We start from the raw sequence: 55440 nt of genomic DNA, 5'->3' as shown, positions 1-55440 counted from the left end.
TTATCGGTATTCTCTTGGTAGTGCCAGTTCCCCTAAGGATTATGTGGAAATACAAAAAGATAGACCTTTGAGATTATGACAATCTTAAATTTGGTAAAAAGCTTTGTTTCTACCCCTACAAATTGAACTTTTCTTTTTGTAATGTTGATTTTAGAAGTTTTAGTCTAATCTCTCAAGACCTCTTCGGAAAGCCTCTAAATGATTTAATGATGCGTTGAGTAATGAAGTAAAAACTGTTCTTGCATCTGATGGAAGATCAAAAGTTAGAAACTTGTTATACATGGAGATGTTATCAATTTCTCCTTGGACTCCAGCAGCATATGCATCCTTAAGGGTTACTGGTGTAGTGACATATAATTGTGAGGTGTCTTTAGGTATCTGTACTTGGTATCGTTCAAAAAGAGAAAGTAATGCATTGATATGACGTAATTCTGCTTCTTTAATTTGTACAAAGGTTCGGATATCCCCGAAGTTTCTTAGAATTGCATTGTACCTTGCTTGAGCTAAGTACTCATCCTGAATGGCAAAGGTAAGCATTTGTGGTAAGGTGAGTCTACCGGCATTTAAAGCCCCCTTTGCCCCATAATTAACTTGACGGGTTTGTTGTGTAGACCGAGGGTTTAAAAAAAATAGAAACCATACTGCATGATTTTGTTCATCAGCGGCAGCACGCTGAAAAATCTTTTTAATTGACTTATCTTGTATTCGATCTGCTAAATCTAAATAAAAATCCACTGTCTCCTGCTCATCTTTAAAAGCAGACTCTAGGCTTGTTCTAAAACTTTTAGGGCATTCTTCCGTAATTTTTGGAATTGATTTTCTGCCTGTAAGATTAGTGTAAATCGTGCTGAATTCTTCAAAATGCCGTTGTTCATCTTGTCTAATTTCAAGTATTTGTTTTCTTATTTCTTCTTTGGGGGCTTGTGTGGCTATTTGCTTATAACAGAGAATGGCGCTATACTCTCCGTTAATTGCCTTGTGGATGTCATTAATTAGTATCCTGTCAGTAGACATACGAAATGTATCGCTTATATAAGGGTTATAAATAAAATAAGGGTACACAATTTCACCGTCCTATTTGCGGAATTTACTAATGTAGCATATGTCTGATACAACAATGAGTGCATGTATATATTGATTAAGAATCGTTCTAGTATATATAAGATCTCTTTTGTCTATGATGTTTTTAGAAAATACAATAAGTTGGTGAGATCTATGAGTGAACATGTTGAAGTAATCCTTCGATCGATTCTTGCCTTTAGCATTTTATTGGTAGGGTCAAGATTATTGGGAAAACAAACAATTTCACAAATGAATATCTTTGATTTTATTGCTTCAATTACATTAGGAGCAATTACTGCAAACCTGGCTTTTAATACTTCACTTAAAATTCATCACATGGTACTTGCTTTCTCTATATTTGTATTTGTTATCTTAGCAACTGCCTACCTATCCCTTTGGAATCAAAAAGCTCGGAAATTCTTTGCTGGAGATCCAACTGTTGTGATTGAAAATGGGAAAATTCTTGAACACAACATGCGCAAGATGCGATATACAATTGACTATTTAAATCAACAATTAAGAGAAAAAGATGTATTCAAAATTGAAGAAGTGCTATATGCGATCATTGAAACAAACGGGACATTAACAGTATTAAAAAAACCTCAATTTCAAAATGTGACAAAAAAGGATTTATGGGTTGCCACTGCACAAGAAGGGAAGCTCCCAATTGAGTTAATCATGGATGGGAAAATGAAAGAGGAAAACTTAAAAGAAAATCAACTCACTCGGGCATGGTTGCAATCCGAGTTGAAAAAGCGAGGTCTATCGGCGGATGAAATTTTTTATGCAGTATTTTCACCTGGCGGAAATATTTATATAGATACATATGAAGACCTTATAAATTATTCTATTGATAAAGAATAAATGTAAAACTTGCTGGCAACTAAAAAATTTATATTAATTGGATTCCCAGTAGGTAGTTGGGTGATTCGATTAATGCAAGTAACTTTCTGCTTATAGATACTCTTTAATTTTTGTTGTGGTTAATTACAAGAAAAACTTCACCATCACAAATTAAAGAGCAGATACAGAGGCTACGGATGATGAGTTTTGATACTCTACATAAGTTTGAGCAATCTAAAATTCCGCATGGTATGAAATACGGAGAACCAGAATTGGTTCTTAAATGAAAATCAATTTGATATGTTCAAAGTAGACATTAGGGAATATAACACTTTTGGGAAATGTTGTTTGGTACTGTAAGTCATGAAGTAGCTAAACATGTGAACCGTCCTGTGATTACTTTAAAAGAATTGAGTCGATTTAAAATATTATGTTAGTAGACATGGCACAAGTGGTATGTTATGCTTGGTTATAAAAAACTCTTTATTGGAGACTTAGGAAAGTCAGATAAAAACCGATAGTTTGAAACCATCGGTTTTTTTATAATGTTTTCATACTCATTGAAAATCTCCTCATTAGGACAAACCGCCTTTACATAGCATTACCCAAGGGGTGATGCATTTTATGAAGGTAATAATCATCGAGGGACCTCAAGCTGACAAATGCATTAACGATGGCTATCATTATTTAATAAAACTTTATAGGAAGGAGATCCAGGGTGATAGCAATATATGTAAGGGTATCGACCGAGGAACAAGCGATCAAGGGATCGAGCGTCGACAGCCAAATCGAGGCCTGTATAAAGAAAGCAGGTGCTAGGGTGTGCTGAAGTATGCCGATGAAGGGTTTTCTGGAGAGCTTTTAGAACGTCCAGCTTTGAATCGCTTGAGGGAGGATGCAAGTAAAGGGCTTATTATAAGACAAGTCATGTGCCTTTCTTGGAGAGTTTATTAGCGATTAAAAAATGATGTTCATAACTCTTTTATATTTTTTCTCTATTTCTTTTAAAAAGTAATAGAGAAAGCCGGAATGTGAGATCCGGCCTGTTCTACATCATTTCCCCTTAGCTTTCTTCCGCTTCTCCTTCTCCGCCCGGTAAAACTCATGAAACATCTTCATCAGCGCCCGCTTTTCAATCCGTGATACATAGCTGCGCGAGATACCGAGTTCTTTGGCAATCTCACGCTGTGTTTTTTCCTTCTTCAAATCAAGCCCAAACCGCCCGACAATCACTTCCTTTTCACGGTCATCTAAAATGTCAATGTATTGCTTCACTTTTTCAAGCTCCATATTGAGCTGAATCGTATCAATCACGTCTTCATTTTCTGATTTTAGTACATCGATCAGGCTTATTTCATTCCCTTCCTTATCCTGCCCGATTGGATCATGAAGGGAGACGTCTTTTTTTGTTTTTTTCAATGCGCGCAAATGCATGAGGATTTCATTATTAATTACAAAAGGGGGGTGCATAAATTTTCCGTAACAGTTTGACTAAATAACTGTTGGGTCAGTTTCCTGTAATAAATGCTCAAACGTTTCTTAGCGAATGAAGGGGATACCTTAAATAACCAAGCTACATTTTCAATTGCATGTGAGTGTATGTACGAAAGATTAATATTACGCAACATGAAAGTTGGAATGCAAAAGTGATATGTAAAATAATTGGACTGCCACTCTAAATAATCGGTCCAAGTGGTCGGCATTGTTTTTTTATCGCCTTCATGTCTATATATATGGCAAAATTCATGAGCGAAATCATACCATTGTTCAATTCGACTTTTTCGGCTGTCCAAGCATATGTTATAAATTCCGCTGTGTTTAAGTGCGAAGCTTGTAACAGGTTTAAATGAAAGCCTGATATCTAATGACTCGGCAATACGTTCAAAATTAATTTGTTCAGGTTCTGTAATATCAATCTTCCTGTATAAGTTTTCAATCCAATCCTCTAAATGACTGTTTGTATACCTCAAGATGAAAAACCTCCTTAAAGACGACAATCTAAAAATTGGATTCGTTAAATATTATAGGGAAAACTAAGACTTTTTTCATAGGAAAATGCATCTAAGATAGGGGTGGTGTTTATTGAGGAGCTGCTAAGTATTTAATGACAATAATTGATAATGAAAAGTGTTTGTTTCATAATTAGAGCAATATTCAGTTTTAGAGTTAGAGGTATATAGGCTCCAAAAAGAAAAGGTGCGAAACGGAGGAATACATGCAATGCGAAGTGAACAGGTAATGATGGACATTTTTTTAGACTTTGCTTTGAATGATGAAAGAATCCGATTGGTTACTTTGGAAGGATCACGTACAAACAGAAATATTCTCCCTGACAACTTCCAAGACTATGACATTTCTTATTTTGTAACTGATATGGAATCTTTTAAAGAAAATGATCGGTGGCTTGAATTATTTGGTACTCGGATTATGATGCAAAAACCCGAAGATATGGAGCTTTTTCCTCCCGAATTAGGTAACTGGTTTTCATACATCATTCTTTTTGAGGATGGTAACAAATTAGATCTAACCCTTATTCCAATCAGTGAAGTAGAAGATTATTTTGCTAAGAACGATGGTTTGGTTGAGGTCCTGCTTGATAAGGATAATTTAATTAAAAATAATGTAATCCCAAATGACCGTCAATATTGGATTAAAAAGCCTTCTGCAAGGGAATTTGATGATTGCTGTAATGAGTTCTGGATGGTTTCGACTTACGTAGTAAAAGGATTAGCAAGAAAAGAAATACTTTTTGCAATTGACCATTTAAATGAGATTGTACGTCCTAATTTATTGAGAATGATGGCTTGGCATATTGCATCCCAGCAAGGGTATACATTTAGTATTGGGAAGAACTATAAATTTATTAAACGTTACCTTTCAAATAAAGAATGGGAAGAGCTAATGTCTACATATTCTATGAATGAGTATCAAGAAATGTGGAAGTCGTTATTTACTTGCTATGAATTATTTAGGAAATATTCAAAAGTTGTATCAGAAAGTCTTAGATATAAGTATCCAGATTATGATAAAGGCATCACAAAATATACGGAAAGTATTTATAACTCATTAAAATGAATGCATAAACCCGCCTCCTTAGCGGGAGGTTTCTTGTGTACAAAGAAGAAATTAAACTAATGAAAAAAGAAGAGTCTATCATAATACTCTTCTCTAAATTCTTTCAGTCTTCATTTTTCCTTTCCTTACAAATACCATGATTGCGGGGATGATCATAAGTATAGCTGGTATTAAGTAGAACCAATCAATACATATAAGTCCTCCCCCTGAGACAAATAGTAGAACACTGCTCAACTTTGGCTTAAATAAGACAACAATTGAAGCTGTAAACCCAATACATGAAAGGATCAAAGATACCCATGCCTCAACAAGAAGGTCGCTTGTCATTTCAAAGTATCTAATTAAATGAAAAAATAAATCAAGATAGGCGATAACTAAAGCTAAAATTGATGCTACAACACCCAATAGGCTCCCTGTCAAACTTAAAAAAAACTCAATGGTTCTCTTCACAATAAACGCTCCTTATGTAATCAGGCCACTTCATTTTTATATATGAAAATGTAAAAGAAACATAAATGAAAATATAAATGAGAAAAACAACAAAAACCCTTGCCACGTAAGGGTTTGTAAGGGATTCAAAAATCACTTTATAAATGAGGATATGATTGAGATATAAATGAGAATCTAAATCTTATTAGTAAACAGAATTAAACATAATAAACAGAAATAAATAATAATAAACTAACTGCGTTTATTTATCTGATTTCCGTCTTTCCTTTAATTGCTCCGTTATAATCTCCAAAGCAGCCTGTAAGATCTCATCTGTTACCTCACCGTCTTTTGCTGCAAGGAACGTTTCAGGATCGTTTAACACTTTTTTTGCATCGTCAGTGATTATATTGGATGATTTATCTTTTCCTCTTAAAAGGTAGTCTGTAGATACATCAAAAAAGTCGGCTATTTTGATTAATGTTTCGTAATCAGGTTCGCGAGTGCCTTGTTCATAATTAGCAAGTTTTCCTCTTGAAAAGCCTAATCTGTCTGCGAGTTCATATTGGCTTAGACCTTTTTCTTTTCTTAAAGCTGCTATCCTTTTACCTAACATATACACTCACTCCTTGTTATTAATTATAACTTGGAAACTAAGCGTTTCTACATTTAGAAACAAAAAGTTTCTAAAAACACTTGACGGACACGTTTTGTGTCCTGTATATTATAAATCGTAAAAGGAAACAAAACGTTTCTAAGGGGGTGTTATAAGTGGAAAGGGAAGTTTTGTTTTCCTTACGTGGAAACACGTCAAGAACAGTTGTTGCTAATGACTTAAACATAACTCCACAGATGCTAGGGGCAATTGAAAGAGGGGATAGAACTCCCTCCTTAAGTCTGGCCAAAAAGATTGCAGACTATTATGGAACAACTGTAGATGAAATTTTTTTTACTCAAAGTGGACACGAAACGTGTCTTAAATATAAGACAAGTACAGATAAGGGGGCTTAATTATGAAAGTCATCTTGAAAAAAGGACCGCTGTTTGAACAGGCAGAGGCCAAAGCTTACAAATACCTCAGTGGCATACTTGTTCAGCGAATGAATGAACATCAAGAGAAGCTTGCGCAACAAAATAAAAAGGAATCAGCCTAAGGCATTTATAAACAGCATGGTCTTTTAACTTTAATTTTAAAACTAAAAACTCAATATATCAGGAGGCAAACATATGGAGAACAACCCATACAACATGCGGAATTTACCGCAGATTATGCGTAGTGCCCGTAAGGCTGCAGGTCTTTCCCAATACCAAATCGGCAAATTAATCGGAGGTAAGGATCAAAGGTATGTTTCTGATGTTGAAAATGGACTTGCCAAGCTCACTCCAGAGTTATGTATCAAGTGGTTTGAGAAGTGCGATGCCTATGAACATATTGATCTTGTCCATTACTTATTTAAACTTCATCCCACAGCCGCTGCTCCTATTGATCCGGCACTTAATGAATGTGCAAGTAATGCGGTGATTAATATGGTTCACCAATTGGAAGAAGCACTGCAATCCACCAAACATTTAGCCCGTTGGCTTACGGATAATAGACCAGGTAAAACTGAAGAACTGCCTATGGCTGATATTAAACAGATTTTTGATTTGATTGCGGCTAACAAAACATTAATTTACTCGCTTGTTCGTACTCACGGATTGAAAATGCAGGAGCTAGCCGACAGGTGGACGCGGAAAGCACTAGTTGATCAAGTGGCTATGGCGAAACAAGAAGGAAGGCAGGCGGTTTCAATATGAATACTAATCATTTCTTGAAGTCAGATGTTCCTATCGCAAAAAGAAAAATTGAATCAGCAGAAAAGCTATCAATCATGCTGTCAGAGGCATTACGTGATGGTGATTATGAAGAAGCTATTAGTCTTGCTGGAAGTATCAAGGTTCTTACTGAGGATATTAGCCGACTTGCAAACAAAGGACGTCTTTATGAAACGGCATTAAAAATGCAACAGCAAGGTATCAACTTAACTGTAGTGAGCAGGTGTATAGGATAATGGTTCATTTTGTTCATAAACCGGCAACTGCTCTGGAAGTTCGTAAATGGTGTGCGATGATTCGTAACAATAGTGAATTCCATCTGTTATGGGATAGACGTGCAGACAAATTCAGAGAGGAGAATATGAATGGTCGAAAACCCAATGGTCATAAACAACTGGCACGATAAGCTAACTGAAACGGATGTGCAAATAGATTTTTACGGTGATGAAGTAACACCAGTTGATGATTATGTAATTGATGGCGGCGAAATCATTCTCAGAGAGAACTTGGAAAGATATCTAAGGGAGCAACTTGGTTTTGAATTTAAAAATGCGCAATAAAAAAGCCCACTCGGCAAAGTGGACTTCTTTAAAGGCTATCAATAAAAACTCATGTGCAAATATTTTATCAGATAGCCTCAATAAAAACAATGGGGGTTAGGGTTATGACAAGAAGAGCTGAGGTTCTTGCTAAGACTTCTGAAATGAGCCGTGATGAATGGCTTATTGAAAGAAGAAAAGGAATTGGCGGCTCAGATGCATCCATTATCTTGGGGTTAAACAAGTGGAAGACACCTTTTGAGTTATGGTTAGACAAAACAGGACAGGTCCCTATAAGTGAATCGCAAAGTGAAGCTGCTTACTTTGGATCATTGCTAGAAGACATTGTTGCAAAAGAATTTGAGATTCGTAGTGGCAAGAAGGTTAGACGTAAAAAAGCAATACTTAGACATCCAGAACATGATTTCATTTTGGCTAATGTAGACCGAATGATCGTTGGTGAAAAAGCGATCCTTGAATGTAAAACAACCTCTGCCTACAACTTAAAAGAATGGGAAGACGAAGAAATCCCCGAGAGCTATATCGTGCAGGTCCAGCATTATCTGGGTGTGCTTGGACCTGAATATCAGAAAGCCTACTTTGCTGTGCTGATCGGCGGAAACAAATTTGTCTGGAAAGAGATTGAGAGAGACGACGAGTTAATTGACATGATCTTTGAAGCAGAGATTGAGTTCTGGAATGACAAGGTCTTAGGCGGACAAGCTCCTACTTTAGATGGTTCAAGTGCGGCGGAGGAATATCTCAAAAAACGATATGCCGAATCGGAAAATAACAAAGCTATTGATTTAACAGGGGCTAATCGAGAACGTATTCAACAATATTTGTGCCTAAAAGAACAGATCACAGAGCTTCAAAGCCAGGCAAAAGAATTAGAAAATCAGATCAAACATGAAATGAAGGATGCAGAGTATGGGTTTATTGGAAACTATCAAGCTTGTTGGAAGCCAGTTGTCTCAAATCGAGTTGACACGAAAAAGCTCAAAGAGCAGTTTCCGGATATTTACGAAAAGGTCAAAAAGGAAACTCATTTCAGACGTTTTGGAATCAAGGAGGTTAGCTGATTATGGCTACTAATCAATCAATTAAAAACAACATCCAAAAGAAACAAAAAAACGCACCTGTGCAACAACAAGGAGCAACCATGAAAGGGCTACTTTCCTCACCATCTGTTATTAAACGATTTGAGGAAGTGTTAGGGAAGAGGGCTACACAGTTTACTGCTTCTATCTTAAGCCTTTATAACAGCGAGCAGATGCTACAGAAAACAGATCCTATGAGCGTTATTTCATCTGCAATGGTGGCAGCTACACTCGACCTGCCTATAGATAAAAACTTAGGGTATGCCTGGATTGTACCTTACGGAGGAAAGGCTCAATTCCAGCTAGGATACAAAGGATATATACAGCTAGCCTTACGAACAGGCCAATATAAATCCATCAATTGCATACCGATTCACGAAGGCGAATTGCAGAAGTGGAATCCGTTGACTGAGGAGATCGAGATTGATTTTGAAAAACGAGAATCAGACGCGGTAATTGGTTATGCAGCTTATTTTGAGTTGATAAATGGCTTCCGAAAAACAGTGTACTGGACAAAGGCACAAGTGGAGAAACACAAAACGAAATTCAGTAAGTCTGATTTTGGATGGAAAAATGACTGGGATGCGATGGCACTTAAGACTGTATTAAAAGCAGTTTTGAGCAAGTGGGGGATTCTCTCTGTTGAAATGCAAAAAGCAGTTATTGAGGAAGATGAAACAAGGGAACGGATTGACATTACCAATGAGGCAGACAGTTCAGAAATTATCAATTCCGAGCCTTCAAACAAAGAAGAAACAGAAAAATTAAGCGCGCAAGAATCCGATCCTTTTGACGGTAAGCCTGTAGATATAAAAGACGATGAACTTCCGTTTGATTGAGGTCGAATCTGTGACATAACTGAACTCTGTGAAAGGAAGTAGGTGAGTGACTTGGACATAAAAGCAATGGGGTATGTGGTCATACCCCGACTACCATTCAAAGAGTTTAGGGATGAAAAAATTTATGACCACTTGTTCAAAAGAGCTGAATACAGGCCAAATCAAGAGCTAGAACTTGGGCAGACCATTATCAAAGTTGTGGAACTTGCAAAAGATTTTAACTGGTCAGCTGCACAGATCAAATACTCACTAGACCGAATGGAGAAACAGGGATATATCAAATTGCACCGTCTTCCGCAAAAAAGAGGATTCATCGTCACTATACTTCATTATGCAGACTACATACAGCTAGGAAATTACATGAAGAAAAAAGCTTTGGAACCAGCTGAGATTGAACATCAGGAGGTCGATGACAAAATGAAAAATGCCTTTGAGCTATATGAAAACAAAGTTGCTCGGTCAGTCGGCCCGATTGAGGCACAGCGAATTGGATACATGGTCGACGATTATGGTGAAGAAAAAGTGATGGAGGCTATCAAGACAGCGTTTCAATTAAAGGGGAAAGCTGCAAGTTTGTCATACGTTCAAGCCATCTTATCAAATCCATTCACTCAAAAGAGAAAGGAGAAACAATATGGCTATAAACAAAGCAGTCAGTATAGACACCGCATTTCAAACGATCATGCAGGAGCTTCGGGAAAAGTCAGCCCACTTTTTGGTAACAAAACAGGCCGCATCCGAAGAAAAGGCTGAATTTGATTGTCCTTATTGTAAGGATCGTGGAATTGTCGTTTATCGGGTCCATAAAGATACTCCTTGGCATTTGGATGAACAGTTAGATCTTATGGTTCCAGATGATATGGTATCGGAGGATGATTTTCTTTTGGGAAAGGTTTGCACGCCGGACAAAGCTAGTGAATGGAAAGATACTTATTCAAAGCAGTGCGAGTGTGTGAGACGAAAGAAAATAGCCAGACTCATGGCAGCTAGTGGCATTACAGAAGAGTTTGAAAAGCTTCTCTTTGGTAACTTCATCACGGATGGTAAACCTGACATGATCAAGGACGCTTATGAGTGTGCAGTGGAATACTATAAAGATTTTCAAAAGATCAAAGGAGAAAGGCAAAACAGTATCGCATTACTTGGACAGCCAGGCAGTGGCAAAACTCATTTGCTCACGGCGATTATGAATAATCTGATCAAGAAAAAATCAGTACACTGTATGTATTTCCCTTACGTAGAGGGCATGGGTGATTTGAAAGCTAACTTTGATAACTTAGAAGCGAAACTCGATGCCATGAGAAAGATCGAAGTTCTATTCATTGATGACTTATTTAAACCAATAAACGGTCAACCAAGGGCAACTGACTGGCAGGTTGAACAAATTCAGTCAGTCTTAAACTACCGATATTTAAATCACAAGCCTTTGCTGATTTCTTCGGAGTTAACAATCGATGAAATTTTGAACATTGACGAGGCTCTTGGTTCACGAATTCACCAGATGTGCCGTGATTACATAGTGATTATTAAAGGCGATCGAATGCAATTAAATCATAGGTTAGGTGATTGGGAATGAAAAAGAAAACGAATATAAAAGCAGCTGATGGACTTTATATATTTGGACCTCTAAGTCCTACAGAAGGTAAAGATCTTACGCCAACTATCCGTTTACTTGAGGAAAAAATAAAGCAAATGGAGCGAATGCTGAGTGCTTAAAGCAGTTGTGTCTCTGCTGACAATTTTACTCTCCGCACCGAGAATAGAAAAAGAAATTCAGCTATGGGAACAGCTTGACGGGAGGTAAGAACAGTTGGATTGCATTAAGTTCACTGTTTATGGTGAGCCAGTCACACAAGGACGGCCGCGTGGATCAATACGAAATGGGAAGGTTCATATGCGTGATCCAGCGAAATCAAAGTATTTCAAACAGTATGTAGCTTTGGTTGCGTCTCAGCATCGACCAGAAACAATTATTACTGGTCCTGTCTCAATGGATGTCAAAGTGTACAGACCAATGCCAAAATCAGTTTCAAACTCATCAAAGAAGAAAGAAAAAGCTGAAAAGGGTCTTCTGCGGCCTACTACAAAGCCTGATGTTGATAACTATGTAAAGGGTGTAAAAGATGCCCTGAATCATCTTATTTACAAAGATGATAGCCAAGTAGTGGACCTGAAAGTTAGCAAGTTTTATAGCGAAGAGCCAAGGGTGGAGATCAAGATAAAAGAGGTTTCTGCCTAAAAATAAAAAACACCGAAGCGCTTAGCCTCAGTGTTCTTGATATGAACTGGTACTTCTATCATAACATAGGGGGCGCTTTGAGTGTACAATCCAAGAGAAATAAACATCAAAAAAGACTTAACTATTCAGCAGAAGATTGACCCGGGGAAAGTTCAAATCATTGTCTTAGATGGGAATCAAGGTACGGCCCATGTCTTAGATGCTCCGGAGCACGGTAAAACTGTGATCCAAACTGTGAAGGGGAGCTTTGCGCGGGTTGATCATGAGATAGGGTTTAAGGTGAGATAATAAATTAAGGAAACATAACTATTAACATAAATAAGCATAAAACTGATTGGGAGCTAACAATTAACCGGTTAGAAGTTGGGATTATTAGAACTCTATATGTTTTTTTAATAAGTGAATGTAAATAAAAGCCTCTATAAAGAGGCTTTTAGATCCTATTTTCTAACTGTAACATAAAGGGCGCCTAATAAAGCACCGTTTGATTTATACATCCAAACTTCTGCTTTATTACTACCTGAGTCTTTCAAACCTACAATTTCACGACCAGATACTTCGACATACTGAGATCCCTTAACAACGACAGCCCAAGAAGCATTATCATCGATTGGATAAGAATTGCCTACGTTAATAGTTACGCTTCTAGCCATCGTTTTAAAAGGGGCATCTTCTGATAATGAATTCAAATGCATGGGTTGGTTAGATTGAACTGGTTCTTGAGCAGATGCTATACCACCAATAGAGAAGGATAAAGCAGAGACCGCAAGCAGGGATGCTACAGATTTTCTTAATTTCATTCTAAACACTCCTTTAATTTTCTTGTGTGCATTAGAATAGTTCACCATTAGTTAAGTTTTCCCTTGTAAATAAGTGTTAATTATTTGTGAACGGTTACTCTGTGATATGGATTGTGATTGTATACCACATTTCGGTATTAAGCTTAGGATTTAAATAATCAGTAAAGTGAGTAAAATAAGTTGAAGGAATGGAATGATAGTGTGAAAATTGAAATAAAATGGAACTCCGATTATAATCATGAATAAAAGGGAGTTTTTAGAATGAGGCCGATTACTGTACCCCAAAAAGCATATAAATTTATGAAACCATGTTTTTTAAGAAAATTGGAAACAACAAAGAAGATTTTTGTTAATCATTTAAATAACTATCCTGAAAGTCGACATGGAAGTGTGATTGGAGATGATTTAGAGGGACATGCTTCAAAGAACGTCACTCTTAATTCACATATATTTACCGAAAATGATTTGAATACACCTCTTGGTGCTCATTTGAGTCAATTTTTTAATTTTGAAGGAGTAAGTAATATCCAACTCACAGGAGGTAATTTTATTACTAAAGAGGTAGATGATAACTGTTACGTCTATTGTCTTTGTGAGGAGTATGATGATTATGTTAAAAAAGAGTTTGGAGGATCATGCCTTATTATAGAAAACTTCCCTCAATTTTTAACCGAACTAAACAAATGCATGTTAAGGAAAAAGAAATTTTTATTGACTGCTGCTAAATGTACATATTTAACTGATCGAGAACAAAAATTCGATGCTAAAGATCCTAATTTTAATATTATCCCAGGTCTGATTAAAGATATAAGATATAGAAATCAAAAAGAATATAGAGTGTTATGGAAAAATATCGATAATTCTCTTATAGATAAACCATTAGAAATTTATTGTCCTTCAGCATTAAAATATTGCAGGTTTGAGTATTAGTTTTGCAATAGATTTGAATGGTTGTTTATATGAATTTTTATATCAATTAAATGGGAGTGACTTTTTTAATGAATTCAGCTTTAGAAGCAGGGTTAATAAATGCATTAATAAATGCTTCTGCTACAATATTAGTGGGCTTTGGTGTTTATTACTTTGGAGCAAAAAAATTAGAAGCTATTAAATCAGAATTAAGCATAGTATCACAACAACGTTTAGAGATGCTTAAACGTAAAAGGGAGATATACGAAGATTTGTGCAAGGGACTTCAATTCTTTATTACAGATAGAGTGGAAGATGCAGATAAATCAAAGGTGAAAGCGCTAGCTTTAGAGACTTATGATAAATTGTCACTTTGGGGATCAGATAAGGTATGTGATGCAGCAGATAATTTTTTTAAAGCAGTTAAAAGTCCAGGGAAGGATTCTGAGGAAGAATATAAATTGTTGTTGTCTGCTATGCGAGAAGACTTAAACCAAAATGATTCTACCGAGTATAAAAGAGATTACCAAATTGTTTCCTAGTCCAAGATGGAAAGCCTGCGGACACTGAACTTACAGCATTTACGCTGTTTGTTTGGTGTCCGTTTTTTATTTACTTAAAAAGGGAGGACACTATCATGAATCGAAAAGACATTGAAAATCTAATCAATAGCTATCACTGGATGGTGAAAGAGGTTCATCGATTGCAGAAGGTACTCTATGGTTCGGTAATTCCAATGAAAAATTGGGGTGTTGCTCAATATGGACTAGAAGCAGCTATGCCTAAAGGAAGTCCCGGGAAGAGTCAGGCTGAATTGCGGCAAATGGATATGAGAGAGGAACGTCTTTTCAAACGTCTTAAGTATTATGAAGAACGAGTATATGCGGTGGAGTTAGGGGCAGAAAAGCTCAAAGGAGAGCAACATAAAGTCATTTATGATTGCATGATGGAGGGGATGAGTTACCGTGCTATTGGTCTTCACCTTGGCATTTCAAGGGAAACTGTACGGAAAATGAAAGACGAGTTGATCAGCCAATTATGCCAAGATTGCCACTTTGAGCGTTTGTTGAATATGAAAAAATCTGTGGTGTAAAATGGGAGGTAGGTCGGCGCGGCAGTAATTTTATTGAGCCACCTAAACCATATAGTACACAGGATAATAAATCATTCGACAAATTCTGCAAAGTGTTCCTTTGTTCTCTTTGTTCACCGATAATAAGGTGGGGGAGGAGACAAATGAAAAAGATTTGTTTGTTATTTATGTTAGTTGGCATTGTGGCGGTAATTGGTGCATGTTCTTCAGAAGATCCGACTGACGATACATCGGTAAACTCTGTCGATTCATCAACAGATGATTTAACGGATGATACATCTGATGAATTAGATACAGATAATGGTGAATCTGATAGCTCAATTTATACTGAAGAAGAATTAGAGAGTGATCCAAAAGCACCTTTTTCAGATCCAAATGATTACAATGATGATGGAGAGTATGTACCAGAGAATGGGGTTTCAGATAATCCAGCTGATTATAATGCCAACGGAGAATATAAACCAGTTGAAGGCATGACTCAAGAAGAGATTGAAAAAGAATTGGAAAGTATGATTGGAGATAGCATAAATCAATAATTTTTTCATTAGGCACCTTATTAGGTGTCTTTTTTATGTTCAATCGTTCGACAAATTTTGCGAAGGGTTTTTTGCCGAGATCTCTTGCCGATATAAAAAAGGTAGGGGGGTGAAAAACATGACAAGATCAATAAATGTTAATCAGCAACATTTGCTTGAACAACTAGCAGGCGGATCGGTAAACCGTCAATGTACAATAGAAGCTCTAATTGATATTCTCATCGATAAAAAGGTGTTTACTGAAGAAGAATTCGTTAAATACCAAATGCATCATTTAGAACATTCAGCAGATGAGTATTCTGCGGAGCTTTTAGGAATTAGCAAGGAGGATTATATTAATAACAAAAAATAAATAGGAATACATATTAACTTAAATGTCACATTGTGACTTGTTTATACTGTATTAAAAGCTGGGTAGACATATTCAAACAAACTGAAAATTCCTTGTGAAAACTAAATGCCTAATAATATTTAAAACGTATGTTCATTTTATTTGCGTTAATGATTATAATAAACAAGGAATGTTTAATTACACTAAAGGTGTGTTGTGAATATGATTACATATGTAAAACAAGATATTTTTGAAAGTCCTGCTCAAGTCTTAGTTAACACAGTTAATACTGTGGGAGTAATGGGGAAGGGTATAGCAAAAAGATTCAAACAAATATACCCAGAAATGTTTGAGCAATACCAATATTTTTGCGAAACAAAAAACTTAGACATAGGTAAATTATGGATATATAAATCGAATCATAAATGGATATTGAATTTTCCAACAAAAAAACATTGGAGATCCCCATCAAAAATTGAATATATTGAGGAGGGATTAAAAAAGTTTGTGGAAACATATGAAGAGAAAGGGATAAATTCTATTTCCTTTCCTTTGTTAGGATGCGGTAATGGAGGACTAGATTGGGAAAAGGAAGTTAAACCTTTGATGGAAAAGTATCTTAGACCTTTACCAATAGAGGTTTTTATACATCTAAATGGAAATAATACCAAACCAGAGCATAAGGAGATAAATTCAACAAAAAAGTGGTTAAGATCCATGCCTAATTTTCTAAGTTTTAGTGAGGTATGGGAAGATCTACAGCTTAAAATCCCATTTGAAAACACAATTAATTCAAAAGGTGAAGAATGGGAAGTATTAATTGATGAAATTGAGATTTTAACTGAAGATAATATAGAAGAAAAAGTTCTAGTTATACAATTTAGACAAGAAGGATTCGTAATAAATCTAACAATTAACCAGCTTAATGAAGTATGGCGGTACCTTAGAAAAGTTGGTTTTTGTACAAAGAAAGATCTTCCTGAAGACCTTCAAAGGTTTAGCGGTTTAGTTTTTAATCTCTTGAATAAATTAGATTATATAGAACCGGTACAGTTAGCTGTTAAATATAATAATGATAGTGATTTTGAAAATGGTATTAGAGTCTTACCATATAAAATGAATGCTTCTTTTCAGGAAAAAGAGGGGGAAATAGTAATTGAGCCAGAAAAATAAGGAGAAATTCAGGGAAATTATTGATGATTTGATAAGTGGCAAAATTGAGACCGGACTTCCTCCTCAAAAAAGATGGATACCTAAATACGTCTATCATTTTACAGACATACTTAACGCAAAAAATATACTTTCTACCGGATATATATATAGTCGGAAATCAGCCAATGAATTAGAATATATGCAGGTAGATAATGCCAGTCAAGAAGTAATAAATCACACAGAAGAAAAATGTAAGGCTTATGCGAGGTTTTATTTCAGGCCGAAAACACCTACACAATTTTGGAATGAGGGAATACGGAGTGCCCAGCAGATTAACAGTGAATTAAACGCCCACTGTCCAGTCCCTGTGTTTTTTTTATTTGACAGTTATTCCATGTTAACCTTAGAAAATTCACAATTTACATACGGGAATTTAGCTACTAAGAATACAGCTCTATATAATGATGATGTATCATTTAAAGAGATGCCTTTTTCATATGTTTATCATGAGGGTTCCTTTGATTCAAGTCTTAAATCTCAAATTATCTATAACAGACATGCTGAGTTAATTGTTCCTGAAAAAACTTCCTTAAAATACTTAAAAATGATAGTTTGTAGGAGTAATGCTGAGAAAGAGACTTTTATAAACTTATTAGATGCTCAAGAAAAAGAGTATTATAAGAGTATAATTGTTGTGGACACACGAAATGCTTTTTTTAATGGATGTTTTACTTATGTGGAGGATGCCAACTTAACTAGCGAAAAAATCGTTCTTACTTTTAATCAGAGCAGGGGACATTCTGTATTTAAAGCATACCTTCAGATTTTAGAAGAGTCCACAAAAAAGAGATACACTTGGGAAAAAAGCAATTATCCAGCAACGCCATTACAGGAATTTAACCTTTCAAACTTAGAAGATCCTAATTCATACATTGTAGAGTTCTATTTGGACAAGCATTTAGCATATAAAGGTGTATACAGGAAAAAAGATTCTTTGCCTTTTTAGTAATAAATTTACTCCTCCTCATTTTGAGGAGTTTTTTTTTCGAAACAACACGAATCAGAAGGAGGTGGCAGTAAATGTAGATGGTTGAAAAGCACATAAAGGCGTATAGGGATTACGTCAAAGGCATGAAATACAAGGACCTTGCCGAGAAATACGGGGTGTCAGTGAACACCATTAAATCATGGAAACAACGGCATGGTTGGAAAAGAAAGAAGTGTGCACCCATTTCAAAAAGTGTGCACACAAAAAAAGGTGGGCAGCCAGGTAACAAAAATGCTTTAGGGAATAAGGGCGGCGCACCAAAGGGAAATCAAAACGCTGTGACTCATGGATTCTTCTCAAAGTTCCTGCCAGAAGAGACACTATCAATCATGGAAGAGATCCAGGAGCGATCCCCTGTCGATATGATATGGGATCAGATACAGATCCAATATGCTGCAATTATAAGAGCACAAAAAATCATGTTCGTTTCTGATAAGCAGGAAATGATTAAGGAACTGAAAAAGAAAAAATCGGTTTTATCTGAGACAAACGAAGTCGAAGAGGAAGAATACGAATTCCAATTTTCTTGGGATCGTCATGCAACGTTCTTGAATGCTCAATCTAGGGCAATGGCAGAGCTCAGGAACCTTATAAAGCAGTTTGATGAATTAGCCCATTCGGAAGACGAACGACGCCTTAAATTGGAGCATATGCGCTTAAATATCAACAAGAAAAAATTAGAGATTGAAGAACTTATAGAAGAAGATAAACCTTTTGAGATCACCATTGTGAACAAAGGTGATGACAGTGATTAAACAAGTAAATCCCCATTTTAAAGAATTTCTCTTTGACTGGAATCAAAAGTTTCAGTTTCTCGTTGGTGGTTATGGATCATCCAAAAGCTATCATGTTGCTTTGAAGATTGTTCTGAAATTGCTCAAAGAAAAGCGTACTGCACTCGTTATCAGAGAGGTATACGACACACATAGGGACTCCACATTTTCTCTTTTTGATGAACTTGTAAGTGATCTGAAATTAGATCATATTATTAGGTGTGTATCTTCTCCGATGCAGATTCGTTTTTCAAATGGCAGCCGAATTATCTTTAAAGGGATGGATAAGCCAGCCAAATTAAAATCAATCAATAATATTTCACTCATTTGGATTGAGGAATGTTCTGAAGTGAAGTATGAGGGATTCAAGGAGCTGTTAGGACGTCTTCGTCACCCGACATTGCCGCTTCACATGATACTTTCGACAAATCCAGTCGGAGAGGACAATTGGACCTTTAAACATTTCTTTAAAGATGATAGAGAAAAGCGCTTTGTACTGGATGATAAGGAACTTTATGAAAAGCGGATAATCGTTAGCAACGACACCTATTATCATCACTCAACGGCAGATGATAATCTTTTTCTGCCAGAAAGCTATGTCCAGCAACTTGAAGAATTGAAGACATACGATCCAGACCTTTACCGAATTGCGCGGAAAGGTCATTTTGGCGTGAATGGAATTCGGGTACTACCGCAGTTTGAAGAACGGCCACATGAAGAGGTTATGACTGCAATCTCTAATATTAACCGCCCGCTTAAACGAGTTGGCATGGACTTTGGTTTTGTTGAGTCGTATAACGCCGTTGTTAGAGTTGCTGTGGATCATGAAAAGAAATATCTCTATATCTACTGGGAGTATTACAAGAATGGGCTGACGGATGATAAAACAGCCGAAGAACTCAAGGAATTTGCAGAGACTAAAGAATTAATCAAAGCGGATTCTGCAGAGCCTAAGACAATCCGATATTTTCAACAGCATGGTTTTAAAATGGTGGGTGCCCGTAAGCATCAGGGTTCACGCCTCCAATACACAAAGAAGATCAAACGGTTCAAGAAGATCATTTGCTCTGAGCGTTGCGAGAACACGATTTATGAGCTTAAGCCGCTCACTTATGCTACTGATAAGCTGGGGAACATCATAGAAGACGAGTTTACTATAGACCCGCATACACTATCAGCTATCTGGTACGCTCTCGATGACTATGAGGTAACCGATTTGAAAGAAGAATCAAAAGGAAGACCGCAAAGAATAAGACCAGGAAGGAGGTAAAGCATGTCAAAACAATCTGTTAAAGCACGAGTGATCAAAGCTTCTCCGCCTACTGAATCAACAAAACAGATTTATGAAGATGAATTTGCGGACAGTTATGACAGCAATATTTTGCCGCCTCCGTATAACCTAAAAGAATTAAAGATGATTGCTGAGTATTCAACGATCTTACAGCAATGCGTTGATGCCTACAGGACAAATATTGTGGGCTTTGGGTTTGATTTTGAGTACTCGTTTGATGTGAATTCGCCAAATGTGACAAACAAAGAAAAAAATGAAGCTGAAAGTGAATGGACAAAGCTTGAAGAGTTCGTTAAATATCTTCACTTTGATGAGTCAGCTGAGACTTTACTCGGCTTTGTTATTGAAGACCGAGAAAAGACCGGTAATGGATTTATTGAGGTTATCCGAAACGGTGAAAATAAGCCAGCTGGCATTGAATACATGGACGTTCAAAATGTTCGAGTTTGCAAACTGTCTGAACCAATCGAAGTTGATTTTACATACTTCGAACAAGGACAAATGAAATCAATCAAAAGAGAGAAACGATTTCGAAAGTATGTTCAGATGATTGACGGGCGAATGGTTTACTTTAAGGAATACGGTGATCCGCGAGTCTTAAATTTAGAGACAGGTCAATACGATGAACAAACACCTTTCGAAAAACGAGCCAATGAGGTAGTTCACCTCAAAATCGGAAGCGGTACTTATGGAAAGCCCCGCTGGATTGGCCACATTGTTAATTTGTATGGTGCTCGTAAAGCTGAAGAGCTGAACTTCATGTACTTCAAGCAAGGTAGACATATTCCCGCTGCCATTACTATTGAAAACGGAATGTTGTCAGAGGACTCATATACACAATTGCAGGATTACATGAATGGGCTTGAAGGGGTGGAGAACGCACATAAGTTTCTATTACTTGAAGCGGAAGGCATAGCGAAGGGCAAAAACATTCATGGCGATGAAGAGATTGCACCAGTGAAAGTTGATATTAAGTCACTTGCTGAAATCCTTCAAGAAGATGCTTTGTTTCTTGAATATGACCAAAAGAGCCGAGATAAAATTAGATCGGCTTTTCGTTTGCCTCCACTTTATACAGGTGAAGCTCAAGATTACAACAGAGCGACAGCTGACACAGCAAGAAAGATTACTGAGGAACAAGTCTTTCAGCCTGAACGAAAGTTAATCACTGGTAAACTGAACGCTTTATTTCTAAATGATCTTGAGATTCATAAGGTTCGTCTTCAGCTAAAGGGACCTGACTTTAGAGATCCACTTGAGATTGCTAAGGTTCTAACACCGTTTATAACAGCTGGTGCAGTTTCTCCGAATGATCTACGTGATCTGGCTGGACGGGTGCTCGGTAAGACGCTTGAAGAATGGCCAGAAGAAGAATACAACCGGCCGCTTGGTAAGAATAGCACTGAGTCCGTTTCTGATCCTTTGGCTACGCTGTTTAAATCTAAGAACGGTACTCCTGATATGATCGGGTTATTAAAAGATATGCGGGATGTTCTGGAGGATTTGAAGAGATGAACAAAACGGATAAGCTATTGGACAGTCTGAACGCATTTATTCAAAAAGCCGAGGAAAATCAGTATAAGCAATTGGGGGAGATGGTACCTGACTTTCCTGGCAAATCTAATATACCCAAGTATGTGGAGGAATATGAAAAAGGCATCGCTAGATTACTCAGGCGCCAGCGTAAGAAGTTTTTAGATGGTCTTAAAGGTTTTGTAAGCAAAGAATCAAAAGAGACGTTAGAAGCCCTTTTAGTGTTTTTTACTCAGAACCTATTTGCGGAGGATGATTTCGAGGAAAAATTTCAGGAACTTACCGAGGGATTTCTACAGCAGACCATTGAAGAGCTGGCCGAAGTCATCATGGACTCTATAGATCCAGAAGTGCCTTTTAAAGTCTTATCTAACCGTACGATTAATTGGATTAAAGGTTGGTCTGAGAAACTGACTAAGATCATGAAGCTGAATACTCATGAAGCGGTCGAGAACGTACTAACTAATGCAATCGAGAACGGTTCTACAATCCAAGACATTGAGTTGACTCTCAAAGAAATACCGCAGTTTGATAGGGAACGTGCACGGACAACGGCCATCACTGAAGTGCTTGCCGCTTCCTCAGCCGCACAGCATGAATCATATTCACAATCGCCGGCAGTAAAGAAAAAGAAGTGGCGGCACAGCGGCGGGAAGAAGAACAACCCACGTGAGAATCATATCGATCTTGATGGCACAGTCATTGGAGTGGATGAAGAATTTCAGATGCCAGGTAGTGGAGAGACCTGTATGTTCCCGAGAGATCCTAAACTTTCTGCTGGGGAGCGGATAAATTGCCATTGTGTTCTATCGCCTGTAGTAGATAGCAAGATTTTGGGTTTGTCTGCTGAGGAAAAAGAAAAGATTAGAAGAGAAGCCTTAGCAAACATGGAATAAAATAGTATAATTTCCTCATTACTTTAAGAAATGAGGGAAAGAGATGAATTTGTTCGAATTTTTATCTTCATTAGCATGGCCTGTAGTTGTTTTTATAGCAATTTTAAAGCTACAGAATCCTTTATCTAACTTAATTAGTACACTGGCTAAAATTAAGTATAAAGATTGGGAATTTGAATTCCTATTGGATAGGAAAATAGATGAAATTGAGAAAGTTGTAGATTCTAATATCGCAGTAACAGAAAAAAAGGTATCTATTCCTGTGGTTAATAACAAAGTAAAGCAAAGAGAGAAAAAATGGTTTAATTTTATGACACGAAAAGATCGATATATTTCTATATACAAATGTGAAGAAGAACTGTTTTCTGCTGTGTACAAATTATTCAAAATGGCGAATATAGATGAATCGAATGATAATCTTAATGAGGATCTTAATATACAACATATGATTAATAACCTGATTAGTAAGGAATTTATTTCAAAAGATTTAGGGCAAGCTATATTAAATGCCCAGAGCATGCTCCCTACTTTATCTATTGCAAATGAAGTTCCTGGCTTTTTACTGAACAAATATCTTGAGAATTTTAAGGGGATTATATCTATATTAGAAAATAAAATTGCAGGATTAGAAGCAAAAGAGTCTTCTTAATAATAGATGCTTTTTGAAAGGAGGTGAATAATGCAATGCCTCGAGAATTACTAAACGCAAAAATCACGCATGTTTCTTATGTAGATAAGGCTGCTAATCAAAAGCAGTTCTTTTTTATGAAGTCAGAAGAAAAGCCGGTATTTCAAAAAGAAGTCAAGGTTCTTACCAAAGAAGCGGACGAGCAAAAACTCGTTTATGGAATCGTATATGAACCGGACACAGTGGACGCACATGGGGATTTCATGACAGCTGCAGAAATTGAAAAGGCCGCTCATGGATTCTTGAAAGATGCCCGTGAAATTGATAAGCAGCATGACTTTCAGGGCGGTGTCGGGGCAGTGGTAGAATCCTATGTTGCACCTGCTGACTTTGAAATGAATGGGGAAACCATCAAAAAGGGCTCATGGGTCCTTGTCACAAAGGCTTCAGAAGAAATATGGGAGCAAATCAAAAAAGGTGAAATTACAGGTTATTCAATGGCAGGGACTGCTGAGACAATTGAAAAACAAGAAGAAAAGCCAGTTTCTCAAGAGAAAACAGACGAGAAAGGGCTTTTTAATTTGCTTAAAAGCTTTTTTATGGGAAAGCATCAGCAGTCATATGATGAGCCAGTTGAAAAGGCGGGCAGAAAGTTTTCCGCTTCAAACCTACAAGAAATTAAAAATGCTCATACTGCTCTCGGTAACTTGCTGAGTCAGGTTGAGACAGAAGAGGAGGAAAAAGAAATGACTTCGGAGGAAGTAAAGAAATCAATTCAAGCCGTTTTAGAGCCAATTGAGAAGCGGCTGGCAGATCTAGAAAAAGAAGAAGATCCTAAAAAGAAAGATAAAGAAAAAACAGAAGAAGAGGCTGAAAAAGAAGCTGAGAAGTTGAAAAAAGCTATTACTGATGCTGTTCAACCGCTCGCTGATCGTATTGAAGCTATCGAAAAAAGCCGGGGAACATCTAAGCAAACTGAAGCATCGGGTTCTGAACAAGTTCAAAAATCAATCTGGTCAGGGTTGTTTTAATGTATAAGGAGGATACGAATGAGAAATCAAGAGGTTATAAATAAAGCAGAAATGACGCTTTCTACTTTAGAAAGCGGCGGGATTATGAATCCTACTCAAGCTTCAACTTTTATTCGAATGGTTCAAGATACGCCAACTATTTTAAGAGATGCGCGTGTTATTCAAATGGACCATGACACACAGAAAATCGAGAAGATCGGTTTTGGTCAGCGTATTTTAAGGGCAGCCCAAGAGGGAGTTGCGTTAACTAAAGATCAAAAATCAGTTCCATCAACTAGCACAGTTAACTTAAGCACAAAAGAAGTTATTGCTGAAGTTAACATTACCTATGACACACTTGAAAACAACATCGAAAAAGATGGTCTTCAAAATACAATTATGCAAATGATAGCTGAGCGTGCTGCGGTTGATATTGAAGAGTTGCTTGTAAATGGAGATACATCTTCATCCGACTCATATCTTGCACAATTAGATGGCATCAGAAAACAAGCTACATCTCACATTGTTGATGCTGCAGGTGAGGAACTGACACGCCAAACGTTCAAGCGAGGATACAAAGCTGTACCTCCAAAATATTTGCGAATTCCACAGGAGTTCCGTTTCTATACATCGCCTGGTATTGAGGTTGAATGGAAAGATCGCGTAGCTGATCGTCAAACAAATTTAGGGGATGCAGCTGTTCAAGGTGGCCTTTCTTCTGCTTTTGGTGTTCCGATCAAAGGTATTGCAAATTTACAACCTTATACGATTGGAGAAGGAGATACAGCCACTGATGTTTCTGATATCATCCTTACTCATCCGAAGAATATTATTCTTGGGTTCTCCCGTAACATTCGGATTGAAGTAGATAAAGACATCCGTCGCCGTATGTTTATCATTGTTTTGACAGCAAAATTGGATAGTGTTTTTGAAGAAGAAGACGCAGTAGCCAAGATCGTGAAAGTGAAGGAGTAGGTGGTCTGGCGTGTATACTGCAAAGCTTATTAAAGGCAAAACATACAATGTTATGGGAATAACCTTTCGAGCAGGTGTCAGTCAAACAGTATCGAAAAAGCTCTATGAGTATTTAAATGAAAATCCATATTTTGTAATAACCCAAGAGCTTAATAATCAAAAGGGTGATCCGATAAATTATACTGAATCGGAATTGAAAGGTATGAATAAAGCAGAGCATGAATCCATTATTTCTAATCTTGGTGGCAATCCGTCTGACTTCAAAAACGCAGATGAAAGAATTGCCTACATCCTTAACCAAATAGATAACAAAGGGGAGTGACCTTATGCTGTTAATCACTCCTGATGAATTAAAGAGTTATTCAGTTTTTGAGTCTGTAAAGACCAGGCCTGACGAGTTGTTAAAACAGGATATCCTTGAGGCAACTGCCGATATCATTCTTAAAGTTGGACATGATTTTTCTGATGCAGAGTATATTCCTTTGCCAGAAACGGTTCGACTGGCCCTATTAAAGTTGTCTCAGTTTTATGCTCTTATAAATGGCGACGAGTCAATTATTAAAGGATATACAACTGAAAAAATTGGTGATTATTCTTATACTCTAGGGGATGGCAGTTCTCTTCAAAAACCTGATGTGTATGCATTAATAAAAGATTATGTGAAACCGGCTAACCCTGATTTAGAAGGGATTGAAGCGAAAGTGCGGATGAGATCAATATGAGTTATCAATCCTTATTGACTGACAGATGTGACATTTACCATCTGCAGGAGAAAAAAGAAAATAGAAAGCAAAAATTCGGGGTGCCGGTTGAAGATGTTCAACCGGTTTTTTCGTACCCTGATGAGCCGGACATAGAAAATCAGCCGTGTTATTTTACAGAAAAGAGTCAGTCCATTATCCAACAAGAACCGAATGTAGCTATTTATCAATCATTCCTTGTGCATTTTCCTGCTAGTGCTGATATTCGAGTAAATGACAGGGCGGTTTGGGATGGTACTGCTTATAAATTACAGAAGCCCCGCAAAGTCAGGAATCATCATTGGGAAGTTACGGCAGTACAGGAGGTTGAATATTTGTGAAGATCAAAGGTCTTGATCAGTTCATTCAGTCATTAAACCGTGCTTCTCGTGGAGAATTGAAAGGGAGATACGAGGAATGGCTTGAAGCTATGGGTTTTGAGTTCCTAGACATTATTCAAGATGAAATTATCAGGACGAAGACGGTAGACACACGCCGCTTGCTTAATTCCTTTCAGAAAGGTGACCAGGATAATATCTTTTCAATGACAAAAGGCAGCTTAAAGTTGGATATTGGAACAAATCTAGAATACGCCTCATATGTGAATGACGGGCACTTTACGATCTTTCCGTCTAAAAATCAGGATAGACGGTGGGTCCCAGGGCGGTGGAAAGGCGACCGTTTCGAGTATGACCCTGCTGAAAGAAAAACCGGAATGCTGCTGAAGTTCCAATGGGTCGACGGTTCTGGCTTTTGGGATAACGCCATGGCTATATTTCAGTTGATGTTTGAGAGAAGCCTTGAGCGGAAGCTGCAACAATGGATCGATGAAGAATTTTAAGGCGGTGCTGCCATGAATCAAGAAGTAGGTTCAATTATGGGCTATCTATACAAACTGTATCCTGTTCAAGTGTATGAAGAAGAAATACCGCAGGACTTTGCTGTTCCGTCTCTTTATTTTCCACCGGCTTCCACGGTCGATGGGGTGGACACAGTATCCACGTTTCAGAAAGCCTATATTTTAAACGTAAAACTCTTTCACGAAAACGCACAGAAGGCTCATAACGAAGCGGAACGAATTGCGGATACACTTAGAAGCAGAAGGGGCATAATTCCGCTCATACAGGAATCTGGCGAGGATACGGGGGATTTTATTCGCCTATCTCGAATAGAAACGCGGGTATCAGATGATTACGCGACCATTGTCTTAAACTGGACGAGCCGCTATTGGTATGAGCGGGAAGAACAGCGTTCAATGGATGGTTTTAAATTTAAAAGTGGGGTGAAATGATGGCCACTAAAAAAGAGAAAGCAGAAAATGCTTTTTATATTAAGAATTTGCGAGAGCACAGTCGAGAGCTCTTTGGGGTAAAACCCGAGGTGTTTGATGGTGCTCTTTTTCATGTTCATAAAACGAGTATTACAAAATCGGAAGCGAAGAAGTTGATTACTCAGTTTCTTCAAAAGGAGGTCAAATAGATGAATGGCGGAACATTCACACCCGGCAAGGAAAAAGAGCGTGCCGGTATTTACTTTAACTTTAAAACGACCGCGGAAAACCGAGTTTCTGCCGGAGAACGCGGGACAGTTGCGCTGCCGATAGCATCCAGCTGGGGTGAAGTTAAGAAATTCATTTCTATCTCTTCAATCGAGGACTTGAATAAAAAAGTAGGATTAAATATCGATGATCCGTCTCTTTTGCTTTTACGTGAGGCAATGAAAAAGGCAAGTACAGTCTTGCTTTATCGTCTGACGGAAGGTCTTCGTGCTTCAGCAGACATTAGTGAAGGTGTAAAAGCTACTGCTCTTTATGGCGGCACTAAAGGAAATGACATCATTATCAGCATCACGGAGAACGTTATTGACTCTTCGAAAGTTGATGTCACTACCTACCTTGATCAGTCAGAAGTTGATAAACAAACAGTTTCTAAAGCTGAAGAGCTTAAACCAAATAACTATGTCACGTTTACAGGGAAAGGGGATTTAACAGTCACTATTCCGTTAACCGGTACGGCCCCTGAAGACGTCAGCGGTGCTCTTCCGGCAACTTCCGGAACCCGCTTGTCAGGTGGAACAGACAAAACACCGACAAATGCCGATTATACAGCTTTCTTGGAAGCGGCTGAAACGGAATACTTTGACACGATCGCACTGCCTGTAGAGGATAACGAGCAATTAAAAGCGACTTTTGTTGCGTTTATTAAGCGACTGAGAGACAACCAAGGACAAAAGGTTCAAGGTGTTCTTTCAAATTATAAGGGAGACCATGAGGGTATTATCAATGTAACTGGTGGTGTCCTACTTGAAGATGGAACGGAGATCACTCCTGAAAAAGCTACGGCTTGGGTTGCCGGTGCAAGTGCGGGGGCTACATTTAATCAATCACTTACATTTGTAGAATACGAGGGTGCTGTAGATGTCCTTAACCGAATTGACAACGACGAAATCGTTGAACGATTGTCAAATGGGGAATTCTTGTTTACTTATGATTCTCGTGATAAATCAGTATCGGTTGAAAAGGACATTAATTCACTCACAAGCCTAACAGCAGAGAAAAATAAGATGTTCCAGAAAAACAAAATTGTCCGTGTACTTGATGCAATTAATAATGACCTGACATCTCAATTAAAAGCATTGATCAAGTCTCGCAAAGCAAGCGGCAGTGACGTTCCCGCTACAAATGACGGACTGCAGTTTGTAAAAACGCTGATTACTCAATACTTGAGTGTTCTTCAAGATAACGGGGGCATTACTGATTTTGATTCAGAGAATGACATTACAATTGCTCTGAATAATGATCGAGACGGCTTTCTAATTGATCTCGCCGTTCAACCAGTCGATGCAGCTGAAAAATTCTACTTTAACGTTGAGGTGAAATAAGAATGGCATTAAAAGCGCAAAACACCATTTCAGGTAAAGAGGGCAGGCTGTTTCTTGATGGAGAAGAAATGGCCCATATCAAAACCTTTGAAGCCAACGTGGAGAAAAACAAATCCGAGGTCAATATCATGGGCCGCCGAATGACGGGGCATAAAACAACCGGTGCAAATGGAACAGGGACAGCCACTTTTTATAAAGTGACATCTCAATTTGTTCTTATTATGATGGACTATGTGAAAAAGGGAAGCGATCCTTACTTCACTTTACAAGCTGTTCTGGATGACGCCTCTTCAGGTCGTGGTACTGAACGAGTCACCCTGTATGATGTGAACTTTGATTCTGCGAAAATCGCTGGGCTTGATGTGGACTCAGAAGCATTAGAGGAAGAGGTACCGTTTACTTTCGAAGACTTTGATGTTCCTGAAAAGTTGAAGGATACGTTTTAAGAATCAACTATAGCATTGATGTAATGCATTTCAATTCTCTATGCAAAATTTTAGACGGAACTCTTAGAATCTAGGGAAAGCTAGTGGAATCTAAGAAAATCTAGTACATTACCACTTGATAACGCTGTGGTAAAGTGGTTAAAATAGTAGTATAAATACTATTGATACTATTAATAGTACTGATACTATTGGCAAAGGTATTCACGAATACCAATGTAATGCATTTCTTTTTCTTGGATTTCTGTGTATTTCTTTCATGAGAAATGCATAAAATAAAAAAGACCCGGTTGCCGCCGGGTCGGTATAAATGTTGGCCCATCAAGAGGGCTGGCTTAACAACTTCATGAAAGTATTTAGGATAGACTTTACCCTTTAACTTTGCCGAGCTCAAGGGGTGGGTCTATTTCTTCTTTATATAAGTCAACAGGGCAATTATAAATGACCCGAAAGCAAGCATAAGCATTAATGCTTGAAATGTTGACAAGTGCATCACCCCCTTTCATGAGGGAGTGAGCCAGACCGCCCTTGAGATGTTGAAAGCCAATATTCATTTATACTAAACCATATTGTACCATAACACTTTCAAAATCCTGGGAGTTTTTCATAAAAGAAATAGGGTGAAGGCTTTTAATAATGAGGACATTTTGAGATCAGAGATAAAAAAAGTAACGAATAAAAGATACAAATAATTATATAATCAATATATATTCATGTTATAATGGTGCCAAGCAAAAGTATTGCAACTACTGGCGTAAGCTGATAGTTGGTACCACATTACCACAATACAACTTGTTAATGTGTGTTACTTTCATGAGAAATGCATAAAATATAAAAGCCAGAGTGTTGCAGCACTCTAGCTTTTAAAGAAGAAACTACCCTTTAATAGGAGGGTCCTCGTGTAGACACTTTTCCTTTACAGTAATGTAAATAGGATGAGTGTCTTTTTTTCTAAGCATGAATAATAATGTTAAAAGAGATAGTACCCATGTCATAATCCCGCCTATTAAATTGGCAAAGCCAATCATGACCATTAAAGATTCATAGGTCGACATAATTTCACCTCCTTTCATATTCGGAGGATAAGCTAAGGTAGCTTCAAGAATCTATTATACATGAATTATATGGAAAGCACATTCAAAAAGAATGAATGTGCTTTTTTTATTGTCCAAAACTAAAAAGTAAAAGGAGCTAATAAACATGCGTGAAAAACAAAATGAAAAAGTATACGATCTTTCATTCTTTATGCCAGGACAAACAATTGAAGCGGAAGAAGTAAAAGTACCGATTTCTAAACGATTTGTAGACAAAGATGGCAATGTTGTTCCATTCATTTTCAAAGCAATTACGACTGAACGAATTGACGAGCTGGAGAAAGAGAATACGACTTACAGAAATGTAAAAGGCCGCGGTCGCGTAAAGGAGTTGGACAGCCAACGCTTTTATGCTCGTATTGCGGTTGAAACGACTGTTTATCCAAACTTTAAAGCTAAGGAACTACGTGAAGCTTATAAAACAGAAGATCCGGTGGAAGTTGCAAAACGTGTTCTTTCAGTCGGCGGTGAGTATGCGAACTGGCTAAACAAAGCAATTGAAATCAACGGTTTTGATGATGATCTCGAAGACCTTGAAGAAGCAGCAAAAAACTAGTAAAAGACGGGGACAAAGAGGCTGTATATCTTTACTATGCTATGCATGAGCTCAAATACGCCCCGTCAGAATTAAGAGAACTATATGAGGCTCCGAAAGAATTCAAGGCGCTCTTATATGGGTTAATCGGTTATAAGCTTGAGCTGTTAGAAAAAGAAGCGAAGAAGGGAGGTAATTAACTATGGCTAAACTAACAGCCACGTTTGAATTACATGATAAGATTTCCCGCAAGCTTAGAATGATACAAGGCAATGCAGAAAGACTTAAGAGGGCTGCTAATGGCCCTCTTATTTTTGATGCTGAAGACCGGACTGAAAGAGTTATGCGGCGAATTGACCGATCAGCCAACCGTTTGACCGGTCGGGCTCGATCGATTGAAGTGGATTTAGATGATCGAGCTTCAAATGGCTTACATTCTTTACGCCAGCAAGCTGAGGATCTTACCGAGAGCCGCCATGAGGTGACGGTTTCCGTAAATGATCAAGCTACACCGCGTTTTCGCTTAATCCGTGGAGGTCTTTCTGATTTGAACGACTCAAGCGCTGAACCATCTGTATCTGTTCGTGATCATGCTTCAAACCAATTAGATGAGATCCGTCGTCATGTGTCCGATGTAGACAGCGAACATGCTGAGCCAACTGTCTCTATTAAGGATAGAGCTTCAGCGGCTCTGGATGCTATTGAAGCGAAAATAGACAGCTTGAAGGATGCTACCATTACTCTGGCAGTTGCAGGTGGTTTTTCTACAGGTTCAATTATGGGTTCTGGTAAAAGCACAATGTCTCAGGATGCTTATGTGTCAGCAACTTCAAACGTTAATAAAAAAGATGTTGCAAGAATGACGGATCAGATCTATTTCAATAATAAAGCGGGCAGTTCTCGGGAAGAAGTCAGTGTATCTTTGAGAAACTTATCGCAACAGACAGGGGCATCTAAAAAAGCTCTGGCTGATTTGACTGAGTCGTCAAGTAAGATTGCCCAGCTGATGAATGCTGATCAGGCAGAGGTAGATCGTGCTTTTAGTTCGATGTATAACAACTTGAAATTGTCTGGGAAACAAAGCGGAGACTTAATTGCTTATGTATATCGGAATGCCGGTGACCAAGCTGACGATTTATTGGACACGATGAATGAATACAGTTCCACCTTTAAAGACTTGAAGCTCACAGGCGGCCAAATTGCAAACGCCATGATAAAAGGAACAAAGGGTGGCGCCAGAAACTTCGATAACCTTGCCGATAGTATGCGTGAGTTTAACATCCGCCGAACCGAAATGTCTGATAGCCAAGTGGACGCATTTAAAAAGCTGTTCGGAGCCAAGGAAACTAAGAAAATGTTCAAGGGCTTCAAAGATGGTTCAGTAAGCGGAGAGGAAAGTTTATTTAGGGTGGCAAAAGCCCTTTCTAAAGTGAAAGATAAAACAAAGCGGGCTGCTATTGCAACTGAGCTTATTGGAACACAATACGAAGACCTTAAACAGCCGATTTTAGATATGGCTGAGGGTATTGGTACAAGTGCCAAAACAAGCGGTGAATTAGAACGAAGCTTTACGAAACTTCGGGATAATAATCCGATGACACCGGTTAATGATGCCATAAGAGATTTTGAAAGCATATCTAAGGATATGGGAACTTCTCTGCTAACTGGATTAGGGCCGGCCTTTGATAAAATCAGCTCGTACATTAACAGTAAAGAAGGTCAGGAAAAACTTAAAGAGATCAAAAAAGATATTGCCGATCTTGGAGAGGAGATAGGTGATAAGTTAAACGTAGCCATTGAGTGGAGCGTCAACCATTGGGATGATTTGAAAACAGCGATTAAAGTTGTGATCCCTTCTTTAATTGGGTTGATTGGTTATTTGAAAATACTACGTCCGTTGTTAAAAGGCATAGGTACTGTCGGAAGTGATGCAGCAGGCGTAATTCGAAAATTAATTCCAAAACGTACTCCTAAAGCTGGCACTAATACACAAAGTGAAAGGAGGAACAGAAACAGTAATCGTAATGCCAGCACAAGGGGCAGAGAATCCAAAACTGCCACAGGTCCAACGAGTTTACCTCGAAGCGGCAGCTTAACATGTTGCTGTTGTAGCGATGGAGGTAAAAATGATCGCATTCGTAGAAGACGAGGGAAAAGAGTTTTAGGACCACGCGGTAATCTAAACCGAATGAACCCTTCTGACAGTTCAATTGTTGTGTCATCTGAACGGTTGGAGAGAAGGCGTTCCGGTAGAACTGTAGGTACTAATCCAACCAGAGGATTAAGACCAGCAATAACCACTACGAGATCGGAGCTATACTCAGCTGGTAGAGCTGCAGGCGGTACATCGAAGTTCGGAAAAGTCTTAAGTCCTCTGAAAAGTGTTGGCAAGTTTGCAAAGGGAATCCCTCTATTAGGAACAGCGTTAGCAGCAACCGATTTAATTGGGATGAATAAAGATAATGCTGGTGAAAAAATTGGATCAGCTGGCGGTGGCCTTGCTGGAGCGGCTACAGGAGCAGCTATTGGCAGTGTTATTCCAGGAGTGGGAACAGCCATTGGTGGAGCAGTTGGTGGTATAGCAGGCACCATGGGCGGTTCAAGTTTAGGTAAAGCGTTTGATGGTTCAGAAGTAAAAAAGAAACTAGACAGTACATTATTCGATCAAAAATGGTGGTCTGAAAAATGGTCAGGCATTAAGAGTAATGCGAAGACTTCTCTCAATGGGTTAAGTGATACATGGTCTCATGTAAAAGAAAAGGTAAAGTCCACTTTATTTAATAGTGAATGGTGGTCTGAAAAGTGGTCTGGTGTTAAAAGCTGGGCACAGGACAAATGGAATAGTGCATCATCTGTTTGGGAGTCCGTAAAGGGAAAAATAAAATCCACTTTATTTAGTGAGAAGTGGTGGTCAGGAAAGTGGGAAGGCGTAAAAGGTTGGGCTCAAAGTAAATGGGACAGCGCGTCTTCTGTTTGGCAATCTGTTAAAGGAAAGCTGAAATCCACTTTATTTAGCGAGAAATGGTGGTCAGGAAAATGGGAAAGTGTAAAGAGCTGGTCAAAAAATAAATGGGACAATGCTAAATCAATATGGAAAAGTGTTAAGAGTTCCATCTCAGAAACCCTTTTTAGTAAGAAGTGGTGGTCTGAAAAGTGGCAAAGTGTAAAGGAATTGGGAAGCAGTATTTTAAGTGGAGTAAAAGAAGTCGGTGGGAAAGTAGCTTCAAGTGCGAAAAAAACTGCTGGTAAAGCGTGGGGCTATGTGAAGAGTGGCGTAAATTATTTATTTGGTACGGGAAAAGAAAAGCCTAAGAAACATGCTACTGGTGGTTACATTACGAAGCCAACGATATCTTGGATTGGTGAAGCTGGTAAAGAGTTTGTTATTCCTGTTGAGAATAATAAAGGTCGCGGCAAAATGCTCCTTTCTCAAGCTGCTTCGAAATTAGGGATGAGTGTTGTTGATGATATAACATCTGCTTCATCTGCAGGAGGTGAACCGGCAACTTCCCCGCTAGTCCGTAGTGCGGTGATGGCTGCTTCTGTATCTCCTATTATTGACACATCCAGTCTTGATGAACAAGCAACATCATTTGGTCAACAGTTCACGAAGAGCTTTGATCAAGGAATTAGAGATAATGTTGTTTCTATGGAAGTATGGAAACAGAAAAACGTTGGACAGCCAATGAACAATTTAATCTCTTATTCTCCGAATTACGGAAAGCAAGTGGTCAATGGTTATGCTAAAGGTCAAAACAGCACTTCTACCGGTACAGATGGCTTCTTGCAGACGAAGGTTAAAACACCATTTCAGAACACCGTAAATAAATCCTCTTCATGGGGAAGTGGAACGGTCAAAGGTTTTGCTTCCGGACAAAATAGTTCACAAACTGGTACTGATCAATACGTCAGCACTCATATTAACAAGCCGTTTATCCGCTCTAAAGAATCATCAAACGGATGGGGCAGCGGTATGATCGGTAATTTTGTTTCAGGCATGACTTCTAAGGCAAGTGAAGTCCATGAGGCTGCCAAGGAGCTGGCGAAAAAAGTTGAGAAGGCATTTCGTGAAGAGCTTGATATTCATTCACCTTCACGTGTCATGATGAGTCTCGGTCGTTTTGCCTCTATTGGTATTGTAAAAGGTCTGGATTCTGTCGATGTAAAAAAGTTTGCTGAAAAACAAGCAGGTTCACTAGCTGCTGCTTATTCCGGAATGGGAGCAGTTAGCGGAAATGTGAAGCAATGGCTTATGGCAGCTATCATGGCCACAAAGACACCAATGAGCTGGCTTCCAGGGCTGATGACAATTGCTCAGCATGAGTCAGGGGGTAATCCGAAGGCAATTAACTTATGGGATAGTAATGCGAAAGCAGGACATCCATCTCAGGGGCTCATGCAGACAATCCCAAGTACCTTCAACGCACACAAATTGCCGGGAATGAATAACATTCTTAACCCGATTCACAACGCTGCTGCTGCGATTGGCTATATCAAAAGCAGATATGGATCAATTAATAATGTACCAGGCATTAGAAGCATGAGACACGGAGGTCCATATGTTGGCTACGCTAACGGCGGACTTATTACCAAAGAGCAGATTGCACGTGTCGGTGAAGGAAACAAAAGGGAATGGATCATTCCGGAGGAGCGAGGCATCCGTGGACGTTATTTATTAGCCCAAGCAGCTAAGGCACTCGGAATGGAAGTCACAGACCCATCTCGAAAAGGTCAAACTGAATTATCTTCCGGTCAGGTAACAGCAGCTACAACAGGTAGTCAGCAAACAACTGTTACAGCATCAGGAGGTAAAGAGGTTATTATTCAGTTTAATGGCGATCAGCATTTTCACAATGATCAAGACATGAACAGTCTTGTAGCTAAGATTAAGCACGCCCTTGTCGATGAGCTTGAACAGGATATCAACATTGGAACGAAGGGAGTCGTTGCTTTTGACTAAATCCATATATGAATTCTGGATTTCACAAGGGAAGGATAAGCTACGGCTTCCTGTCCTTCCTGAACAAATTGATATTTCAAACACAATTCAAAATGAATCAGTAAAAGTGGCTAGTTTTGGAGAGATCACTTTTATTGATAAACCGGGAGCGAAAGAAATTTCGTTCTCTTCTTTTTTTTCAAAGAAACATAGCCCGCTTGCTGAGTATAAGGGATTTCCTTCTCCTGAAAATGCTATTGCAAAGATCGAGAAATGGGTGAAATCTAAAAAGCCGGTTCAATTCTTAATTACTGGAACGAAAATTAATTTAACTTGCAGTATCGAGGTTTTTTCTTATAGCGAGGGCCAAAAAGATATAGGTGATCGTGATTATGAAATAAAGCTGAAGGAATACAAAACCGCATCGCCGCGGAAGATCAAGCAGAAGAAAAAGACAAAGAAGAAACGGCCATCTAAATCAGCTCCTAAAACATACACCGTTAAGAAAGGTGATACACTGTGGGACCTTGCAGGCAAATTTTATGGAGACAGCACAAAATGGCGCAAGATCTGGAACGTCAATAAAAAGGCTATGATTAAGCGAAGCAAACGGAATATCAGGCAGCCAGGGCACTGGATCTTTCCTGGTCAAAAATTAAAGATACCGCAATAAGCAGGTGATGACATGATAGAACTTTTCGTCATTAAAGAAACGGAATGGCTTGAGCTGGTAACTGAAAGTGTTTCACTCGAGGGACAACGGTATCAGGCGCCGCGATCGATCACAGCAAAGATCGTAACGAAACAAGGAACCCATTCATATTACAGCGTATCAGAAGGAGATACGGTTCTGTTTAAGTGGAAAGGGAAAGAGCTGTTTCGAGGTATTGTGTTTTCTCGCAATCCGGAAGAACATGGGCTGACCTTTACGGCTTATGACATGCTGCAATATCTGGTTAAGAACAAAGATGTTTATGTGTTCTCCAATAAACGTGCAGACGAGATTATTAAGCGCCTGGCAAGAGATTTTCAAATTCCAACGACATCCATTGCAAATACAGGTTACACCATTAAATCATTAGTGTTTAAAGATGATACGAGCCTTTATGACATGATTCTAAAAGCCTTGAAACAAACGAAAAGCCAAACCGGAAGGAATTATCAATTATATTCTGCGAAGGGGAAGCTTGGCCTTCGCGCTTGGCCAGATCCGTCAGAAGTATGGGTGTTGGAGACGGGTGTGAACATCACCGGCTATCAATACAGCACTTCAATTAATGACACGGCCACAAAAGTAAAGCTCCGCCGGCAGAAAGACAATAAAACATACACAGCCACCGCAAGTGACAGCTCAGGGATCAGTAAATATGGTGTGCTTCAGTATGTCGAAACGGTTTCTGATAACATTAACCAGGCACAGCTTCAGGAGCGTGCGAAAGTCAAACAGGCACAGAAAAAAGGTGTTAAAAAAGAACTCAAGAGTATTCAAGCGATTGGCATTCCGGATCTTCAGAGCGGCTTGCCCGTCTATATCTCAATTCCGGAAGTCGGGGTTAAGAAAACATACTGGATCGATACAGACAAACACGAATTTAAAGGATCGACACACACGATGACCATTGATGTGGTTGAGAAAAATTCTATCCCTGATGGTGTTTCCTCATGAGATTAAGTGAAGCAATCAAACATTTGGCTGTCCGTGCAGTTGATTCTGAGTCGCCAGTGGATATTCTACCGGCTGAAGTGGTTTCCGTTTCCCCTGTTGAAATAAGGCTTAATGAAAATGACAAATTAATAATACCTGCTGATTTGATTATTGTTCCAAAGCGGCTGCGGGCCGGTGAAGAAGAAGCATTAAATACAGGTGAGCGTGTGATGATTGTCTCCTTAAAAGGCGGGCAATCATTTTTTATTCTCGATAAAATATAGGAGGTGTTTGGAATGGCTTTGTCTCCGGAAATCGAGTTTGAGGATATAGAAGATGACAGCGAAATCATAGAGACCTCGCAAACCTACAAAATAGATTTTGAAAATGGCCGTATCACAAATGAAATCATCACAGGCCTTGAAGCGATCAAGCAGTTTGTATATTTGTCTCTCCATACTGAGCGATACGCATATTCTGTTTACAGTCATGACATTGGAAATGAGCTTCAAGACGTGCTAGCAGATAACGAAACAACAGACGGATATAAGAAAATGGAGATCCCTCGGCTGATAGAGGAAGCACTGATCTATGACGATCGGATTTCTGCTGTTACAGATTTTGAAATAAATAAACAAGGCGAATCATTCCATGTCTCCTTTACTGTCGAAACTGATGAGGGGATGTTGGAGATCGAGGAGGTGCTTGGCGAAGATGTTTGAAGATCAAACCTTTGAAGTGATTATGGATCGAATGTTAAACAGCATTTCAGCGGACATTGATACGAGGGAAGGCAGCGTGATTTTTAATGCCTTAGCTCCTGCAGCCGCAGAATTGGCTAAGTCTTATATTTGGATCGATACGGTGCTGGAACTTGTCTTCTCAGACACAGCACAAGGGGAATTTTTAGATCGTCGGGCTACTGAAGCAGGCATTGAGCGAACGGCTGCCACAAAAGCAGTCAGGGCAGGGGAGTTTACTGAAGGCGTGACCATTCCTGTAGGGTCTCGCTTTTATGTTGATAATCTTTATTTTCAATACACAGCTGACGGGACGTTGGAATGTGAAACAGCGGGGGAAGCAGGGAACGCAAACATATCCGGTCAAAATCTATTGTCATTAGACACAATACCAGGACTCCAAAAAGCGATCGTGAAAGAGATTCTAATCCCTGGCCGAGAAGAGGAGGATGATGACAGTTTAAGGGCTAGATATTTTACCCGCGTGCGTCGGGAAGCTGTCAGTGCCAATAAAGCACACTATAAACAATGGGCTGAGGAAGTAGACGGAGTGGGGAAGGCAAAGATCTTTCCGCTTTGGAACGGGGACGGCACAGTCAAAATTGTCGTGACCAATGCTAACTTGGAACCTGCTTCCGATATTTTAATATCAAAGGTGAAAAACTATATTGATCCTGAACCCGGACAAGGTGAAGGGCAAGCGCCAATAGGTGCCTTTGTCACGGTGGAGAGTGCGGTATGGAAAGAGGTTGAGATTTCAGCCGAGGTACTTCCCGAGGTCAATAGCTCTATCGATCAGGTAAAGCAAGAAATCGAATCAGGTGTATTAAATCTTTTTAAAAAGATTGCCTTTGAAGATAACGTCATCCGTTTATCGCAGATTAATAATATCGTCTACAATTCACCTTCAGTAAGTGATTACGCAGATATTAAAATCAACGGCGTGGCCGAAAATTTGGTTCTGAGTGCCGTCGAAATCCCTAAATTGGGGCAGGTGAACATCATTGAGCAAACTCGATGAAATGACTGCTTACCTGCCGCCGTTCCTTACCAAGTTAAAGGAAATGGCTGAACTTCTTAAAGCGGAAGCTCCGGAATTTGAGAAGCAAAATAACAGCATCTTTGATCTGACAGATCAGCTGTTTGTTACTACGGCAACCTGGGGGCTTGAACGATGGGAAAAGATTTTGAACGTACCGCGGGAATCAGGTGACACCGATGAGATCCGCCGATTGCGCCTAATCTCTAAAATGTCCAATATACCGCCGGCAACATATAAGGCTATTGAACAGGCATTAAATCGGTTCCTGAAAAATCCGTCTGCTCAGGTCAGGCTGCTTCAAGGACAGTACCGTTTTAATGTTGATATTGATATAGATGATATGCAGCATATGAGCGAGCTCATAGAAACATTGGAGAATATGAAGCCAGCTCATTTGGCATATACCTTGCGAGCTGCTTTAAATGAGCCACTCAAGATAAAAGATACTGTCATTTTGAATAACAGAAGGTATCGAAAAGCAAGTGAGCTAAAGGTAGGTTATTCCGTCACGCTCAATAATAACGAGGTGGTCCTTGTATGATTACACAGCTTTATAGAGAGCGAACAGCTGCAGATTTGAAAAATAGAATATCGAAGGTGCTGCTGAATGGAAATGAAACAAAAATTGTGGAACTCACCATTCAGGGTGCTGTTGTCAAGGTGCTTACTCAACGAGAGGAAGATATAAAGCATATTAAGAGTGTGCAGATCCTTGATGAACAAAACAACGTAATTACTGAAAGAACAACAGATTTAGACGTCAGTAATAACAGAACGCTAGATTTTAGGATTACTTTTGAGGTGGTGTAACAATGGCTTATGATGCAAAAACAGATTGGCTCCCGGACGATCCGATTAATGAAGATGATGTGAACCGTTGGGAGAAAGGTATTCAAGACGCGCATAAAGATTTAGCTGTACATAAAAATGACATGAACAACCCTCACAATACAACAAAGGCGCAAATCGGGCTAGGGAACGTTGATAATGTACAGCAAGCTTCGAAAAAAGAATTTGAAGAGCATCTTAATGATTCACAACGGCACATAACACCAGTAGAGCGGGAGAATTGGAATGCAAAAGAAACAACTGCCGGAGCTCAGGAAAAAGCTGATAAGGCTTTATTGGATGCAAAATATTACGTAGATACCAACTACAAAAATAACAATCTGACATTAATTACTGGTGACAATGCTATTCAAGATGCTAGAAAGGGAGGGGAAGAATATCCTTTAGGACTGACCTTAATGGACATTGGTCAGGGCAATACTACAGGGTACCCTTTGAGTTATGGCATTGTCAAAAATGAAAAATATAATAATTACCGATTTACGCAATACTTTTATGGGACAGGAAATGAGTCTGGGACTTACTACTACAGTACAGGAGTTTGGATTAGGCACTGGTGGAGTGGTTCAGGCTGGACAAAATGGGAGAAAATATCGGGTTTTGCTCATGCAAATGTGGGAACTACAGGCATTCAATACTTAAAAAAAGTTGACCATACTAAAATAGCTTTCAATAGAATAATCAAGGACAGTCACAATGCTTTTGACATTAAAAATAACAGGTTTATTGCACCGAATGATGGAATGTATTTGGTTGGTTCAGGAATTTATGTGATAAACTCTCCTTCTTATATTAACCTTCATTTAAAAGTTTATTTAAATGGAAAAAAATACAAAACGCTACATCATATTCGAGGGTATTATGAAAATAGAGATAATGAAATGTACCTTGGTTTAAATGGTAATGCAACTGTCCCAATGAACAAAGGTGATTACTTAGAAATCTGGTGTTATTGTAATTACGTAGGAAATGGTCAAAGGGGCGTGGACGATAAGGATGGATCGTTTAACTTTATTGACATACAGGAATTAGGCGGGAGAAATTATCCAAGATTTTAGGAGGTAACGATGAATATAGGTGAAGCTATTCTTTTTAAATACCCAACAGCTGATCCCACAAAGGATTTTATTGTCCAGAATAATGGTGACGGAACTCCCTCATATATAGCAGAGTGGAATATTAGGGCACCTATACCAACGGAAGCAGAGTTAAAAACTTGGTGGGAAGAGCTTCAGAGTACATCTGCATATGAACCACCAGTTCAAGTGGATCTACTTGCAAGAGAGTTATCTCAGGAGAAGCTAGCCCGTAAACAGTTTGAAGAATTAAACCAAACTTTGGGAAGCGAGCTCTCAAAAATAAAGTTGCAACTGCTTACTCTACAAGGAGGGAAAGATTCATGAATTATTGGATTTGGGCTTTACATTATGACTGGGCTACTCCTGAAATGGTGAAACAGGCAATTCATTATAAAGATTGCTCGCCTGAGGATTTACAAAAAGGAGTGGAGAAAAAACTCATTACAGCTGAACAGTATAAAGAGATCACAGGAGAAGCCATTTAGGGCTTTTTTATTTTTCCTTAAAGGAGGTGGTTCCGTTGTAAACCCATGCTCACCACTAATGATCTACAATAGCAAGGAGGATTTATAATGGCATCATATAGTTTTCAATTTCCAACAGATGCAACGGGTAAGCCAGGAGCGGCTAAACCGTACAGAGAAGGGAACCAGGATTTTATAGTGCCCGTGGCTACTATTTCAGGTAATGCGGAGCTGCTGACAAACGCAGTCTTAAAAGCGACCGAAGTGTACACGCAATATGGCCAAGATCGATTAGGTCAGATTTTAATTTCAAAGGTAAAAGGTCATGCTTATTCTGATCGTGAAGGTACCTTATTCATTGAAGAAAGTAACGATATGAATTCATGGACCACAGTCTCTTCGTTGGTTGTTAAAGCAAATACACTTGGCGAGACTGAATGGATTCATTTAACTAAACGCTATTTCCGTTTCAGATATGTAAATGGTAACCTACAGCAATCAGAATTCTTACTTTACCAGTCATTGGGCGCAGGTGAAGAGGATATAAACATTAAGCACACTGTTCCTATTACAGCAGTTGCTCCGTTCTCAGTCCAGTTAGATAAAAGCGGGTTAACTAATGATGGTCGTTTAAAAGTTCAAACTGAAGGCCTGAACCTTAGCTCATTAGACACTCAAGCAAAAACAATGGATGTTGTTTTTCATGATAAAACAGAAACAATCGGGGAAGGTACTTCGTTAACTGTTGGATCATTTAAAACGTTGCTCATTGAGGTTTATGGAACGGCTGAGACAAGTGAGTTGAAGTTCTGGGGTAAATCCTTATCGGGAACAAAAAGAGCCCTTAGAGGTCAGAAAGTGGATGACGGAATATTTGCCACTAGCACAAAAGGGAAATCAGAAGCCTGGTCTTTTGACATTACCGGTTTTAAAGAAATTGTTATGGAGCTTACAGCTTTAACAAATGGAAACTTTTCAGTTAGAGGGACAGCCGTCTCATAAGATCCGGCTGTCCTTTTTATTTGCCTCGGAGGAGGTGATTGAAATGGAGGAGACAAGTTTGTTTATCAATTTTGAAACATTAGATTTAGCAAGAGTATATTTATTTGGAGGGGTGAAGTATCTTGATTTACTTCTAGTTCTTAGCATAATAGACGTTTTAACAGGAGTAATTAAGGCATGGAAATTCAAGAAACTGCGGAGCCGAAGCGCATGGTTTGGCTATGTCCGCAAGCTGCTCAATTTCTTTGCGGTCATTTTAGCAAACGTTATTGATACAGTCCTCAATTTAAACGGTGTCCTAACATTTGGTACCGTTCTTTTTTATATCGCTAATGAAGGCTTGTCAATAACTGAAAACTTAGCACAGATCGGTGTTAAAATTCCTTCAACAATAACAGATCGATTACAAACAATTGAGAACGAAACAGAACAGAGTAAGGATAACGCAGACAAAGCTGCTGGCTAAGCCAGTGGCTTTTTTATTATGTAGACAGAAGGAGAGAGGATATATGCCAATCAAAGTTGTTAAAAATCTAGTCTCTAAATCAAAATATGGATTGAAATGTCCTAATCCAATGAAAGCTGAATACATCACTATTCACAACACTGCGAATGATGCTTCAGCAGCCAATGAGATTTCTTACATGAAGAATAACTCTAGCTCAACGAGTTTTCACTTTGCAGTAGACGATAAACAAGTTATTCAAGGAATTCCAACTAATCGAAATGCATGGCACACAGGAGATGGAACAAACGGTACAGGGAATCGTAAGTCGATTGGTGTCGAAATTTGTTATAGCAAGTCAGGAGGGGCACGATATAAGGCAGCGGAAAAGCTTGCTATTAAGTTTGTGGCGCAGTTACTGAAAGAACACGGATGGGGTGTTGATCGTGTCCGTAAGCACCAAGACTGGAACGGCAAGTATTGCCCGCATCGTATTTTGTTAGAAGGAAGATGGGACGAGGTTAAGGCTGCCATTGAAAAAGAGTTGAAGGAGCTGGGCGGGAAAACAAGCTCAAGCAAAACAAGCACAGCCAAAAAGAAAACAACAAGCTCAAGTAGCAAGAAAACGTCATATACGCTGCCTTCTGGCATCTATAAAGTGACAAGCCCGATGCGAAAAGGAGACGACGTAAGGCAAATTCAAAAAGCACTGTCTGCACTATACTTCTACCCGGATAAAGGAGCTAAGAATAATGGAATTGACGGTGTGTATGGCCCAAAAACAGCAGATGCCGTAAGACGGTTCCAGCTGATGAATGGACTAAATCCTGATGGCATTTATGGACCGAAAACGAAAGCAAAAATTAAAGGGCTTTTGAAGTAATAAAAGGTCCCTTGAATTTTCAAGGGACCTTTTATGGATTATAAAGTTTCAATATTCTTTTCTATTTTTTGAATAACTTGTTCGAGCCATACTAATGGAGATACTCCGTAACTACGAATGTCCACTCCGTCAGCAGCTTCATCGATAAAATCATTCTTTTCTTCATCCGAATAATCACTGTTAATAAAATCTTTTAATGCTACTATATCAGTTTCTTGCTCTTCTTTTGGAATCTCTTCTAAGTATTCGGCCAGTGCTGATTCTGGAGTTTCTATATCTTGATGAAAAATACCTCCTAGAAATTGAAAAACAGGTTCGGAAATGTTTGTATCTATCATGGTATCACCTCGTTGGGTAGCCAGTTAATATAAAGCTACCATCTTTGTTCTTTTTCAATATAATTTTAGCATTAGTTAAATCAGTAATTGTATCTTCTCCCTTTGGTATTCCTCTTCCTAAAACTTCATTCCCTTTATAAGAGAGTACTAAAGGCTTTTTCACATCACTATTTAACCATTTTTCTATTTTCGCTTTATTATTAGTGAGAGCACTATTAGCAACTCTTTCTGCAGTTGCTCTATCTTTAAATGATGATGAACCGGATATCTTCTTGTTACTCATTTTGCTCTTATCAAGTCTTTGAATTAGTTCTTCGTCGGTCTTCCCAACATGTCTTTCTATAAGATGCCCGCCTTTTGCCTCATGAGCAGCTAATCCTCCACCAGGTGCGAGAGGGGTACTATCACCTTGTTTGACATTACCTATACCCATGTTGTTAGAAGTCTCAGATTTTCTAAGTACACTCTCTTTTTTATCTTCAATAATACTTTTTAATAAAGGCGTATTCTTTATATTATATGTATTGTCGATGTCTTGGGCAATCCCGACAAGTGCAAGATCATTCTTATTTCTAATAATAGAATTGATGTAAGCTTTGCCTTTGTTTATCCCTTTATTGACATGAGCAGCAGCTGTTCCACTTTCAACCACTTTACCTACTTTAGAAAGCTTGGTTGTAGTTTGTACTGCGGCACCCGCACCTTTTGGCCCAACGATATTTCCTATCGCATAACTGATATAATGCCCTTTTTCGTATGCATCGCCATTTACCATTTTATCATTCCATGAGTCGACCAGGTTTGTCCAGATGATTTTTGAATAAGAGGGGACGTTTAATACTGTTGTTATTGTTTTTGTAAGTTTTAATTCGATAGGAAGCTGTGAATATTCCCAGGCGCCCACAACCAAGTCTTTGACGCCATATATCGTATCGTCAATCGCATCGTTAAGCCCATCATTAACTCCATCGATGAAATCAATTGCTGCCTTACCGGCATTGATCACACTTTCACCAACTTCTTCGAGCTGTTTTGCTTGTTCAAGCTGCACCACATATTGTAACTGTGCAGGCTCAAGGTTCTCATACCCGATCTTCTTGGCAATTTCTAAGTATTCATCCGGATCCGTCACTCCGTCAGCTAGCTTCTTCTTCAGCTCTTTGATTTCTCGCTCTTTAGCTTCCTCTTTCTTAATCGTCAAATAAGCTTCTGTACGTTTCTCAATATCGCCCTTTTTCTTATGTATACCACTCTCACGGTACGCCTTGGCGTTGTAGTGAAGAGGCGTAGCGTTTTTGCCTTTGCCAGTTGCTTCTTGGAGCTTTTGGAAATCTGACTTGATGAATTGTTCATTTGGTTCTGACATAGCATATTCTGTCAGTAAATCTTCGTCAAGATCACCTAGTTTTTCAATTGTTTTTTTGCGTTTATCATTGGCATCCGCAAGCTCATCCTTGAAGGTTTCTGTTGAAAACAGGTCGAGCGGGAGGATGTCGTCAATGTCATTTAGGATATCTTTCATGGCTTTTTTCTGTTCAGACATGATGGATTTTGATTTTTTATGGGCGTTAGCCAGTTCATGTTCTAAAAAAGATTCTTCAATATAAGCATCAGAGAGACCTTTGTCCTCGACAGCTCCGGCAATACTGTTAAAAAATGCGATTTTCATATCAATGTAGTCGATCCATTGATCGGTGACACCAACATGATCGTGATAGAATGCTTTAATGTTATTAGCGCCTTTACCTGAGAATTCGCTGTCGTCAAGTTCAGCGACGCTTTGTAAAGCTTTTCTCAAGTTGACCATTTGCGTCCTTAGTTCTTTATATTCTTTGGCGCGGTCTGTAGCTTCAGACATAAGTGTTTTAGCTTCAAAGACTTTCATATTCATACCCTCTCATTTAATTATATAACAAAATATTACCATGGAGGAATGATGAAACTAAGTGTTATGTGGATCAAAGGGTGGAAATGAATCATTCGATCTGTGTCTTTTGATCTAGTTTTTGGGGTTTGACCAGCTTTTGTGAAATGCTTTTCATGGCTAAAATAAGAAAAAGCCGTTATTCAACGGCTAAAGGGAATTAGAACTAATGTTGTTTATCGAATCAAACAAGGAATTCATGAGTAGGTGCTAGAGTTACATTCCGGGATGCTTCCTTCATTTCGCCATTAGACATAGATCCGAAAAAAACAAGTCCAATTAAAACGGCGGATAAACTGATAAACAATTTAGATTTCATACATGCATTCCCCTTTCGATATTTGCTTTTGAGCATATACCATCTTCTTGAAACAGATGATACTATCCTCTATTTTTCCATTATAATCGAAAAGGTTGCCTCCTAACAATGCCAGCTCTTCCAGATAAGGGTATCCTTTGCCATTCTCTAAACGAGAAAAAATGTTGAGAAGTTTAGGTGTATCGCCATTTCTTATATAAAGAACGTCTAATGCTTCAAATAAGTTCATAAAAAGTTCGTCTTTAAAATCTACAGCACTTCTGATTCCTTTGCGGAAGCAATCCATTGCTTGTTCTTTTTTGCCTTGTTTAAAATAAATCAACGATAGGTCATGATAAGCTTGCGGAAGTACGTCAGAGTTTATTTTTCTGTATTGAACCAAAGCTTGTTCGATGTAACGTGCAGCCTTATTTAGGTTGTCCATTTTGTGATAGCAGTTACCGAGATTGAAAAATGCGGTGGCATATATGTGAGTATTTTTACTTTTAAGCAGCTCAGCACCTTTTAAAGCTTCTTGAAGGTGGGGGAGAGCTTTTTCATGATTTTCAAGGTCATCGTAGTTGCCAGCAATAACAAAATGGCACTGAATACGCCTAACGGAATAAAGCTCATGTTTTTTATAGATGTTGTATGAAAGTTCAGCGTAGTGCATTGAGATGTGAGTCATTTTCATATGATAATAGACTTCGGATAACTTAAAATAAAACTCAGCTTTTTCAATCTTGTCGGAGATCGTTGGAATTTTGCGTTCAGCTTTTTTGTAATATGTAATGGCCTTTGTGTATTCACCGTTTCTAAACTCATACATCCCGCGGAAGAAGTTATAATAATACGCTCGCATATTGTCTAGTTTTTTCTTATGCCCTTCGATTTTCTTCAAATATTCTGAAAGTTCCATTCGGTTTTCATCAGATGGCAGTGTGTATTCCAACATGATCTTATGGCGAAAGGCCATTAGTTGATAATAAATAAGCAAATCTTGATCTTCTTCCATAACCTCTATATCACGTTCTATTTCAGCCTTTAACATTTCAGCATCAGTTACGTTGAATTTTTGAATATGCCTATGCCATTCATTAATTTTCATTCCCACTTCAGCTGATGTGATTGATATCAAGATATTCACCCTCCCCTTAACTCTACTAGTACTGTAAATATTAACAAGTTTTTGTTCGCAGAAAAAGGCAATAGGGCACCGCAATTTAAATTTTCGGTGAGACCGCAATAACTTTTTGGTTCTCATGGAAAATCTCTCAAGGGGGAGTGGTATTGGAGATTAGCTCGTGAAAAATCACTATGTAGATGAAGAAAGTTCGTCAAAAGATGATTTTTAAATTGTCCTAGATCTAGTTGGTACATAAAGAGGAAGGGATTAGACCTTCTTTTTTTGGTACTAATAATTGAATAAAACGGTGTTAATTGATGTAGAATGACTTCAAATACTTGAAATGACAGGGTTTTGTAACTGATAGTAAGCTTTCACTATTTTTAGGGCCTAGTGGGTGAATAACCTGTGAAGGTTCAAGTTCTCTCTGCCGCATCACAATATATCCTGGGTTTAATTACCTTTGGTATTATTTTTTATGCGGAAAATACAGTTGTGTAAGAAGGCTTGCTTACTTAAATTCACCAGCTACTTAAAGTTAGTATTACATATATAAATGAATGTTTAATTTGTTTAAAAAATTAGAGAGTGTTTTGCTCCTTACACTCTCTTTTTATGTCTCTTTTAGCCAGATGAAAAAGAAAGTTACAAATGATTAGTTGAGACGTATTTTAGGAAAGTTAAACTGAAACTAAAAGAATAGTTTTCATTTATGTGAATTAACATTTACCCTTTGGTGATAACTTAAACCCCATTCAGCCATTACATCTATAATTGGTCTTAATGTATTACCCAAATCACTGAGATAATACTCTACTCTTGGTGGAACCTCAGCATAAACTTTTCGCTCTATTATTCCATCACCCTCCATTGACCTCAAATTTTGTGTGAGCACTTTCTGGCTAATACCTGGTATACCACTTCTAAGTTCACCAAACCTTTTTGTGCCACTCAATAATTCACGAAGGATTAACAATTTCCATTTATTACCGATCAATCCAACTGTAGTTGCTACCGGACAAAAAGGCAATTCCGTTTTTGTTTCCATAACAGGACCTCCATTAGTTACTAAAAGGTTACTATACAACTTTTAGGTGCCTACTTCACAATAGTTACTAAGGTATTTATCATGATTTTAGGGTTACCGTAAAGCTATGTCAAATGTTCAAATTATCCGTTAAGTTAAAAATTAATAAATATCAACAAAAAATGTGATGAACTAGATCTTTGATAAGGGAATAAATATGGAGGACAATTTTAATATTCACATTGAAAAGGCAAAAAAAAGATTTTTTACAAAAGGAGTGAACGCAAAATGAAAGCAGTTGTACTGGAAAAACCTTGTAGCGCACAGGATCTAGCTGTTCGAGAGGTGCCTATTCCTAAAGTAAAACCAGGCTGGGTACTGGTGAAAATCAAAGCCTTTGGCATCAATAGGTCCGAAATCTTTACTAGACAGGGGGACTCTCCATCTGTAAGGCTGCCACGAATTATTGGGATAGAGTGTGTGGGGGAAATTGCCGACCCTTCTGATAGCACTTTTCAAGAAGGGCAGAGGGTGGTTTCTTTGATGGGCGGCCTTGGGCGTGAACTTGATGGGAGTTACGCGGAGTATGCCCTAATTCCTTCCAATCAGGTTTATCCGATTTGCAATGAGATGGATTGGGTGGAATTGGCGGCCATTCCAGAGATGTATTACACAGCCTACGCTTCACTTTTTGACACTCTGATGTTGAAAAAAGAGGATGCTTTCCTTATTCGCGGCGGTACCAGTTCTGTAGGGTTGGCCGCACTGCAGCTTGCTAAAAGCATTGGAGCGACGGTCATTTCAACGACTCGGGATAAAAATAAAATTGAACGATTAAAACAACATGGTGCTGATTTTGTGTTAGTGGATGATGGGGATATTCAATCACAGCTTTACTCCATGTTTCCACAAGGGGTAAATAAAATTTTAGAACTGGTAGGAACGGTCACTTTGAAAAATTCGTTGGGATTGCTTGCAGAAAAGGGGGTCCTATGCATGACTGGAATTTTAGGCGGCGAGTGGGTGTTAGAGAATTTTGAGCCTATGGTTCACATTCCTTCTGGTGCGTATTTTACCCAATTTGACAGCGGGAAAAATTTTAAAGAGAAATTGCTAAACGATTTATTTCATCATATAAGCAAGTATCAGATAGAAGTGCCTATTGCAAAGGTTTTTACTTTAGATGAGATCAGTCAATCTCATCTCTTAATGGAAAGCAACACTGCAAACGGGAAAATCGTTGTTGTGAATCCGTAAAAAATAGAAGGAGTATAAAAATGATTCGATTTGAAAATGTGTCTAAACAGTTTAATGATGGTACCACTGCGGTTAAGTCATTAAACCTCACGATTAATAAAGGAGAATTTTTTGTTCTAATTGGACCAAGCGGCAGCGGCAAAACCACAACCCTAAAAATGATTAATCGTCTGATCGAGATCTCTGAGGGGAGCATCTTCATTAATGGCAAAAAAATAAGTGAATATGATATCCATGAACTGCGCTGGAGTATCGGTTATGTACTTCAGCAAATTGCCCTATTTCCTCATATGTCTATTGAAGAAAATATAGCTGTTGTACCAGAAATGAAAAAATGGAGTAAGGAAAAAATCAAAAACAGAATAGACGACTTGCTTGATATGGTTGGATTAGACCCTGAAAAATATAGACATAGAAAGCCTAGCGAGCTGTCTGGCGGCCAGCAGCAAAGAATAGGGGTAGTAAGAGCTTTAGCTGCGGATCCGGAGATCGTTCTTATGGATGAACCTTTTAGTGCCTTGGATCCAATAAGCAGAGAGAAGCTGCAAGATGATATTTTAAACCTGCAAAAAACGATCAAGAAAACCATCGTTTTCGTTACTCATGATATGCAAGAAGCTCTTAAGTTAGGCGACCGAATCTCTATTATGAAAGATGGGGAAATTGTGCAAGTCGGTACCCCTAAAGAATTAATTTACCATCCAGTCAATGATTTTGTTAAAGAATTTATTGGAAAAGTGGATTATCACAATGATAAATTTAACCTAGAAACTGTCTTGTCACGAACCCATGATAAGAATCTTGATCTAGAAGGAATACCAGTTATACCGGTTACTAGTTCACTGGAGCAAACCTTAGAATCGTTATCTCAACAAGAGCAAATTGGTGCAGAAAAGGACGGAAAAGTAATTGGCCGTATAGATAGGCAGTCAATCATCCAGCATCTTTTAAACAACTTGAAAGAAGGTGAAAAGAGTGAATAATTTATATGATACCTTCTTAGCAAGAAAAGATGATTTGTTAAACGGGCTGATCCAGCATATTGAAATATCTTTTATTGCCCTCTTTCTAGCGTTGTTAATTGCCGTTCCTATTGGAGTTTACTTAACTAGAAAGAAAAAAGCTGCGGAGGTTGTCATTGGAATCACAGCTGTCTTCCAAACGATTCCGTCATTGGCACTGTTAGGTCTCCTGATACCACTTGTTGGTATCGGAACAATACCCTCTATTATCGCACTTGTCATTTATGCTTTACTGCCCATTTTAAGAAATATCTATACTGGAATAAAGGAAGTTGATCCGAGTTTAATCGAAGCTGCAAAAGGGTTAGGTATGAACAATCGAAGGCTGCTTCTTAAGGTAGAGCTTCCTCTTGCAATGCCTGTGATTATGGCTGGAATAAGAACAGCTATGGTTCTCATTATCGGTACTGCCACGATTGCTTCCCTCATTGGGGCTGGGGGATTAGGTGAATTAATTACGGTGGGGATCAGTAGAAATGATATGGACCTCATCTTATTAGGAGCCATTCCTGCAGCACTCTTAGCTTTGTTTTTTGACTTTTTATTGAGGAAACTTGAAAAATTATCATTTAAGAAAGCATTGGTTTCAATTGTTTCGGTTATTGTCGCAGCTTTCTTAGTCATCACGGTGTCTTCATTTACCCAACCTAAAAAAGCGGAGTTGATTATAGGTGGAAAAATGGGTGTTGAACCAGAGATTTTGATGAATATGTATAAACTATTAATTGAAGAGAATTCCTCCCTTACTGTTGAACTTAAACCGAATATGGGGGGAACAACGTTTGTCTATAATGCCTTAACATCTGGAAATATAGATATCTATCCAGAATTCACGGGAACCGCAATCGTTGACCTTATAAAAGAACAACCAAGAAGCACTGATAGCAGAGAAGTATATGAACAAGCCAGGGAGGGACTTTTAAACAAAAATTTAGTGATGCTTGAGCCAATGAAATATAATAATACCTATGCATTAGCTGTTCCTGCTTCACTGGCAAAACAGTATAATCTAAAGACTATTTCAGACTTAAAACCAATAGAAGGAATGATTGGGGCTGGCTTTACACCTGAGTTCCCAGAACGTGAAGACGGATACCTCGGTATACAAAAACTTTATGGGATCCAATTCTCGAAGATAAACACTATGCAGCCAGAGTTAAGATATGCTGCAGTAAAAAGAGGGGATATAAATTTAATAGATGCCTATTCAACTGATAGTGAGATCCAAAGATATAATCTTACCGTGTTAGAGGATGATAAGCATTTATTTCCTCCATACCAAGGGGCACCCTTGGTAAAAAAAGAGACATTAAAGAAATATCCAGAATTAGAAGAGATAATGAACAAACTAGCTGGTCAAATTACGGATGATGAAATGAGAAAAATGAATTACGAGGTATCTTTAGAGAAGAAAAATGCAAAAAGTGTGGCGAAAGAGTATTTAGAAAGAAATCATTTACTTGAGAAATCATAAAGCTTTCTAATCAAAAAACTCTCATAGGTGCTTTTCTCTAATTATTTTACTCAATCCAAAGAGAGGAGCGACATATATGGGTATTGAAATAAAAGAAGTTATTGCAAAGAAAATTCTTACTGAAGCAAAGGGGTATTTGGACGTTGGATTTACTCATTCGTTAAATCCCTATAGTGGATGTGCGTTTTCTTGCAGATACTGTTATGTAAGAGAAATGCCAATTCAAAAATTCAGAGAAATCCCTTGGGGAGAGTGGTTGGACATCAAAACAAATGCAGCAGAAAACTATCGAAACGAAGTGATAAAACTTCGGAAGAAAAACAAACGTGTGAATGTTTTTATGTCTTCTGCCACGGATCCTTATCAGCCAATCGAACGCAAAGCAAACATTACACGGGGGATAGTAGAAGAAATGATTGAACATCCCCCTGATTTTCTTCAAATTCAAACACGAAGCCCTCTCGTCACAAGGGATACGGATCTGTTAGCAAAACTAAAAGAAAAATGTGATGTTCTTGTATCCATGACCATTGAGACAGATAGAGAAGACATCAAACAACTATTTTCTCCATTTGCACCAGGAATTAAATTACGGGTAAAAGCTTTGAAGGCCATTCGTGAGGCTGGGATATCGACTCAAGCTTCGATTTCCCCTGTTTTACCGTTTACTCCTGAGTTTCCAAAAGTATTGAATGGAATCGTGGATTATATCTGGATCGATACGCTAAGTATTGGAGATGGCTCCATGGGTAAACGTTCAGCAAAATTAGGAATGCCAAAATTATTTAAAGAACATGAATTATCGAAATGGTATCGAAAAGACATACATGTAAAAGTGGAAAATTATTTTAATAAACACTTTCCTAGTGAAATGATAAGAGTTAGCAAAGCAGAAGCCTTCCCACAATAAAGACACTTTTCTACAAGTCAGTGAAAATAGCTGTGGGAAGCACTAACAGATACAAGCAGAGAAGGGAAGAAATAGTATGAATTCAAATCAATCTACAGCCCTGATCACGGGGGGAACAAGTGGTATTGGGCGAGCGGTTGCGGAACAGCTCGCCAAGCTTGGCGTCCATGTCGTAGTTGCAGGGCGAAATGCGGAACGTGGTGAGCAGACGGTTGCTGAAATCCGTGCAACAGGAGGGAAGGCCAATTTTGTACAGACGGATTTGCGGAACGCGCAGAGTACGCGTACTCTCGCAAAGCGTGCAGTCGAGCTTAGTGGCGGTCATGTCGACATCCTGATTAACAACGCTGGAATATATCCATATGGGTTGACGCATGAAACGAAGGAGGAAGATTTTGAACGTGTGTATGCACTAAACGTCAAGGCACCGTATTTCCTAGTCGCTGAATTGGCACCATTGATGGCGGAAAAAGGCAAAGGGGCGATTGTCAATGTATCAACAAATGCTGCCGAGCGTGGAATACGTGGTGTGAGCCTCTACAGCTCAAGTAAAGCGGCTCTCAACAACCTTACAAAGGTGTGGGCAGCTGAATACGGTCCTAGTGGTGTCCGCGTCAATACTGTCAGCCCGGGACCTACTTATACAGAAGGTAATGCTTCAATGAGTGAAACGCTTGCTGAGATGACCTCTCAGATGCCAGCAGGCCGCCCTGCTGCAGCTGCTGAGATTGCTGAGGCGATTGTCTTTCTCGCCACAGATCGTTCCAGCTTCGTATACGGTGCCAAACTTGCCGTAGACGGAGGGTTTACTGCAATCTAACTAAAGGATGTTATCTAAGTATCAAAACACATGAGTAGCGATCTACAAGTTAATTTACTTATATAAGGACTTTTTAATTTCATGCACTTTCTTTAACTCCTAATAATGCATTACACTCTGTCAATTATCTCTGGATAGAAGGATCCATGTAAATCACCTATCCGTAATAAATATAAAGGAGTATAGACATGACAGACAGTTACAAATTACCCGGTAAAGATGGATACTTTACTACAAGTGACGGTGTAAAATTACATTATGTTCGAAAAGGAATTGGTGAGCCCCTAATTATCATTCCAGGATGGGCAGGAAGCGCATATTCTTTCTACTACAATATTGACGATCTTAGTCAAAAGTTTTCAGTTTATATTCTTGAGTCGCGTGCCCATGGAGAATCCGAAGCTGTGGAACATGGGTATCGTCTATCGCGAATAGCCAAGGATGCCCGCGAGTTTTTTCTTTCGATTAATGTAAAAAAAGCTCATTGGATGGGGCACTCAATGGGATGTAGTGTACTGTGGATGTATATAGATTTATTTGGTCAAGATTCGATTGATCACTTAATTTTGGTAGACCAGCCGCCCTTCCTATTAGGTAATCCGGAAAATACGGAAGCAGAAATCAAAGAGCATGGCGGACAAAGAATTGATCTATGGCAAATCTATAACGCATTTCAACATAGTTGGGAGGAAGGTTTAAAAGTTTTTAGCCGTTTTTTTGATCTTGAATTATCCAACAAATATGAGAATCATGATAGAGAAGAAATTTTAGCAAGAGCTTTTGCATGTCATAAAACACACCGTATTCTTGGAAAGCTTCTATTGGATCATCTTACTCAGGACTGGCGTGATATTATCCCTCGTATTACAGTGCCGACCCTATATATAACTGGTGATGTCAGCCATGCCACAAACCTTGATTCAAGCATATGGATTGTTGATGCTATAGGAGATTGCAAATGGATAAGGTTTAGCTCAGAAGAATATGGTACACATTCCATGATGATCAATGCTCCAGAGAAATTTAATAGAGAAGTAATAAAGTTTCTTACAGAAAGTTGATAATTAAAGATTACAAAAGCATTTTTTATTAAGCCGCTTATAGGTCCGGCCTTTGTTGTAAACGCTCATAAAATAACCAGTTGATATGATAGCTTTTATAACAAGCAATACATTATCTTAAGTGGGAGTAGTACAAGTCCAAGAAAACACCGATAACTTCAAACTATCGGTGTTTTTTTATTTTTACTCATCCTCATTTAAAATCACCTCATTAGGACAAACAGTTATTACATAGCATTACCCAAGGGGTGATGCATTTTATGAAGGTGAAAATCATCGAGGGACCGCAAGCTGACAAATGCATTAACGATTGCTATCATTATTTAATAAAACTTTATAGGAAGGAGATCCAGGGTGATAGCAATATATGTAAGAGTATCGACCGAGGAACAAGCGATCAAGGGATCGAGCATCGACAGCCAGATCGAGGCCTGCATAAAGAAAGCAGGGACTAAGGATGTGTTGAAGTATGCCGATGAAGGATTTT

Annotated in this window: 72 protein-coding genes and 4 pseudogenes (1 of these 76 only partly in view); 63 read left to right on the top strand and 13 right to left on the bottom strand. The window is 38.6% G+C overall.

Going from position 1 to position 55440, the window contains the following annotated elements; all coding sequences use genetic code 11:
- Positions 1 to 159: 159 nt before the first annotated feature.
- A complete protein-coding gene (locus M0696_RS13180) occupies positions 160 to 1014 on the bottom strand; it encodes a ferritin family protein (RefSeq protein WP_222143414.1) in 855 nt (284 codons plus the stop codon).
- A gap of 201 nt (positions 1015 to 1215) precedes the next feature.
- Here M0696_RS13180 and M0696_RS13175 point away from each other — a divergent pair, with 201 nt between their 5' ends.
- From M0696_RS13175 to M0696_RS13165, 3 genes and pseudogenes are all read left to right on the top strand, one after another.
- Positions 1216 to 1926, top strand: coding sequence for a DUF421 domain-containing protein (locus M0696_RS13175; RefSeq protein ID WP_084995744.1), 711 nt, complete (start codon positions 1216 to 1218; stop codon positions 1924 to 1926).
- Positions 1927 to 2529: 603 nt separating this feature from the next.
- Positions 2530 to 2708, top strand: a pseudogene (locus M0696_RS13170) (hypothetical protein).
- Positions 2666 to 2838, top strand: a pseudogene (locus M0696_RS13165) (recombinase family protein); the annotation flags it as partial. The pseudogenes M0696_RS13170 and M0696_RS13165, both read left to right, overlap by 43 nt.
- A 120-nt stretch (positions 2839 to 2958) precedes the next feature.
- Here the strand turns inward: M0696_RS13165 and M0696_RS13160 are convergent.
- Together M0696_RS13160 and M0696_RS13155 are read right to left on the bottom strand one after the other, a co-directional pair.
- A pseudogene (locus tag M0696_RS13160) lies at positions 2959 to 3357 on the bottom strand (sigma-70 family RNA polymerase sigma factor); the annotation flags it as partial.
- Positions 3357 to 3875 carry an ImmA/IrrE family metallo-endopeptidase gene (locus M0696_RS13155; RefSeq protein ID WP_208561529.1) on the bottom strand — a complete coding sequence of 173 codons (519 nt, stop codon included), beginning with the start codon at positions 3873 to 3875 and terminating at the stop codon, positions 3357 to 3359. The gene M0696_RS13155 and the pseudogene M0696_RS13160, both read right to left, overlap by 1 nt.
- A 250-nt stretch (positions 3876 to 4125) precedes the next feature.
- On the opposite strand from M0696_RS13155, the gene aadK reads away from it, so the two are divergent.
- The gene (gene aadK / locus M0696_RS13150; RefSeq protein WP_248602046.1) at positions 4126 to 4980 is read left to right on the top strand and encodes an aminoglycoside 6-adenylyltransferase AadK; all 855 of its coding nucleotides are present in this window, start codon (positions 4126 to 4128) and stop codon (positions 4978 to 4980) included.
- A gap of 93 nt (positions 4981 to 5073) precedes the next feature.
- On the opposite strand, the gene M0696_RS13145 is transcribed toward aadK, so the two are convergent.
- Both M0696_RS13145 and M0696_RS13140 read right to left on the bottom strand, forming a co-directional pair.
- The gene (locus tag M0696_RS13145) at positions 5074 to 5430 is read right to left on the bottom strand and encodes a hypothetical protein (RefSeq protein WP_248602045.1); all 357 of its coding nucleotides are present in this window, start codon (positions 5428 to 5430) and stop codon (positions 5074 to 5076) included.
- 241 nt (positions 5431 to 5671) lie between these two features.
- Positions 5672 to 6025: a helix-turn-helix domain-containing protein gene (locus tag M0696_RS13140; RefSeq protein WP_021480133.1), complete on the bottom strand. Its 354-nt coding sequence runs from the start codon at positions 6023 to 6025 to the stop codon at positions 5672 to 5674.
- Between the two features lie 155 nt (positions 6026 to 6180).
- Between M0696_RS13140 and M0696_RS13135 the strand changes: the two genes are divergently transcribed.
- The 13 genes from M0696_RS13135 (at position 6181) to M0696_RS13075 (ending at position 12229) form a co-directional block, all read left to right on the top strand.
- Positions 6181 to 6420 (top strand): helix-turn-helix transcriptional regulator, encoded by a 240-nt coding sequence (locus M0696_RS13135; protein WP_208561531.1) that lies wholly within the window; start codon positions 6181 to 6183, stop codon positions 6418 to 6420.
- A gap of 2 nt (positions 6421 to 6422) precedes the next feature.
- Entirely contained in the window at positions 6423 to 6563 is a 141-nt protein-coding gene (locus M0696_RS13130; protein ID WP_208561532.1) for a hypothetical protein, read from the top strand.
- A gap of 73 nt (positions 6564 to 6636) precedes the next feature.
- Positions 6637 to 7206: a helix-turn-helix domain-containing protein gene (locus M0696_RS13125; protein ID WP_248602044.1), complete on the top strand. Its 570-nt coding sequence runs from the start codon at positions 6637 to 6639 to the stop codon at positions 7204 to 7206.
- A complete protein-coding gene (locus M0696_RS13120) occupies positions 7203 to 7460 on the top strand; it encodes a YqaH family protein (protein ID WP_248602043.1) in 258 nt (85 codons plus the stop codon). The genes M0696_RS13125 and M0696_RS13120 overlap by 4 nt, the downstream gene beginning before the upstream one ends.
- A complete protein-coding gene (locus tag M0696_RS13115; RefSeq protein ID WP_122060486.1) occupies positions 7457 to 7630 on the top strand; it encodes a hypothetical protein in 174 nt (57 codons plus the stop codon). The genes M0696_RS13120 and M0696_RS13115 overlap by 4 nt, the downstream gene beginning before the upstream one ends.
- A complete protein-coding gene (locus M0696_RS13110) occupies positions 7590 to 7784 on the top strand; it encodes a YqaI family protein (protein ID WP_003229905.1) in 195 nt (64 codons plus the stop codon). The genes M0696_RS13115 and M0696_RS13110 overlap by 41 nt, the downstream gene beginning before the upstream one ends.
- Positions 7785 to 7888: 104 nt before the next feature.
- Positions 7889 to 8845, top strand: a complete 957-nt coding sequence (locus tag M0696_RS13105; RefSeq protein ID WP_428830219.1) for a YqaJ viral recombinase family nuclease — start codon at positions 7889 to 7891, stop codon at positions 8843 to 8845.
- Positions 8846 to 8847: 2 nt separating this feature from the next.
- Complete coding sequence (locus tag M0696_RS13100; protein WP_235701226.1) at positions 8848 to 9702, top strand: recombinase RecT; 855 nt, start codon at positions 8848 to 8850, stop codon at positions 9700 to 9702.
- A gap of 75 nt (positions 9703 to 9777) precedes the next feature.
- Complete coding sequence (locus tag M0696_RS13095; RefSeq protein ID WP_248602774.1) at positions 9778 to 10455, top strand: DnaD domain protein; 678 nt, start codon at positions 9778 to 9780, stop codon at positions 10453 to 10455.
- Positions 10337 to 11278, top strand: a complete 942-nt coding sequence (locus M0696_RS13090; RefSeq protein WP_248602042.1) for an ATP-binding protein — start codon at positions 10337 to 10339, stop codon at positions 11276 to 11278. The genes M0696_RS13095 and M0696_RS13090 overlap by 119 nt, the downstream gene beginning before the upstream one ends.
- Positions 11269 to 11418 (top strand): hypothetical protein, encoded by a 150-nt coding sequence (locus tag M0696_RS13085; RefSeq protein WP_072175918.1) that lies wholly within the window; start codon positions 11269 to 11271, stop codon positions 11416 to 11418. The genes M0696_RS13090 and M0696_RS13085 overlap by 10 nt, the downstream gene beginning before the upstream one ends.
- Positions 11419 to 11512: 94 nt before the next feature.
- A complete protein-coding gene (locus M0696_RS13080; RefSeq protein WP_248602041.1) occupies positions 11513 to 11941 on the top strand; it encodes a RusA family crossover junction endodeoxyribonuclease in 429 nt (142 codons plus the stop codon).
- Between the two features lie 81 nt (positions 11942 to 12022).
- Positions 12023 to 12229, top strand: a complete 207-nt coding sequence (locus M0696_RS13075; protein WP_248602040.1) for an XtrA/YqaO family protein — start codon at positions 12023 to 12025, stop codon at positions 12227 to 12229.
- A 152-nt stretch (positions 12230 to 12381) separates the two neighbouring features.
- Here the strand turns inward: M0696_RS13075 and M0696_RS13070 are convergent, their stop codons facing one another.
- Positions 12382 to 12741 (bottom strand): BLB8/JUQZ-1 family protein, encoded by a 360-nt coding sequence (locus M0696_RS13070; protein WP_248602039.1) that lies wholly within the window; start codon positions 12739 to 12741, stop codon positions 12382 to 12384.
- A gap of 261 nt (positions 12742 to 13002) precedes the next feature.
- Between M0696_RS13070 and M0696_RS13065 the strand changes: the two genes are divergently transcribed.
- From M0696_RS13065 to M0696_RS12960, 22 genes are all read left to right on the top strand, one after another.
- Positions 13003 to 13671, top strand: a complete 669-nt coding sequence (locus M0696_RS13065; protein ID WP_248602038.1) for a hypothetical protein — start codon at positions 13003 to 13005, stop codon at positions 13669 to 13671.
- A 68-nt stretch (positions 13672 to 13739) separates the two neighbouring features.
- On the top strand, positions 13740 to 14192 hold the full coding sequence (locus M0696_RS13060) for a hypothetical protein (RefSeq protein WP_248602037.1): 453 nt from the start codon (positions 13740 to 13742) through the stop codon (positions 14190 to 14192).
- Positions 14193 to 14287: 95 nt separating this feature from the next.
- Positions 14288 to 14743 (top strand): sigma factor-like helix-turn-helix DNA-binding protein, encoded by a 456-nt coding sequence (locus tag M0696_RS13055; protein ID WP_248602036.1) that lies wholly within the window; start codon positions 14288 to 14290, stop codon positions 14741 to 14743.
- A gap of 143 nt (positions 14744 to 14886) precedes the next feature.
- Entirely contained in the window at positions 14887 to 15279 is a 393-nt protein-coding gene (locus M0696_RS13050) for a hypothetical protein (protein ID WP_248602035.1), read from the top strand.
- 118 nt (positions 15280 to 15397) lie between these two features.
- Positions 15398 to 15631 (top strand): hypothetical protein, encoded by a 234-nt coding sequence (locus M0696_RS13045; protein ID WP_248602034.1) that lies wholly within the window; start codon positions 15398 to 15400, stop codon positions 15629 to 15631.
- 201 nt (positions 15632 to 15832) lie between these two features.
- Positions 15833 to 16783, top strand: coding sequence for a macro domain-containing protein (locus tag M0696_RS13040; RefSeq protein ID WP_248602033.1), 951 nt, complete (start codon positions 15833 to 15835; stop codon positions 16781 to 16783).
- Complete coding sequence (locus M0696_RS13035; protein WP_248602032.1) at positions 16767 to 17768, top strand: DarT ssDNA thymidine ADP-ribosyltransferase family protein; 1002 nt, start codon at positions 16767 to 16769, stop codon at positions 17766 to 17768. Before M0696_RS13040 ends, M0696_RS13035 begins: the two co-directional genes overlap by 17 nt.
- Positions 17769 to 17848: 80 nt before the next feature.
- A complete protein-coding gene (gene terS, locus M0696_RS13030; protein WP_248602031.1) occupies positions 17849 to 18565 on the top strand; it encodes a phage terminase small subunit in 717 nt (238 codons plus the stop codon).
- Positions 18558 to 19853: a PBSX family phage terminase large subunit gene (locus tag M0696_RS13025; RefSeq protein ID WP_248602030.1), complete on the top strand. Its 1296-nt coding sequence runs from the start codon at positions 18558 to 18560 to the stop codon at positions 19851 to 19853. Before terS ends, M0696_RS13025 begins: the two co-directional genes overlap by 8 nt.
- A 3-nt stretch (positions 19854 to 19856) precedes the next feature.
- Positions 19857 to 21389: a phage portal protein gene (locus tag M0696_RS13020; protein ID WP_248602029.1), complete on the top strand. Its 1533-nt coding sequence runs from the start codon at positions 19857 to 19859 to the stop codon at positions 21387 to 21389.
- Entirely contained in the window at positions 21386 to 22303 is a 918-nt protein-coding gene (locus tag M0696_RS13015) for a phage minor head protein (protein WP_248602028.1), read from the top strand. Before M0696_RS13020 ends, M0696_RS13015 begins: the two co-directional genes overlap by 4 nt.
- Before the next feature lie 43 nt (positions 22304 to 22346).
- On the top strand, positions 22347 to 22952 hold the full coding sequence (locus M0696_RS13010; protein ID WP_248602027.1) for a hypothetical protein: 606 nt from the start codon (positions 22347 to 22349) through the stop codon (positions 22950 to 22952).
- Positions 22953 to 22987: 35 nt separating this feature from the next.
- Positions 22988 to 23962: an XkdF-like putative serine protease domain-containing protein gene (locus tag M0696_RS13005; protein WP_248602026.1), complete on the top strand. Its 975-nt coding sequence runs from the start codon at positions 22988 to 22990 to the stop codon at positions 23960 to 23962.
- A gap of 18 nt (positions 23963 to 23980) precedes the next feature.
- Entirely contained in the window at positions 23981 to 24916 is a 936-nt protein-coding gene (locus M0696_RS13000) for a phage major capsid protein (protein ID WP_172640427.1), read from the top strand.
- 10 nt (positions 24917 to 24926) lie between these two features.
- Positions 24927 to 25238 (top strand): YqbF domain-containing protein, encoded by a 312-nt coding sequence (locus tag M0696_RS12995; RefSeq protein ID WP_248602025.1) that lies wholly within the window; start codon positions 24927 to 24929, stop codon positions 25236 to 25238.
- 4 nt (positions 25239 to 25242) lie between these two features.
- Entirely contained in the window at positions 25243 to 25638 is a 396-nt protein-coding gene (gene yqbG, locus M0696_RS12990) for a protein YqbG (protein WP_075748306.1), read from the top strand.
- A complete protein-coding gene (locus M0696_RS12985) occupies positions 25635 to 25997 on the top strand; it encodes a YqbH/XkdH family protein (RefSeq protein WP_248602024.1) in 363 nt (120 codons plus the stop codon). Before yqbG ends, M0696_RS12985 begins: the two co-directional genes overlap by 4 nt.
- Positions 25994 to 26497, top strand: coding sequence for an HK97 gp10 family phage protein (locus M0696_RS12980; protein WP_248602023.1), 504 nt, complete (start codon positions 25994 to 25996; stop codon positions 26495 to 26497). Before M0696_RS12985 ends, M0696_RS12980 begins: the two co-directional genes overlap by 4 nt.
- A 12-nt stretch (positions 26498 to 26509) precedes the next feature.
- Positions 26510 to 26947 (top strand): phage tail terminator family protein, encoded by a 438-nt coding sequence (locus tag M0696_RS12975; protein ID WP_248602022.1) that lies wholly within the window; start codon positions 26510 to 26512, stop codon positions 26945 to 26947.
- On the top strand, positions 26944 to 27135 hold the full coding sequence (locus M0696_RS12970) for a YqzN/YkzM domain-containing protein (RefSeq protein WP_248602021.1): 192 nt from the start codon (positions 26944 to 26946) through the stop codon (positions 27133 to 27135). The genes M0696_RS12975 and M0696_RS12970 overlap by 4 nt, the downstream gene beginning before the upstream one ends.
- Positions 27136 to 28536, top strand: a complete 1401-nt coding sequence (locus M0696_RS12965) for a phage tail sheath family protein (RefSeq protein WP_248602020.1) — start codon at positions 27136 to 27138, stop codon at positions 28534 to 28536.
- Between the two features lie 2 nt (positions 28537 to 28538).
- Positions 28539 to 28982, top strand: coding sequence for a phage tail tube protein (locus M0696_RS12960; protein ID WP_019715091.1), 444 nt, complete (start codon positions 28539 to 28541; stop codon positions 28980 to 28982).
- A 400-nt stretch (positions 28983 to 29382) separates the two neighbouring features.
- Here M0696_RS12960 and bsrH read toward each other — a convergent pair whose 3' ends face one another.
- Positions 29383 to 29472: a type I toxin-antitoxin system toxin BsrH gene (gene bsrH, locus M0696_RS12955; protein ID WP_074794433.1), complete on the bottom strand. Its 90-nt coding sequence runs from the start codon at positions 29470 to 29472 to the stop codon at positions 29383 to 29385.
- Positions 29473 to 29854: 382 nt separating this feature from the next.
- Positions 29855 to 30034, bottom strand: a complete 180-nt coding sequence (gene txpA / locus M0696_RS12950; RefSeq protein ID WP_024122157.1) for a type I toxin-antitoxin system toxin TxpA — start codon at positions 30032 to 30034, stop codon at positions 29855 to 29857.
- A 145-nt stretch (positions 30035 to 30179) separates the two neighbouring features.
- Here txpA and M0696_RS12945 point away from each other — a divergent pair, with 145 nt between their 5' ends.
- From M0696_RS12945 to M0696_RS12870, 16 genes are all read left to right on the top strand, one after another.
- Positions 30180 to 30629, top strand: coding sequence for a phage tail assembly chaperone (locus M0696_RS12945; protein WP_248602019.1), 450 nt, complete (start codon positions 30180 to 30182; stop codon positions 30627 to 30629).
- Positions 30630 to 30670: 41 nt separating this feature from the next.
- The gene (locus M0696_RS12940; RefSeq protein WP_021480099.1) at positions 30671 to 30808 is read left to right on the top strand and encodes a hypothetical protein; all 138 of its coding nucleotides are present in this window, start codon (positions 30671 to 30673) and stop codon (positions 30806 to 30808) included.
- Between the two features lie 2 nt (positions 30809 to 30810).
- On the top strand, positions 30811 to 35568 hold the full coding sequence (locus tag M0696_RS12935) for a phage tail tape measure protein (protein WP_248602018.1): 4758 nt from the start codon (positions 30811 to 30813) through the stop codon (positions 35566 to 35568).
- Complete coding sequence (locus M0696_RS12930; RefSeq protein ID WP_187957551.1) at positions 35561 to 36220, top strand: LysM peptidoglycan-binding domain-containing protein; 660 nt, start codon at positions 35561 to 35563, stop codon at positions 36218 to 36220. The genes M0696_RS12935 and M0696_RS12930 overlap by 8 nt, the downstream gene beginning before the upstream one ends.
- 12 nt (positions 36221 to 36232) lie before the next feature.
- The gene (locus tag M0696_RS12925) at positions 36233 to 37213 is read left to right on the top strand and encodes an XkdQ/YqbQ family protein (RefSeq protein WP_187957552.1); all 981 of its coding nucleotides are present in this window, start codon (positions 36233 to 36235) and stop codon (positions 37211 to 37213) included.
- Entirely contained in the window at positions 37210 to 37476 is a 267-nt protein-coding gene (locus M0696_RS12920) for a DUF2577 family protein (RefSeq protein ID WP_019715084.1), read from the top strand. Before M0696_RS12925 ends, M0696_RS12920 begins: the two co-directional genes overlap by 4 nt.
- A gap of 12 nt (positions 37477 to 37488) precedes the next feature.
- The gene (locus M0696_RS12915) at positions 37489 to 37914 is read left to right on the top strand and encodes a DUF2634 domain-containing protein (protein ID WP_187957553.1); all 426 of its coding nucleotides are present in this window, start codon (positions 37489 to 37491) and stop codon (positions 37912 to 37914) included.
- On the top strand, positions 37907 to 38953 hold the full coding sequence (locus tag M0696_RS12910; protein WP_187957554.1) for a baseplate J/gp47 family protein: 1047 nt from the start codon (positions 37907 to 37909) through the stop codon (positions 38951 to 38953). The genes M0696_RS12915 and M0696_RS12910 overlap by 8 nt, the downstream gene beginning before the upstream one ends.
- Positions 38937 to 39515: a YmfQ family protein gene (locus M0696_RS12905; protein ID WP_248602017.1), complete on the top strand. Its 579-nt coding sequence runs from the start codon at positions 38937 to 38939 to the stop codon at positions 39513 to 39515. The genes M0696_RS12910 and M0696_RS12905 overlap by 17 nt, the downstream gene beginning before the upstream one ends.
- A complete protein-coding gene (locus tag M0696_RS12900; protein WP_187957556.1) occupies positions 39512 to 39784 on the top strand; it encodes a hypothetical protein in 273 nt (90 codons plus the stop codon). The genes M0696_RS12905 and M0696_RS12900 overlap by 4 nt, the downstream gene beginning before the upstream one ends.
- 2 nt (positions 39785 to 39786) lie before the next feature.
- Entirely contained in the window at positions 39787 to 40881 is a 1095-nt protein-coding gene (locus tag M0696_RS12895) for a hypothetical protein (protein ID WP_248602016.1), read from the top strand.
- A 9-nt stretch (positions 40882 to 40890) separates the two neighbouring features.
- A complete protein-coding gene (locus M0696_RS12890; RefSeq protein ID WP_040082456.1) occupies positions 40891 to 41226 on the top strand; it encodes an XkdW family protein in 336 nt (111 codons plus the stop codon).
- Complete coding sequence (locus tag M0696_RS12885; protein WP_040082457.1) at positions 41223 to 41387, top strand: XkdX family protein; 165 nt, start codon at positions 41223 to 41225, stop codon at positions 41385 to 41387. The genes M0696_RS12890 and M0696_RS12885 overlap by 4 nt, the downstream gene beginning before the upstream one ends.
- 87 nt (positions 41388 to 41474) lie before the next feature.
- Positions 41475 to 42368: a phage-like element PBSX protein XepA gene (gene xepA, locus M0696_RS12880; protein ID WP_248602015.1), complete on the top strand. Its 894-nt coding sequence runs from the start codon at positions 41475 to 41477 to the stop codon at positions 42366 to 42368.
- Between the two features lie 43 nt (positions 42369 to 42411).
- Positions 42412 to 42834: a phage holin family protein gene (locus M0696_RS12875; protein ID WP_248602014.1), complete on the top strand. Its 423-nt coding sequence runs from the start codon at positions 42412 to 42414 to the stop codon at positions 42832 to 42834.
- A 43-nt stretch (positions 42835 to 42877) separates the two neighbouring features.
- Positions 42878 to 43696 carry a peptidoglycan recognition protein family protein gene (locus tag M0696_RS12870; protein ID WP_248602013.1) on the top strand — a complete coding sequence of 273 codons (819 nt, stop codon included), beginning with the start codon at positions 42878 to 42880 and terminating at the stop codon, positions 43694 to 43696.
- A 38-nt stretch (positions 43697 to 43734) separates the two neighbouring features.
- Here M0696_RS12870 and M0696_RS12865 read toward each other — a convergent pair whose 3' ends face one another.
- The 5 genes from M0696_RS12865 to M0696_RS12845 form a co-directional block, all read right to left on the bottom strand.
- Positions 43735 to 44034: a contact-dependent growth inhibition system immunity protein gene (locus tag M0696_RS12865; protein WP_187957601.1), complete on the bottom strand. Its 300-nt coding sequence runs from the start codon at positions 44032 to 44034 to the stop codon at positions 43735 to 43737.
- Between the two features lie 4 nt (positions 44035 to 44038).
- Positions 44039 to 45919, bottom strand: coding sequence for a ribonuclease YeeF family protein (locus tag M0696_RS12860; RefSeq protein ID WP_248602012.1), 1881 nt, complete (start codon positions 45917 to 45919; stop codon positions 44039 to 44041).
- Between the two features lie 223 nt (positions 45920 to 46142).
- A complete protein-coding gene (gene phrE / locus M0696_RS12855) occupies positions 46143 to 46277 on the bottom strand; it encodes a phosphatase RapE inhibitor PhrE (RefSeq protein ID WP_248602011.1) in 135 nt (44 codons plus the stop codon).
- The gene (rapE, locus tag M0696_RS12850) at positions 46267 to 47394 is read right to left on the bottom strand and encodes a response regulator aspartate phosphatase RapE (RefSeq protein WP_248602010.1); all 1128 of its coding nucleotides are present in this window, start codon (positions 47392 to 47394) and stop codon (positions 46267 to 46269) included. Before rapE ends, phrE begins: the two co-directional genes overlap by 11 nt.
- Before the next feature lie 694 nt (positions 47395 to 48088).
- Positions 48089 to 48430 (bottom strand): winged helix-turn-helix transcriptional regulator, encoded by a 342-nt coding sequence (locus M0696_RS12845; protein WP_248602009.1) that lies wholly within the window; start codon positions 48428 to 48430, stop codon positions 48089 to 48091.
- Between the two features lie 267 nt (positions 48431 to 48697).
- Between M0696_RS12845 and M0696_RS12840 the strand changes: the two genes are divergently transcribed.
- The 8 genes and pseudogenes from M0696_RS12840 to spoIVCA all read left to right on the top strand — a co-directional run.
- Positions 48698 to 49666, top strand: a complete 969-nt coding sequence (locus tag M0696_RS12840; RefSeq protein WP_248602008.1) for a zinc-binding alcohol dehydrogenase family protein — start codon at positions 48698 to 48700, stop codon at positions 49664 to 49666.
- A 20-nt stretch (positions 49667 to 49686) separates the two neighbouring features.
- Complete coding sequence (locus M0696_RS12835; protein WP_248602007.1) at positions 49687 to 50649, top strand: ABC transporter ATP-binding protein; 963 nt, start codon at positions 49687 to 49689, stop codon at positions 50647 to 50649.
- On the top strand, positions 50642 to 52162 hold the full coding sequence (locus tag M0696_RS12830; RefSeq protein WP_248602006.1) for an ABC transporter permease/substrate-binding protein: 1521 nt from the start codon (positions 50642 to 50644) through the stop codon (positions 52160 to 52162). The genes M0696_RS12835 and M0696_RS12830 overlap by 8 nt, the downstream gene beginning before the upstream one ends.
- A gap of 76 nt (positions 52163 to 52238) precedes the next feature.
- The gene (locus M0696_RS12825; protein WP_248602005.1) at positions 52239 to 53072 is read left to right on the top strand and encodes an SPL family radical SAM protein; all 834 of its coding nucleotides are present in this window, start codon (positions 52239 to 52241) and stop codon (positions 53070 to 53072) included.
- Between the two features lie 76 nt (positions 53073 to 53148).
- Positions 53149 to 53892, top strand: a complete 744-nt coding sequence (locus tag M0696_RS12820) for an SDR family NAD(P)-dependent oxidoreductase (RefSeq protein ID WP_248602004.1) — start codon at positions 53149 to 53151, stop codon at positions 53890 to 53892.
- Positions 53893 to 54080: 188 nt separating this feature from the next.
- The gene (locus tag M0696_RS12815) at positions 54081 to 54953 is read left to right on the top strand and encodes an alpha/beta fold hydrolase (protein ID WP_248602003.1); all 873 of its coding nucleotides are present in this window, start codon (positions 54081 to 54083) and stop codon (positions 54951 to 54953) included.
- Positions 54954 to 55213: 260 nt separating this feature from the next.
- Positions 55214 to 55392, top strand: a pseudogene (locus tag M0696_RS12810) (hypothetical protein).
- Positions 55350 to 55440, top strand: the beginning of a protein-coding gene (gene spoIVCA / locus M0696_RS12805; RefSeq protein ID WP_248602773.1) for a site-specific DNA recombinase SpoIVCA. It continues 1370 nt past the right edge of the window; 91 of the gene's 1461 nt are visible here — the first part of the coding sequence; the start codon lies at positions 55350 to 55352; the stop codon falls past the right edge of the window. The pseudogene M0696_RS12810 and the gene spoIVCA overlap by 43 nt, the downstream one beginning before the upstream one ends.

The organism is Bacillus rugosus (assembly GCF_023238245.1).
Classification (GTDB): Bacteria; Bacillota; Bacilli; order Bacillales; family Bacillaceae; genus Bacillus; species Bacillus rugosus.
Note: the sequence above shows the minus strand (reverse complement) of the source record. Positions and strands in the feature narration are given on the sequence as shown.

Excerpts from the sequence above, each read along its gene's own strand:
- M0696_RS13175 (WP_084995744.1), top strand. The coding sequence starts at position 1,216 with ATGAGTGAACATGTTGAAGTAATCCTTCGATCGATTCTTGCCTTTAGC.
- M0696_RS12825 (WP_248602005.1), top strand. The coding sequence starts at position 52,239 with ATGGGTATTGAAATAAAAGAAGTTATTGCAAAGAAAATTCTTACTGAA.
- M0696_RS13125 (WP_248602044.1), top strand. The coding sequence starts at position 6,637 with ATGGAGAACAACCCATACAACATGCGGAATTTACCGCAGATTATGCGT.
- M0696_RS13010 (WP_248602027.1), top strand. The coding sequence starts at position 22,347 with ATGAATTTGTTCGAATTTTTATCTTCATTAGCATGGCCTGTAGTTGTT.
- M0696_RS13020 (WP_248602029.1), top strand. The coding sequence starts at position 19,857 with ATGTCAAAACAATCTGTTAAAGCACGAGTGATCAAAGCTTCTCCGCCT.
- M0696_RS12815 (WP_248602003.1), top strand. The coding sequence starts at position 54,081 with ATGACAGACAGTTACAAATTACCCGGTAAAGATGGATACTTTACTACA.
- M0696_RS12925 (WP_187957552.1), top strand. The coding sequence starts at position 36,233 with ATGATAGAACTTTTCGTCATTAAAGAAACGGAATGGCTTGAGCTGGTA.
- M0696_RS12965 (WP_248602020.1), top strand. The coding sequence starts at position 27,136 with ATGAATGGCGGAACATTCACACCCGGCAAGGAAAAAGAGCGTGCCGGT.
- phrE (WP_248602011.1), bottom strand. The coding sequence starts at position 46,277 with ATGAAATCTAAATTGTTTATCAGTTTATCCGCCGTTTTAATTGGACTT.
- xepA (WP_248602015.1), top strand. The coding sequence starts at position 41,475 with ATGGCATCATATAGTTTTCAATTTCCAACAGATGCAACGGGTAAGCCA.
- M0696_RS12895 (WP_248602016.1), top strand. The coding sequence starts at position 39,787 with ATGGCTTATGATGCAAAAACAGATTGGCTCCCGGACGATCCGATTAAT.
- M0696_RS12985 (WP_248602024.1), top strand. The coding sequence starts at position 25,635 with ATGAGTTATCAATCCTTATTGACTGACAGATGTGACATTTACCATCTG.
- M0696_RS12860 (WP_248602012.1), bottom strand. The coding sequence starts at position 45,919 with ATGAAAGTCTTTGAAGCTAAAACACTTATGTCTGAAGCTACAGACCGC.
- M0696_RS12975 (WP_248602022.1), top strand. The coding sequence starts at position 26,510 with ATGAATCAAGAAGTAGGTTCAATTATGGGCTATCTATACAAACTGTAT.
- M0696_RS13070 (WP_248602039.1), bottom strand. The coding sequence starts at position 12,741 with ATGAAATTAAGAAAATCTGTAGCATCCCTGCTTGCGGTCTCTGCTTTA.
- M0696_RS12915 (WP_187957553.1), top strand. The coding sequence starts at position 37,489 with ATGGCTTTGTCTCCGGAAATCGAGTTTGAGGATATAGAAGATGACAGC.
- M0696_RS12910 (WP_187957554.1), top strand. The coding sequence starts at position 37,907 with ATGTTTGAAGATCAAACCTTTGAAGTGATTATGGATCGAATGTTAAAC.
- M0696_RS12935 (WP_248602018.1), top strand. The coding sequence starts at position 30,811 with ATGGCTAAACTAACAGCCACGTTTGAATTACATGATAAGATTTCCCGC.
- txpA (WP_024122157.1), bottom strand. The coding sequence starts at position 30,034 with ATGTCGACCTATGAATCTTTAATGGTCATGATTGGCTTTGCCAATTTA.
- M0696_RS12875 (WP_248602014.1), top strand. The coding sequence starts at position 42,412 with ATGGAGGAGACAAGTTTGTTTATCAATTTTGAAACATTAGATTTAGCA.
- M0696_RS12900 (WP_187957556.1), top strand. The coding sequence starts at position 39,512 with ATGATTACACAGCTTTATAGAGAGCGAACAGCTGCAGATTTGAAAAAT.
- M0696_RS12835 (WP_248602007.1), top strand. The coding sequence starts at position 49,687 with ATGATTCGATTTGAAAATGTGTCTAAACAGTTTAATGATGGTACCACT.
- bsrH (WP_074794433.1), bottom strand. The coding sequence starts at position 29,472 with ATGCACTTGTCAACATTTCAAGCATTAATGCTTATGCTTGCTTTCGGG.
- M0696_RS13090 (WP_248602042.1), top strand. The coding sequence starts at position 10,337 with ATGGCTATAAACAAAGCAGTCAGTATAGACACCGCATTTCAAACGATC.
- aadK (WP_248602046.1), top strand. The coding sequence starts at position 4,126 with ATGCGAAGTGAACAGGTAATGATGGACATTTTTTTAGACTTTGCTTTG.
- M0696_RS13100 (WP_235701226.1), top strand. The coding sequence starts at position 8,848 with ATGGCTACTAATCAATCAATTAAAAACAACATCCAAAAGAAACAAAAA.
- M0696_RS12865 (WP_187957601.1), bottom strand. The coding sequence starts at position 44,034 with ATGATAGATACAAACATTTCCGAACCTGTTTTTCAATTTCTAGGAGGT.
- M0696_RS13050 (WP_248602035.1), top strand. The coding sequence starts at position 14,887 with ATGAAAAAGATTTGTTTGTTATTTATGTTAGTTGGCATTGTGGCGGTA.
- M0696_RS13065 (WP_248602038.1), top strand. The coding sequence starts at position 13,003 with ATGAGGCCGATTACTGTACCCCAAAAAGCATATAAATTTATGAAACCA.
- M0696_RS12890 (WP_040082456.1), top strand. The coding sequence starts at position 40,891 with ATGAATATAGGTGAAGCTATTCTTTTTAAATACCCAACAGCTGATCCC.
- M0696_RS12960 (WP_019715091.1), top strand. The coding sequence starts at position 28,539 with ATGGCATTAAAAGCGCAAAACACCATTTCAGGTAAAGAGGGCAGGCTG.
- M0696_RS12970 (WP_248602021.1), top strand. The coding sequence starts at position 26,944 with ATGATGGCCACTAAAAAAGAGAAAGCAGAAAATGCTTTTTATATTAAG.
- M0696_RS13180 (WP_222143414.1), bottom strand. The coding sequence starts at position 1,014 with ATGTCTACTGACAGGATACTAATTAATGACATCCACAAGGCAATTAAC.
- M0696_RS13055 (WP_248602036.1), top strand. The coding sequence starts at position 14,288 with ATGAATCGAAAAGACATTGAAAATCTAATCAATAGCTATCACTGGATG.
- M0696_RS13005 (WP_248602026.1), top strand. The coding sequence starts at position 22,988 with ATGCCTCGAGAATTACTAAACGCAAAAATCACGCATGTTTCTTATGTA.
- M0696_RS13015 (WP_248602028.1), top strand. The coding sequence starts at position 21,386 with ATGAACAAAACGGATAAGCTATTGGACAGTCTGAACGCATTTATTCAA.
- M0696_RS12920 (WP_019715084.1), top strand. The coding sequence starts at position 37,210 with ATGAGATTAAGTGAAGCAATCAAACATTTGGCTGTCCGTGCAGTTGAT.
- M0696_RS12820 (WP_248602004.1), top strand. The coding sequence starts at position 53,149 with ATGAATTCAAATCAATCTACAGCCCTGATCACGGGGGGAACAAGTGGT.
- M0696_RS12840 (WP_248602008.1), top strand. The coding sequence starts at position 48,698 with ATGAAAGCAGTTGTACTGGAAAAACCTTGTAGCGCACAGGATCTAGCT.
- M0696_RS12845 (WP_248602009.1), bottom strand. The coding sequence starts at position 48,430 with ATGGAAACAAAAACGGAATTGCCTTTTTGTCCGGTAGCAACTACAGTT.
- M0696_RS12940 (WP_021480099.1), top strand. The coding sequence starts at position 30,671 with ATGCATGAGCTCAAATACGCCCCGTCAGAATTAAGAGAACTATATGAG.
- M0696_RS13040 (WP_248602033.1), top strand. The coding sequence starts at position 15,833 with ATGATTACATATGTAAAACAAGATATTTTTGAAAGTCCTGCTCAAGTC.
- terS (WP_248602031.1), top strand. The coding sequence starts at position 17,849 with ATGGTTGAAAAGCACATAAAGGCGTATAGGGATTACGTCAAAGGCATG.
- M0696_RS12945 (WP_248602019.1), top strand. The coding sequence starts at position 30,180 with ATGCGTGAAAAACAAAATGAAAAAGTATACGATCTTTCATTCTTTATG.
- M0696_RS13000 (WP_172640427.1), top strand. The coding sequence starts at position 23,981 with ATGAGAAATCAAGAGGTTATAAATAAAGCAGAAATGACGCTTTCTACT.
- M0696_RS12870 (WP_248602013.1), top strand. The coding sequence starts at position 42,878 with ATGCCAATCAAAGTTGTTAAAAATCTAGTCTCTAAATCAAAATATGGA.
- M0696_RS13110 (WP_003229905.1), top strand. The coding sequence starts at position 7,590 with ATGGTCGAAAACCCAATGGTCATAAACAACTGGCACGATAAGCTAACT.
- M0696_RS13060 (WP_248602037.1), top strand. The coding sequence starts at position 13,740 with ATGAATTCAGCTTTAGAAGCAGGGTTAATAAATGCATTAATAAATGCT.
- M0696_RS13120 (WP_248602043.1), top strand. The coding sequence starts at position 7,203 with ATGAATACTAATCATTTCTTGAAGTCAGATGTTCCTATCGCAAAAAGA.
- M0696_RS13105 (WP_428830219.1), top strand. The coding sequence starts at position 7,889 with ATGACAAGAAGAGCTGAGGTTCTTGCTAAGACTTCTGAAATGAGCCGT.
- M0696_RS13130 (WP_208561532.1), top strand. The coding sequence starts at position 6,423 with ATGAAAGTCATCTTGAAAAAAGGACCGCTGTTTGAACAGGCAGAGGCC.
- M0696_RS13045 (WP_248602034.1), top strand. The coding sequence starts at position 15,398 with ATGACAAGATCAATAAATGTTAATCAGCAACATTTGCTTGAACAACTA.
- yqbG (WP_075748306.1), top strand. The coding sequence starts at position 25,243 with ATGCTGTTAATCACTCCTGATGAATTAAAGAGTTATTCAGTTTTTGAG.
- M0696_RS13140 (WP_021480133.1), bottom strand. The coding sequence starts at position 6,025 with ATGTTAGGTAAAAGGATAGCAGCTTTAAGAAAAGAAAAAGGTCTAAGC.
- M0696_RS12885 (WP_040082457.1), top strand. The coding sequence starts at position 41,223 with ATGAATTATTGGATTTGGGCTTTACATTATGACTGGGCTACTCCTGAA.